Below are 56,338 nucleotides of genomic sequence, written 5' to 3' on the forward strand. Positions count from 1 at the left end.
CTCACCCCCGGGATATTTCCGGAACAAAGATGCGCGGTTAACAAAAGCCTGCCGCGCCATCTTTGTTCCCCAAATATCCCAGGGGGTCCGGGGGAGGATCCCCCGACTTCGGGACCAACAGACACCAAAGCACGCCCGGGCGGTCAGGGCGCGAGCAGTTTCAGGGGATCGTAACCGATCCCGCCATGGCCGAAGACCGTTTCAGGTAGCGTTTCGGGCTTGAAGCGCCGGTCCCGGAGTTCCGCTTGGGTCACCCGGCGCTGGCGATTGACCACGCCCTCGGTATCCATCCACGTGCCCTTCGGCATCGCCAGCACAGTTGCGCGGAAACAGATGTCGATCTGATCGACAGCGCGTGCGGGATCGTGGAACTCGTTGACGAGGCAAGTTGACGAGGCAAGGAGCGCCCACGCGGATGGCGATGCCGGTTTCCTAAGGCACCTCGCGGATCAGGGTCCCGGTCCCCGAGGCCCCGGGTTCGGCGCCGCCGCCCGGGGCGCACCACAAGTCGCTTTGATCCCCCGGATAGGCGTTCACGATCAGCAGACGCCCCGCGCGCAGGATCAGCGCGCGCACAGCCAGCCGGATCGGTCTTGTCCCTCGCGTCATCGTGTCCCCGTCCCGCCCCATGTCACCCCTCGTCACTCTCGTGCATCGCTGCGCGGCGGCCTATAGTCGCGCCATGCGACAGCTTATTGTGATCCTGTTCCTTGCCCTGCCCCTGCCCGCGCGCGCCGATTGCGTGGTGCTTCTGCACGGGCTGGCACGCTCTGAGGCCTCGATGCTGATCCTGCAGCAGGTGCTGGCCTATCACGGCTACCGCGTCATCAACGAGACCTATCCCTCGGATGACGCGCCGATCGCCGAGCTGGTGGGCTATGTCGGGCGCTCGGCGCGGCAATGCGGGATGGAGCGGATGCATTTCGTCACCCATTCGCTGGGCGGCATTCTGGTGCGCGCGTGGCTGGCGCAGGGGCATCCGCCCAATCTGGGACGGGTGGTGATGCTGGCCCCGCCCAACCATGGCAGCGAGATCGTCGATGCGATCCGCTCGAACGAGTTTCTCGACGAGGTTGCGACCTTCCTCAACGGCCCCGCGACGGTCCAGCTGGGCACGGGCGCCGATTCTGTCCCCAACCAGCTGCCGCCCGTCGATTTCGAGCTGGGCGTGATCGCGGGAGATGTGCCGATCAACCCGTTCGGGGCGGCAATGATCGGCGCGCGGTCGGACGGCACGGTCTCGGTCGCCAGCACGATGGTAGAAGGGATGCGCGATCACGTCACGGTTAATGCCTCGCATACGCTGATCATGATGAATCCGCTCGCCATGGCCGAGGTGCTTGAATTCCTGCGCAACGGCGTGTTCGATCACGGCATCACGCTGGGGGCGGCCTTTCGCAAGCTGGCACAGCGCGAACCCGCCTGAGCGGGGGTTTACCGGGATCATCGGTCGGGGAAGGAACAGCATGACGATCCGCATCGCGATGTGGTCCGGGCCGCGCAACCTGTCGACGGCAATGATGTATGCCTTCGCCGCGCGGGGCGATTGCACCGTCAGTGACGAGCCGTTCTACGCCGCCTATCTGGCGCGGACCGGGCTTGAGCACCCGATGTGCGCAGCGGTGATGGCAAGCCAACCGCAGGAGGCGGTGCAAGTCTCGCAGGATTTGCAGGCCGATACCGATCAGCCGCTCTGGTATCAGAAGCACATGACCCAGCACATGCTGGACGGCGTGCCGCTCGACTGGATGGCCACCTGCCGCCACGCGTTCCTGATCCGCCACCCGGCGCGGGTCGTGGCGTCCTATCTGCAAAAGCGCGAGCGCCCCGATCTGGCCGAACTGGGGTTCCAGCGGCAGGTCGAACTGTTCGACCGCGTGGCGCAGCAGGCGGGCACAGCGCCGCCGGTGCTGGATTCGACCGCGCTCAGGGCCGATCCCGAGGCCAAGCTGCGCGCGCTCTGCACCGCGCTGGGGATCGGCTGGCGCGCGAATATGTTGCACTGGCCCGCCGGGCCGAAACCCTATGACGGGGTCTGGGCCGCGCATTGGTACAACGCCGTCCACCGCTCGACCGGGTTCGAGGTCGCCGAGGGGCCGCTGCCGCAACTCGATGATTGGGGCGCGCGGTTGGCCGAGGCGGCCCTGCCCGCCTATCGGGCGATGGCCGCCCACGCGCTCTAGCCGCCCTCGCCTAACGCGCGGCTTCGTGGCAGGATGGCGTCATGCGTGATGCCTTTCCGGACCAGCTCGACCGCATCGTCTCTGCCCTGCCCTTGCGCGCGGCGGGGTTCATCGTGACGCTCTATGGCGACGCGGTGGTGCCGAGGGGTGGCGAGGTCTGGATCGGCACGATCATCGAAACCTGCGCCATGGTCGGGATTTCCGAAACGCTGGTGCGCACCGCCGTCTCGCGGCTGGTCGCGGCCGGGCAGCTTGAGGGCTGGCGGCGCGGTCGGCGCAGTTTCTACCGTCTGAGCGACGCCGCGCGGGCCGAGTTCGACGCAGCGTCGCGCCTGATCTACGGCCCGCCCGAGCCGTGGTCGTGGCGTTTCATCCATCTGCCCGAGGGCGAGGCCGAAACCCGGATGGTTCAGCTTGAGCGGCAGGGTTATGCGCGGCTGAAGCCGACACTGGCGGTCGGGCCCGCGCGCGGCGCGCCGCCCAAGGGCCTGCTGAGTTTCGACGCCGTTCCCACAAGCGCCGAACCGCTGCTGGCCGATTTCGCCGCGCAAGCCTGGGATCTGCCCCCCCATGCTGCCGCCTATCGCACGCTGATCGGCCATTTCGCGCCGCTCGAAACCGGCGAGCCCGGCGACGGGGCGCAGGCGCTCACCGCGCGACTGCTTCTGGTCCATGGCTGGCGCCACGCGCTGTTGCGCGACCCGCGCCTGCCGCCCGAGGCCTTGCCCGCCGATTGGCCCGGCCATGCCGCGCGGGCGCTGTTCCACCGGCTCTACGCCGCGCTCACGCCGCTGGCTGATTCGCACATCGGGCATCGCTTCGAGGGCGCGCAGGGATTGCTGCCAACCGCAGCCGGACCCCGGCCCGGCGCAAAGATCGAAGCGGGTCAAAGACTTGGCGGCGAGGTACGCCGCACCGGCTGATATGTCACAAGACGACAGAGAAAACGAATTGATTTGTGACACGTCAGCGCCTATACAGTGACCGAACGGTCAGCCATTAGGGAGGAGCTGATGTCCGAGGCTTTCATCTGCGATGCGGTCCGCACGCCGATCGGGCGCTATGGTGGCGCGCTGTCGGCGGTTCGCGCCGACGATCTGGCTGCCGCCCCCCTCAAAGCGCTGATCGACCGCCATTCCGGCATGGACTGGTCGGCCATCGACGACGTGATCTATGGCTGCGCCAATCAGGCGGGCGAAGACAATCGCAACGTCGCGCGCATGGCGGTGCTGCTGGCGGGCCTGCCGGTTTCGGTGCCCGGCACCACGATCAACCGGCTCTGCGGCTCTGGCATGGACGCGGTGGGTCAGGCGGCCCGCGCGATCCGGGCGGGCGATGCCGACATGATGCTGGCCGGCGGCGTGGAAAGCATGTCGCGCGCGCCTTTCGTCATGCCCAAGGCCGACGCCGCCTTCAGCCGCGCCAATGCCGTCTATGACACCACGATCGGCTGGCGCTTCGTCAACAAGGCGATGGAAAAGGCGTACGGCACCCATTCGATGCCGCAGACCGCCGACAACGTCGCCGCCGACTGGGGCATCAGCCGCGAGGATCAGGATGCCTTCGCGCTGCGCTCGCAGCAGGCCTGGGCCAAGGCACAGGCGGCGGGTCTTTTTGCCGATGAAATCGCGCCGGTGACGATCCCGCAGCGCAAGGGCGATCCCCGGGTCGTCGATACCGACGAACATCCCCGCCCCGACGTGACGCCCGAACAACTGGCAAAGCTGCGCGGCGTGAACGGCGCCGACCTGACGGTGACGGCGGGCAATGCCTCTGGCGTCAATGACGGGGCTGCGGCGACGATCATCGCCTCGGAAGCCGCCGCCCGCGCGCAGGGCCTGACCCCGCGTGCGCGGATCGTCGGCATGGCCGCCGCCGGGGTCGAACCCCGCGTGATGGGCGTGGGCCCGGTGCCCGCCGTGCGCAAGCTGATGGAACGCACCGGCCTGAGCCTTGATCAGATGGACGTGATCGAGCTGAACGAGGCCTTCGCCGCCCAAGGGCTGGCGGTCTTGCGCGATCTGGGGATCGAAGATGCGGATCCCCGCGTTAACCCTCAGGGCGGCGCGATCGCGCTGGGCCATCCGCTGGGCATGTCAGGCGCGCGGCTTGTGGGCACGGCGATGTGGCAGTTGCAACGCAATGGCGGGCGGTACGCCCTGTGTACGATGTGCGTCGGTGTCGGTCAGGGCATCGCGCTGGTTATGGAACGCGTTTGATCCACACCCCCGGTTGAGACCGGGCCGGAGTCAAAGGCCAAAAGCAAAGGAAAGACCCATGTATGCACAAATGGTGAAGTCCGAAGCCACCGATGAAGATCCCGCGAAACTCGCCGCCTTTCAGGCGCGTATCGATGCGGGGGAACGGATCGAGCCCAAGGACTGGATGCCCGAAGGCTATCGCAAGACGCTGATCCGCCAGATCGGCCAGCACGCGCATTCGGAAATCGTGGGCCAGCTGCCCGAAGGCAACTGGATCACCCGCGCGCCCACGCTGGAACGCAAGGCGATCCTGCTGGCCAAGGTGCAGGACGAGGCGGGCCATGGTCTGTATCTGTATTGCGCGGCGGAAACGCTGGGGATCTCGCGCGACGAGCTGACCGAGCAATTGCTGTCGGGGAAGATGAAGTATTCCTCGATCTTCAACTATCCCACGCTCAGCTGGGCCGATATCGGCGCGGTGGGCTGGCTGGTCGATGGCGCGGCGATCATGAATCAGGTGCCGCTGCAGCGGACCTCGTTCGGACCCTATAGCCGGGCGATGATCCGGATCTGCAAGGAAGAGAGCTTTCACCAGCGGCAGGGCTACGACCTGATCCGCAAGATGGCCGAAGGCACGCCCGAGCAGAAGGCGATGGCGCAGGATGCGCTGAACCGCTTCTGGTATCCGTCGCTGATGATGTTCGGCCCGTCGGACAAGGATTCGGTGCACTCGACCCAGTCGATGGCGTGGAAGATCAAGATCAACACCAATGACGAGCTGCGCCAGAAATTCGTCGACCAGACGGTGCCGCAGGCCGAGTTCCTGGGCCTGACGATCCCCGACGAGCACCTGAAATGGAACGAGGACAAGGGCGGCTACGATTTCTCCGAGCCGGACTGGAACGAGTTCTACGAGGTCCTCAAGGGCAACGGCCCGTGCAATGCCGACCGGATGGAAGCCCGCACCCGCGCCTGGCGCGACGGGGAATGGGTCCGCGACGGGTTGATGGCGCATGCGCGCAAACAGACATCGCGCCGGGTGGCCGCGGAGTAAGCGGGGGTTTCGCACCCCCGCACCCCCGCGGAGTATTTCACGCAGAATGAAAGGGCTTTAGCCATGTCCAGCGAATGGCCGCTTTGGGAAGTCTTCATCCGGGGTCAGCACGGCCTCAACCACCGTCACGTCGGCAGCCTGCACGCGCCTGATGCCGAGCTGGCGATCCGCCATGCGCGCGACGTTTATACGCGGCGCAACGAGGGGGTCTCGATCTGGGTCGTGCCCTCGGCGCAGATCACCGCCTCGGCGCCGTCCGAGAAGGGGCCGCTGTTCGAGCCGGCGAATGACAAGGTCTACCGCCACCCCACCTTTTACGACATTCCCGATGAAGTGGGGCATATGTGATGGCCCCCTCATTGTCTGACGTCATGACGCCCGATGCCGCCGCCCTCGCGGCCGCGCAAAAGGGTGAGGGGCGCGCGCCGCTGAAAGCGGGCTCGCCCGAGCACGACCTGTTCACCGGCCTGACAAGACTGGGCGATAACTGCCTGATTCTGGGACATCGCGTTTCGGAATGGTGCGGTCATGCGCCGGTCTTGGAAGAGGATATCGCGCTGGCCAATATGGCGCTGGACCTGATCGGCCAGACGCAGCTCTGGCTGGGTCTGGCGGGCGAGGTCGAGGGGCGCGGGCGCGATGCCGACGCGCTGGCCTTCCGCCGCGACGGATGGGACTTTCACAACATCCTGCTGGTCGAGCGGCCGAATGGCGATTTCGGCCAGACCCTTATGCGGCAATTCCTGTTCGATGCCTGGCACGCGCCGATGCTGAAGGCGCTGGAAGGCTCGTCGGACGACCGCATCGCCGCCATCGCGCAGAAGGCGGGCAAGGAAGTGGCCTATCACATCGAGCGCTCCGCCGATCTGGTCATCCGGCTGGGCGACGGTACCGAGGAAAGCCACGCGCGGATGCAGGCGGCGCTGGAGGCGTTGTGGGGCTATGCGGGCGAGGCCTTTATCGCCGACGCGGTCGACACACGGCTGGCCGAGGCCGGACTGATGCCGGCGCCCGAAAGCCTGCGCGCGACTTTCGATGAGACCGTCAACGCGGTCTTTGCCGAGGCCGCTCTGACCCGGCCCGAGAGCGATTTCGCGCATAAGGGCGGCAAGCAGGGGCGGCATAGCGAGCATATGGGCCATCTGCTGACCGACATGCAGTGGCTGCAGCGCGCCTATCCGGATGCCAAGTGGTGAGACCCGCGCTGGAACAGGTCTGGGACTGGCTGGGCGAGGTGCCCGACCCGGAAATCCCGGTGATCTCGCTCACCGATCTGGGCATCATCCGCGATGTCGCGTGGGACGATGACACGCTGGTGGTGACCGTGACGCCCACCTATTCGGGTTGCCCGGCCACCAGTGTGATCAATTTCGAGATCGAGAAGAAACTGCGCGACGAAGGGGTCGGCCAGTTGCGGCTTGAGCGGCAACTGACCCCGCCCTGGACCACCGACTGGATCAAGCCGCAAGCCCGCGAGGCGCTGAAGGCTTACGGCATTGCGCCCCCAATCGACGGCACCGCCGCCGATGGCGTGCTGGCGGGGCGGATCAGCCGGTTGAGCGGGCAGAGCAATCTGGCCGTCGAATGTCCGCGCTGCGGATCGACCAAGACCGAAAAGGTCAGCCAGTTCGGATCGACCCCCTGCAAGGCGGCCTATCGCTGCACCGACTGCCTTGAGCCCTTCGATTATTTCAAATGCATCTGAGGTTTTGGACATGGCGCGTTTCCTGCCCCTCGACGTGATCGACGTTAAGAAAGACACCCGCGACGCGGTGGTCGTCACCCTGCGCCCGCGGCCCGAAGATGCCGAGCGCTTCGCCTTCATTCAGGGTCAGTACCTGACCTTTCGCCGCGATTTCGACGGCGAGGAGCTGCGGCGGTCCTATTCGATCTGCGCGGGCCTCGATGAGGGGCTGTTGAAGGTCGGCATCAAGCGCGTCGACGGCGGCGCCTTCAGCACCTGGGCCAACGAGAATCTCGCGCCCGGCGAGACGCTGGAAGCCATGCCGCCGATGGGGAATTTCCACACCGTTCTGGAACCTTCGGCCGGGCGCCATTATCTGGGCTTCGCGGGCGGATCGGGGATCACGCCGGTGCTGTCGATCCTGAAGACCGTGCTGCAGCGCGAGCCGAAAAGCCGCTTCACGCTGGTCTATGCCAACCGCCAGATCAACTCGATCATGTTCCGCGAAGAGCTTGAGGATCTGAAGAACAGCTTCCTCGGGCGGCTGTCGGTGATCCATGTTCTGGAAGCCGAAGGTCAGGAGATCGAGCTGTTCACGGGCCGCGTCGATGCGGACAAGATGACCGCGTTGTTCACCCATTGGGTCGATCCGAAAACGGTCGATACCGCCTTTATCTGCGGGCCCGAGCCGATGATGCTGGCCATTGCCGACAGCCTGCGCGCGCATGGCCTGAGCGACGATCAGATCAAGTTCGAGCTGTTCGCCTCCGGACAGCCCGGCCGCGCCAAGAAAAAGGCCGTAAGCAGCGTCGCCGATACCGGCGAGGCCTGCGAGGCGACCGTCACGCTCGACGGCACCACCCGCACCTTCCGCATGCCGAAATCGGGCGAGAGCCTGCTCGACGCGGCGCTGGGGGCCGATCTGGACGCGCCCTATGCCTGCAAGGCCGGCGTCTGTTCGACCTGCCGCGCCAAGGTGCTGGACGGCGAGGTCGAGATGATGACCAACCACGCGCTGGAAGATTACGAGGTCCGGCAGGGCTATGTGCTGACCTGCCAGTGCTACCCGCTCAGCGACAACGTCGTCGTGAGCTACGACCAGTAACTGCCGCTGCGCCGGACCCTATCGGGGGAGGAGAGACCCATGACCGACGACATGTCCATCGACGATTACCTCGCCCATGGCGGCAAGCTGACCTCGCCGGGCAACGTGCCCGCGCGCTACCGGGGGGAGCTGCTGCGCCTGATGGCCAGCTTCGTCGACAGCGAACTGGCGGCCTCGGCGGGCTTTGCCGACACGATCAACGACGCGCCCGGCATCAAGAGCCGTATCGCCGCCGCTCGGATCACGCTGGAAAAAGCCGATCATGCCGACCGCGTGCTGCAGATCATGGCCGAATTCGGCGTCGATACCGACCGCTACGAAGGCGTCCATCCCTGGGCCGCCCGCCTGCCCCGCGAGGCCGATATCGGAGCCACCCGGCAGGAAGGCGACATGCGGCTGAGCGTGTTCCATTACCCGCTCGAAGGCTGGATCGACGCGGTGGTGATGAACGTGCTTCAGGGGCTGGCCGCCAAGGTGCAGTTCGGCGAGCTGTCGCAAGTCAGCTACCAGCCGCTGGCCGAGGTGTTCCGCGCCGTCGCTCCCGTTGAGGCCCGCCATGCCGAGCTGGGCATCGAAGGGCTTGCGCATATCGCGCAATCCGAGGAAGGCCGCGCCGTCGCCGAAGCCGCGCTGGCCTATTGGCGCCCGCGCGTCGCCACCGGCTTCGGCTCGGAAACCTCGGACCGTTTCGACCGGCTCAAGCGGATGGGGCTGCGCCACCGTCCCAATGCCGATCTCAAGGCCGGGTGGGAGGCGTCCGTGGACGCCACGCTCGCCGATCTCATGCTCTGAAAGGACCCGTCATGACGGATCAGACCCCCATCCGGCTGAAAAGCTATATCTGCGGCGCATGGAACCCGGGCGCGCGCGACGGCCAGCTTCTTCGCGACGCGGGCACCGGCGCACCGGTCGCGACCATCGACGCTTCGGGGATCGATATGGCCGAGGCGCTGGCCTATGGCCGCAAGTCCGGCGCGGCGCTTCGGGCGATGACCTTTCACCAGCGCGCCGAGATGCTCAAGGCGCTGGGCAAGCACCTGTCGGCGCTGAAGGATGAATTCCACGCGCTCTCGCTTGCCACGGGCGCCACGCCCCGCGATGGGATGGTCGATATCGAGGGCGGCTTTCACACGCTGTTCAGCTATTCGGGTCAGGGCCGGCGCGAACTGCCCAATACCCGCACGCTGGTCGAGGGCAATGTCGAGCCCCTGTCCAAGGATGGCAGTTTCTCGGCGCAACATATCCTGACCCCGCTTCAGGGCGTCGCGGTGCATATCAACGCCTTCAACTTCCCCGTCTGGGGGATGCTGGAAAAGCTCTCGCCCACGCTGCTGGCGGGGATGCCCGCGATCGTCAAACCGGCCTCGCAAACGGCCTATCTGACCGAGCTGGTCGTGCGCCGCATCGTCGAATCCGGGATCCTGCCCGAGGGCGCGCTGCAGCTCATCTGCGGCTCGACCGGCGATCTGCTGGATCATGTGACCGAGCAGGATGTGGTGACTTTCACCGGCTCGGCCAAGACCGGGCGGATGCTGCGGACCTCGAAAGCCATCGTCGAGAATTCGGTGCGCTTCACGATGGAGGCCGACAGCCTCAATGCCGCGATCCTCGGCCCCGACGCGGTCGCGGGCACGCCGGAATTCGACCTTTTCGTCAAGGAAGTGGTGCGCGAGATGACGGTCAAGGCGGGGCAGAAATGCACCGCTATCCGCCGCGTCATCGTGCCCCGCGCGCAGGTTCAGGCGGTGACCGAGGCGCTGGAAACCGCGCTGGCCAAGATGGGCGTGGGCCTGCCGGGAGACGAAGGCACGCGGATGGGCGCGCTCGCCTCGATGGCGCAGCGCGACGAGGTCCGCGCGCGCATCCGTGACCTGCAGGCCGAGGCCGAGATCGCGGTGGGCAACCCCGATGCCGTGACGCTGGTTTCGGGCGACCCCGATGACGGCGCCTTCCTGAACCCCGTCGTGCTTTATTGCGACAGGCCGGGCAAAGCGCAGGCGGTCCACGATGTCGAAGCCTTCGGGCCCGTATCGACGCTCATGCCCTATGACGACCTCGGCGAAGCGGTGGTGCTCAGCCAGCGCGGCAAGGGCTCGCTCGCGGCCTCGGTCTTCACCGACTCGCCCGAAGTGGCGGAAGAGGCGGTACTGGGCATGGCGCCCTTCCACGGACGGATCCTGCTGGGCAACCGCGCCTCGGCGAAAACCTCGACCGGCCATGGCGCGCCGTTGCCGAACCTCGTCCATGGCGGACCGGGCCGCGCGGGTGGCGGCGAAGAGATGGGCGGCATTCGCGGCGTGAAACACTTCATGCAGCGCACGGCGGTGCAGGGCACGCCGAAGCTGCTCAGCGCCGTGACCGGCCGCTGGATTGCCGGTGCCCCCACGCGCGATGACAAGCACCCGTTCCGCAAATCGCTGGCCGAGTTGAAGGTCGGCGACCAGATCGTCACCGAAAAACGCGAAATCACGTTGGCCGATATCGAGCATTTCGCGGATTTCACCGGCGACACGTTCTACGCCCATATGGACGAGGACGCAGCAAAGGCGAACCCGTTCTTCGACAGCCGCGTCGCGCATGGCTACCTGATCGTGAGCTTCGCGGCGGGGCTCTTCGTGCAGCCCGATCCCGGCCCGGTGCTGGCCAATTACGGCGTCGACAACCTGCGTTTCCTGACCCCGGTCTATCCCGGCGACGTGCTGGGCGTGCAGCTGACCTGCAAGGAAATCAACCCGCGCGAAACCGCCGATCACGGCGAGGTGCGCTGGGATTGCGTCGTCACCAAGCAGGACGGCAGCCCGGTCGCGCAATACGACGTACTGACCATGGTGGCCAAGACCTGGCCTGCGTGAGCGCCCGCGTGAAGACGCCCGACCGCGCGCCCGGTGGCGCGGTCGCCTGAGTATTTCAAGCAGAGTGAGGGGGCTTAACGCTTTCTTAAGCCCCATCTTTAATCTCTATATATCCTCGGGGGTGTCCAGAGGGGGCAGACGGCCCCCTCTGGCCCGCACCCGCCGCCAGAGCCGCCCGTCAAGGACCAAGAGCCCCAGCGCGATCAACGCCATGCCCGCGACATGGCGGGGGGCGAGCGCCTCGCCGAGAAAGGCGATGCCCAGTGCCACGGCGCTGACGGGCACGAGAAAGGTCACGAGAAACGCGTTGACCGCGCCCGCGCTGGCGATGAGGTGGAAATACAGCCCATAGGCGCAGGCCGTCGACAGCACGGCCAGTCCCAGAAGCGCGGCCATGACCGGCAGGGGCGGCAGCGACAGCATCCAGGGCCGGTCGATCAGCGCGACCAGCGGCAAGAGGATCAGCGTCGCGCAGGCCAGTTGCCCCAGCGCCAGCGACAGCGGCGCGAGTCCCATCGCCTTGAACCGCCGCGCCCAGACGCCGGCCAGCGCATAACTGAGCGCGGCGCAGAGACAGGCGCCCTGCGCCCACAGCGCGCCGCCATCGCTGGCATGTCCCAGCATCACCGCGACGCCCGCAAAGCCGGTCAGCACGCCCAGCGCCTTGGGCCAGCTCAGGCGTTCGTCCTGTGTCGCCAGGTGCGCCACCACCACGCCCCAGAGCGGTGTGGTCGCGTTCAGGATCGAGGCCAGCCCCGACGATATCTGCCCCTGCGCCACGACATAGAGCGAGAAGGGCACAACATTGTTGAGAAACCCCATCACCAGAAGCGCGGCCCAGACCGCCCGCCCGCGTGGCAGAGCCACCCCGAGCGCGGGCAGCGCGAACGCCAGAACCAAGGCGGCCAGCCCGACACGGATCAGCACGATGGTCAGGGGCGGCAGCCACGGTACGGCCACGCCCACGAAAAAGAACGATCCGCCCCACAGGACGGAGAGAAGGATCAGGCTCAGCCAGTCTTTGCCGGACATCGGGGTCTCCCTTGCGTGTCGGAACACCCTGCCCGCTCCGGGTCGCGCGGGACGACCCGGATGTTGCGCAAAGTCAGTTGTCGCGGGTCCAGGTCTGGTCGCGGCAGATGAACAGCACGCAGCCCGCCACGATCAGCCGATCCCCTTCCAGATCCATCCGCGAGCGATAGGTCTGGTCGCGGTCGGGTGCATAGATCTGCCCGTCACGGTATTCGCCATTGCCGTGCGGCTCCATGTCCCAGACGATCTGGCGGCCATTATTGGGCGATTGCAGCGCATTGCCCCCGCCGTCATAGCTTTCGATCAGCGTCCCGCAAAGCGTGTTGCCGCACATCGATATCTGGATGACGCCGTAATTGCCGTTATCGTCGGGCTGGGTGCGCCAGCGGCCCTCGGCCGGATCGGCGAGCGCGGCTGATGCGCTCAGGGCCAGCCCGGCGGCAAAGGCGAGAATCGCGGTTTTCATGCTAAGTCCTCCCGTTTTCGCGCAGCATCCTCCAGCACCGGGTTTCTGGCAAGCATCGCGTCGCGTCGCGTCAGTCCCCGCGCATCGCTTCGGCGATCACGGCCATGTCGTCTGCGGTGATCTCGAACAGGCCGTAGCGGAAGGGCGCGCCCCAATGCGGTCCGCCGAAGGACAGGTGTTCCAGCAAGGGCCGGATCGGCGCGTCCTGCGTCGCCTGCCAATGCACATCGCGGCGAAACGCCGTGTCGCCATTCCCCATCTCGCCGCGATAGATCGGGCCGTCGGCCACCACGCCGAGGGCGGTGAAGGCCTGCCGTTGCTCGCCGCCGCGCATCTGCTGCCGGGGCGAGTAATAGACCACCCTATCGCCGGGACGGAGGCGCCGCAGGGGCGCCTCCTTGCCGTGGTTAACCTGCATGAAGCCGCCCTGCCGCCCGACGGCGACGTGATCGGCCGAGGCCACGGCGATCCAGTTGCGCGGGCTCATTGCGGGTTCGCCGCGGGCACGTAGACGCGCAGGCGGTGGCCGTCGGGATCGGCCAGCATGAAGGCCTGACCGAAAGGCAGCGCCATGACCGGGTGCAGGATCGTCGCCCCCTGCCCCGCCAGACGGTCGTGCAGCGCGGTGAGCGCGGGCAGGTCCGGGGCCACGGCGTTAAGCTCGCTCGCGCCGGGCTGCGCGTCGCCTACCGGCGGCTGGACCTCGCTGCGGCGCCACAGGCCAAGGCGCGCGCCGTCGCCCAGCTTGAGCATGGTGAAATCGGCGGCCTCGTAGAGCACGGGCGCGTTTAGCGCATCGGCGTAGAACGCGGTGCTCGCCGGGATGTCGGTGACATACTGGATGACCATCGGGGTGGACTGCATGGAAGCCTCCTTGAGTTGCGATGGCGTCTGTGTCGCAGAGGGCTGTGTCAGCTTCTGTCAGCAGCGTTGCGGATCTTGCGCTCGGTCTCGGTCCAGTCGCGCATCAGCGCCGCGCGGCGCTTGGGGTAGCGGTCGGGCAGGATCGTGCAGGCGGTGATCCGGTCTTCGCGGAAATGGCGATAGCCCTGCCGCAATTCGCACCATGCGATCAGGGTCTGGACGCTTTCGAAGAACCCCATAGCCAGCGGCCAGATCACCCGCTCGCTCTCCGCGCCCTGCAAGCTGCGATAGGCAATGCGCGCCTTGTGTTCCGTGCGCATCGCTTCGCGCAGATCGGCCATGACCGGACTTGCCGCATTGGGCAGTCGCGCGGGCACCAGAAGCGGCGAGCTGTCGACGAAGGCGCGCAACTCCTCGGGCAGTACCGCCCCGATACGACCCAGCGCGGCGCCTGCAGCCCCCGCCAGACCTTGATCGGCGCGCGCCGCGACCAGCCTCGCGCCCAGCACCAGCGCTTCAAGCTCGTCTCGGGTGAACATCAAGGGCGGCAGCAGATAGCCGGGGCGCAGGATATAGCCGATCCCCGCCTCGCCCTCGATCACCGCGCCCTGCGCGCGCAGCGCCTCGATATCGCGGTAGACGGTGCGCAGCGAGGTCCCGGTCTCGTCCGCGATGGCCTGCGCCGCCAGCGGGCGGCGGTGACGCTGCAGGATCTGCAGCACGGCAAGCAGGCGTTCGGAGCGCGTCGTCATGACGGCCGGTGTCGCGCAAGCCGCCCTTTGGAACAAGGGAAAAGCCGCAGAAACCCAGCACGCGGCGCGGATGAAGACATCGTGAGGCCCGTCGCGGCGAATTCGCGCCGAGTGCACCGAGCGGGGGCCTTTACGGCGCGGGGCAAGGGGGCCTATAAGGGCCGCGCTCGCCCCCGCCCTTGTGCGGGGGCCTTTCATGCATTTCGGGACACGCACCACATGTTGGGACTGACTGGCATCTTTTCGTCGGACATGGCGATCGACCTCGGAACGGCGAACACGCTGGTCTACGTCAAGGGTCGGGGCATCATTCTGAACGAGCCATCGGTGGTGGCCTATCACGTCAAGGACGGGCGAAAGCAGGTCCTGGCGGTGGGCGAGGACGCGAAGCTGATGCTGGGCCGCACGCCCGGCTCGATCGAGGCGATCCGCCCGATGCGCGACGGTGTCATCGCCGATTTCGATGTCGCCGAAGAAATGATCAAGCATTTCATCCGCAAGGTGCACAAGCGCTCGACCTTCTCGAAGCCCAAGGTCATCGTCTGCGTGCCCTATGGCGCGACGCCGGTCGAAAAGCGCGCGATTCGTCAGTCGGTGCTGTCGGCGGGCGCGCGGCGCGCGGGGCTTATCAGCGAACCCATCGCCGCGGCGATCGGTGCGGGCATGCCGATTACCGATCCCACGGGCTCGATGGTCGTCGATATCGGCGGCGGCACGACCGAGGTCGCGGTGCTGTCACTTGGCGACATCGTCTATGCCCGCTCGGTCCGCGTCGGGGGCGACCGGATGGACGAGGCGATCATCTCCTACCTGCGGCGCCATCAGAACCTGCTGATCGGCGAATCCACCGCCGAGCGGATCAAGACCACGATCGGCACCGCGCGCATGCCCGATGACGGGCGCGGCAAGGTGATGCAGATCCGCGGCCGCGACCTGCTGAACGGCGTGCCCAAGGAAATCGAGATCACGCAGGGTCAGGTGGCCGAGGCGCTGTCGGAAACCGTGCAAACGATCTGCGAAGCGGTGATGATCGCGCTGGAAACCACGCCGCCCGATCTGGCCGCCGACATCGTCGACCGGGGCGTCATGCTGACCGGCGGCGGCGCACTGCTGGGCGATCTGGATCTGGCCCTGCGCGAGCAGACCGGGCTGATCATCACCGTGGCCGACCAGTCGCTGAACTGCGTCGCGCTGGGCACCGGCAAGGCGCTGGAATACGAAAAGCAACTGCGTCACGCCATTGATTACGAAAGCTGATCCGTCCGGATCGGCCATGAGGGGTCACCGTGGCTTCCGATCGTAGCAACGAGGCCGATTATGTCCGCCCCGTGCGACGTCTCGTCATCGGGGTGCTCGCGCTGGTCCTTCTGGCGCTGTTCCTGCTCTGGCGCATCGACAGCCCCCGGATCGAACGCTTCCGCACCGCTGTGGTCGATGCCGTCGTGCCCAATATGGAATGGGCGATGGCGCCGGTGACGCGCGTCGCGCGGATGATCGAGGATTTCCGGTCCTACACCCGCATCTACGAGCAGAATCAGGAACTGCGCCGCGAACTGCAACAGATGCGCGCGTGGCGCGAGGCGGCACTGCAGCTTGAGCAGCGCAATGCCCAGCTTCTGGACATGGCGCGCGTGCGACTGGACCCGCAGCTGACGCATGTGACGGGCGTGGTGATGGCCGATGCGGGCAGTCCCTATCGCCAATCGGTGCTGCTGAACGTTGGCGCGCGCGACGGCATTGTCGATGGCTGGGCGGTGATGGACGGGCTGGGCCTTGCGGGGCGCATCGCGGGCGTGGGCGACCGCTCGTCGCGGGTGATCCTGCTGACCGATTCCAACAGCCGGGTGCCGGTCATCGTGCAGCCCTCAGGCCAGCGCGCGCTGATTTCGGGCGACAACACGCCCCTGCCGGTTCTGGATTTCGTCGAGAATGCCGAAACCCTGCGCCCCGGCGACCGGGTGGTCAGCGCCTCGGATGGCGGGGTCTTCCCGCCCGGCCTGCTGGTGGGCGAGATCGTCATGGCGACGGACGGGCGTATGCGGGTGCGGCTGGCTGCCGATTACGGGCGGCTCGATTTCCTGCGCGTGCTGCGTTCGCGTCCGGCCGAACGGATCGAGCAATCGGGAACGCTGCTGCGCCCGGTGACCGAGGATGGCGAGCTGATCGATCCCATGACCGGCCATACCGCGCCGCCGCCGATTCCCGATATTGTCCCCGATCCGGTCGACGGGACCCTGCCGCAGATCCCTGCTCTGCCGGTCCCCGGCGCCGAACCGCCCGAGGCCGGGACCGATCCCGCCGGCAGCAGCGGGGGCTGAACCATGGGCGAGTTCTGGCGTCTCGATACGCTCTCCTATCTGGGCTTGTGGCTGTTCCTTTCAGCCGTGGCGATCCTGGGTCGGATCCTGCCGCTGTCCAACCCCTATGGCGGCTGGCCCGCGCCCGATTTCCTGCTGGCGCTGACCTTTGCGTGGATCCTGCGGCGGCCCAGCCAGATCCCGGCGGTGGCCGTGGTCGCGGTCTTCCTGATCGAAGATCTGTTCCTGATGCGCCCGCCCGGCCTGTGGGCGCTGGCGGTGCTGGTGGGCAGCGAATTCCTGCGCCGCCGCAGTCAGGTCGTGCGCGAGATGAACCTGCTTCTGGAATGGGGCATGGTGGCGGGCGTGATGTTGGCCATGACCGTGGCGAACCGGCTGGCACTCGTGATCGTGATGTCGCCGCGCGACCCGATCGACTTGAGCGCGGCCAAGCTTGCGGTCACAATCGCGGTCTATCCGCTGGTGGTCTGGGTGCTTCAGGGCGTGTTGCGCGTGCGCAAACCCGCGACCGGCGAAGTCGATGAATTGGGGCGCAAGCTATGAAACGATCGCCCAAGGACAACGAAGATTCTGCCCGCCGGATCTCGCGTCGCGCCGCCCTTCTGGGTGGGGCGCAGCTGGTTTTCGCCGGGGTTCTGGTGCTGCGCATGCGGTCGCTGCAGCTGGGCCAGTCCGAGGAATTCCGCCTTCTGGCCGAAGAAAACCGCATCAATATCCGCCTGCTGCCGCCCGCGCGCGGGGTCATCTATGATCGCGCCGGCGCGGTGCTGGCGACGAACGTTCAGAACTACCGCATCGTTCTGGTGCGCGAGGATGCGGGCGAGCCGCGCGAAGCGCTGGAACGGCTGGCGCAGATCATCGCGCTCACGCCTGAGGATATCGAGCGGGCCGAGCGCGAGATCATGCGCCACCGGCCTTTCGTGCCGGTGACCATCGCCGACCAGCTCAACTGGGAAGAAGTCGCCCGCGTCGCCGCCAATGCCCCGGCTATGCCCGGCGTCACGCCCGAGGTGGGCTGGACCCGCTTCTACCCGTTCGGCGCGGAATTCGCGCATTCGGTGGGCTATGTCGGCCCGGTCTCCGAACGCGATCTGGAAGCGCGCGAGAATCCCGACCCGCTCTTGATGATCCCGCGCTTTCAGATCGGCAAGATCGGCGTCGAGCGGGAATACGAGGAAACCCTGCGCGGCTCGGCCGGACACCGCCGGATCGAGGTCAATGCCGTGGGCCGCGAAATGCGCGAGCTTGACCGGCAAGAGGGCGATCCCGGCTCGAATGTGCGCCTGACGCTGGACCGTCAGCTTCAGGCCTTCACGCTGGCGCGGCTGGGCGAGGAAAGCGCCTCGGCGGTGGTGATGGAGGTGCAGACCGGCAACGTGCTGGCGCTGGCCTCGGCCCCGTCCTTTGACCCCAACCTGTTCGTGCGCGGGATCTCGGTGGCCGATTACGCCGCTTTGCGCGACAACGATCACCGCCCGATGTCGAACAAGACCGTGCAGGGCGCCTATCCACCCGGCTCGACCTTCAAGATGGTGACCGCGCTGGCGGCGTTCGAAGCCGGGCTTTCCACACCCGACGAGCGGGTCTTCTGTCCCGGTTATCTCGATGCCGCGGGCCGCCGGTTCCATTGCTGGAACCGCGGCGGGCACGGGCGCGTCAACCTGACCTCGGCTCTGGCCGAAAGCTGCGACGTGTTTTTCTACGACTTGTCGCAGCGCGTCGGCATCGACCGGATCAACGCCATGGCCGAGCGGCTGGGGCTGGGCATTCGCTATGACCTGCCGCTGTCAGGTGTATCGTCGGGGCTGAACCCGTCGCGGGAATGGAAACGCGACCGGCGCGGGGCGGATTGGGTGATCGGCGACACGATCAATGCCTCGATCGGTCAGGGCTATGTTCTGGCCACGCCGCTGCAACTGGCAGTGATGACCTGCCGTCTGGCCACCAACCGCGCGATCTTGCCCCGGCTCATCCACAGCATCGACGATGTCGAACAACCGATCCCCGACCAGCCGCCGCTGGGCCTGACACCCGCCGTTCTGGCGCAGGTGCAGCGCGGGATGTGGGAAGTGTCGAACTCGAACCGGGGCACGGCCTACCGCTCGCGCATCGTCAATACCGAGCAGCGCATGGCGGGCAAGACCGGCAGCTCGCAGGTCTTCTCGATCACCGCCGCCGAACGCGCGGCGGGGATCCGCAGTCAGGACCAGCTGCCGTGGAACCGGCGCGATCACGCGCTGTTCGTCTGCTATGCCCCCGATGTGGACCCGCGCTACGCGGTGTCGGTCGTGGTCGAGCATGGCGGCGGCGGCTCGTCGGTGGCGGCCCCTATCGCCCGCGACATCATCCTTGCCGCGCAGAATGGCGGCCTGCCCGCGCTCGAGTCCTATCCCACGCCGCAGCGCAACCGGATCGAGACGATGATCCGCACGATCAGCGACCAGATCGGCCCGCCCGCCACCCCCGACAACGGGCGGAGCCGCGCATGAGTTACCTCGAATACAACGTCAAGCGCTCGCCCAGCGGTCTGCGCAAGGTGCTCTATGTCAACTGGCCGCTGGTTCTGCTGCTGACGGCGGTGGCCTCGGTGGGGTTCCTGCAGCTCTATTCCGTCTCGGGCGGCGATTTCGACCGCTGGGCCGAACCGCAGATGCAGCGCTATGCGCTGTCGCTGGCGGTCATGCTGGCGATCGGCTTCGTGCCGCTGTGGTTCTGGCGCTCGATGTCGGTGCTGGCTTACGGCGTCTCGTTCCTGCTGCTGGTCGGGGTCGAATTCTTCGGCTCGGTCGGCATGGGCGCGCAGCGCTGGCTCGAACTGGGGCCGATCCGGCTGCAACCCTCGGAGATGATGAAGATCGCCATCGTGATGATGATGGCCACCTATTACGACTGGCTCGACATCAGGCGCGTGTCGCATCCGTTCTGGGTGCTGGTCGCGGTGTTCCTGATCGCCGCCCCCGCCTTTCTGGTGCTGATACAGCCCGACCTCGGCACCGCGCTGATGATCCTTGGCGCGGGCGGAATGGTGATGTTCTTCGCTGGCGTCAGCCTGTGGTATTTCGGCGCGGTGATCGGCGCGGGCGTGGGGCTGGTCACGCTGGTCTTCGCCTCGCGCGGGACGGATTGGCAATTGCTGCGCGACTATCAGTTCCGCCGGATCGACGCCTTCCTTGACCCGACGCTGGACCCGCTGGGCTCGTCTTATCACATCAATCAGGCGATGATCGCGCTGGGATCGGGCGGCTGGTCGGGGCGCGGCTTCATGCAGGGCACGCAGTCGCGGCTGAACTTCCTGCCCGAGAAGCACACCGACTTCATCTTCAACACGCTGGCCGAGGAATTCGGCTTTATCGGCAGCGTGTTCCTGCTCACGCTCTATATCGGCATCATCGTAACCTGCGTGATCGCCGCGATGCAGGCCAAGAACCGCTTCGCCTCGCTGCTGATCCTGGGCATCGCCGGCAACTTCTTTCTGTATTTCGCCATCAATATGGCAATGGTGATGGGCCTCGCGCCCGTTGTCGGCGTACCGCTACCGCTGGTCAGCTATGGTGGCTCGGCGATGCTGATGATCCTGATCGGCTTTGGGCTGGTCCAATCGGCCTGTATCCATCGACCGAGGGAGAAATCATGAAGGTCCTGTTCGCCGCCGGAGAAGACCGCTGGCCGCTCTGGGAAGCGCCGCTGAAAACCGCGCTCTCCGACGCGGGGGTCGAGGCCGAGATCCTGCGCAGCGCCGATCCCGCCGAGATCGAGGCGATGATCTATGCGCCGGGCGGCGAGACGCCCGACGATTTCACTCCCTTCGTGAATTGCCGCGCGGTGCTGAGCCTCTGGGCGGGGGTTGAGAAGATCGTCACCAACCGAACGCTGACGCAACCCCTGTGCCGGATGGTCGATCCGGGCCTGACGCAGGGCATGGTCGAATACGTCGTGGGCCACACGATGCGCGCGCATATCGGCATCGACCGCGTGCTGGCGACGCAGAATCGCTGGGAGGTGGTCATGCCGCCACTCGCCTCGGAGCGCCCGGTGGCGATGCTGGGACTGGGCGCGCTTGGGACGGCTTGCGGGCAGGCGCTGGCAGGGCTGGGTTTCCCGGTTCTGGGCTGGAGCCGCAATCCCAAGGATGTCGCGGGCATCGCCTGCCACCACGGCCCCGAAGGGCTGAAGACGGTGCTTGAACAGGCGCAGATCGTCGTGCTTCTGCTGCCCCTGACGGACGAGACCCGCGATACGCTGAACGCCGAGACACTGGGCTGGCTGCCCGAGGGCGCGGTAATCATCAATCCGGGCCGCGGGCCGCTTATCGATGACGAGGCGCTGCTGGCGGCGCTGGATACGGGCCGGGTCGCGCAGGCCACGCTCGACGTGTTCCGCGTCGAACCGCTGCCGCTCGATCATCCGTTCTGGGCGCATCCCGGCGTCACGGTGACCCCGCATATTGCCGCCGAGACGCGCCCCGCCACCGCCGCGCGCGTCATTGCCGAAAACCTCAGACGCCTGCGCGACGGCGACCCGCTTCTACACCGCGTCGACCGGGAGTCCGGGTATTGAACCGGGCTATTGAACCGGCGCCCCGCGCCCGCGCTTGATCCGGCCGCGTGGGGCGCCTATCTTGACCGGACGCGCCGATCGCCACGTATCGGCCGCTCCAAGAGGACTGGATGTCAGAGCTTGTGTGATAAGGCTCTCTGAGTTTCAGAGAGCCGGGTGATCTCCGAACCGCCGGCGCCACGCGCCTGCGGTGTTCGCTCACACCTATCGCACGAGACTTCCATGAATATCTCACGACCCGAACAACGTGTGCTGCACGTTCTGGCTCTGGGCGGCCACATCCTGCACGAACGCGACGATGGCCCCAAGATCACGGCCATCACCTGCGTCACCCGCGACGGCAGCGTGCTGTCCGATTGCACGCGGCCCGTCTTTGACCGCCTGCGCCGCAAACGCCTGATCGAATCGCATAAGGGAAGCCCCTACCGCATCTCGAAGCGCGGCCGGCTTTTCGTTCGCGCGCAACTCGACAATCAGGGATGAGGCCAGCCAAGGCCCCTTGCGGCGCATCCCGCGCCGCAAGGGGTTTCACCGTTGCTGACATTCGCGCGTTTCCGAGGTGTTTCGCCCTCGCTGTTGCTCGCGCGGTTTCGAGGTGTTTCGCCCTCGCTGTCGCTCGCGCGACGGGGGCGCGCCTCGCTGCGCTCGGCGCGCAAAGGGGGGCTGCTCGCCCCCCTCGTCGCTGCGCGCCTCACCCCCTCGGGATATTTCCGGATTAAAGATACAAGAGCGCGGCCCGCCCCTTCATTCTGCTGGAAATACTCCCTTCGGGAGCGCGATCCGCCTTTCTGCGTGACGGCAAAGGACCGCAAGATCACCCAGCCCGAACACCGTGCGTTAACGCTTCTGGCGCTCGCGTTTGCGGCGCGCCTTGATTTTGCCCGCCTTTTTCGCCGCACCCTTGCGCGGCGCGTAGCCTCGCGAACGGCCGCGCCCGGCCCGGGCCATCGGTGCGCCCTCGATCTCGAGGAGTTCCAGAACCAGCCCGCCGGTCATCCCGTCGGCCTCGGCCAGCTTGACCGCGACCCGCTGGCCCAGCCCGATGACGGTGCCGGTCTTCTCGCCCGTCAGACTCTGGGTATCGGGATCGTGGCGGAAATACTCGTTTCCAAGCGAGCGGATCGGGATCAGCCCGTCGGCCCCGGTTTCATCCATCTTCACGAACAGTCCGAACCGCGCGACACCGCTGATGCGGCCCTTGAACACCGCGCCGATCCGATCGGCCATGAAGGCCGCCAGATAGCGGTCGGTCGTGTCGCGCTCGGCCGCCATCGAGCGGCGCTCGGTATCCGAGATCTGCTTGGCCGTTTCGCCAAGATTCTCGATATCCCAGTCGCTGAGCCCGTCATCGCCCCAGCCATGCGCCCGGATCAGCGCGCGATGCACGACCAGGTCCGAATAGCGCCGGATGGGCGACGTGAAATGCGCGTAATTGCGCAGGGCCAGGCCGAAATGGCCGAAATTCTCGGGCGCGTAATAGGCCTGAGTCATCGAGCGCAGCGTGGCCATGTTGATGAGTTCGTCAAACTCGCTGCCCTCGGCATCGCCCAGAAGCTTGTTGAGATGGCGCGTCTGCAGCACCTGCCCCTTGGCCAGCACCAGCCCGGCCCCCTGCGCCACCTCGCGCAACGCCTCGATCTTCTCGGGCGTCGGCTCTTCGTGCACCCGGAACAGCAGCGGCGAACGGCGGCTGGTCAGCTCTTCGGCGGCGGCGACATTGGCCATCACCATGAATTCCTCGATCACCTTGTGGGCGTCGAGCCGGTCCTTGAACGCAACCGAAGTGACCTGCCCGGCCTCATCGAGCACGATCCGCCGCTCGGGCAGATCCAGATCAAGCGGCTGGCGCGCGGCGCGGGCAAGCTGCGTGGCCTTCCATGCAGCATAGAGGTGCCCCAGATCCTCCATGAGCGGCTCGGTCGCGGCTTCGCTGCGGCCCTCGAAGGCCGCATGCGCCTGCTCATAGCTCAGCGAGGCGCGCGAGCGCATGAGACCGCGCATGAAGCGATGCCCGGTTTTCTCGCCCTGCGCCGAGACCTTCATCTCGACGGCAAGAACGGGGCGCTCGACATCCTCGTGCAACGAGCACAGATCGCCCGACAACCGGTCGGGCAACATGGGCACGACGCGGTCAGGGAAATAGCTGGAATTGCCGCGCTTGCGAGCTTCGCGGTCCAATTCGGACCCCGGGCGCACATAGGCGGCGACATCGGCGATGGCGACCCAGACGATGAACCCGCCGGGGCTGGCAGGATCGGGCGCGGCGCAGACTGCGTCGTCATGGTCGCGCGCATCGGATGGGTCGATGGTCAGAAGCGGCAGCGCGCGCAGATCCTCGCGCTTGCTTGCGGGCATTTCGGGCGCAGCCTCGGCCTCGGCGATGACGGCGTCGGGGAAGTGATCGGGGATGCCGTGCTGGTGAATGGCGATCAGGCTGACCGCGCGCGGCGCACCGGGATCGCCCAACCGCGCGGTGATACGCGCGCGGGGCAGCCCCATGCGCGCGGGTCCCGATTGCTCGGCTTCGACCAGCTCGCCGTCGCGGGCGCCACCGGCCTCGTCGCGCGAGACGCGCCATTCCATGTCGGCGCCCTTGTCGATGGGCAGGATGCGGCCGAATTCCGGCCCCTGGCGATAGATCCCCAGAACCAGTTTCGGCCCCGATTGCAGCTTGCGGATCGGATGCGCGTGATAGCCCTCGGCCACCGGCAGAAGCTTGGCGAGCACCCGGTCGCCCGGCCCCATCGCGGGCTGACCCGGCCGCTCGATCACCACGATCCGCGCGCTCTTGTCTCCTGCACGGCTCTCGGCATCGGCGGGCTCGGCCAGAAGCGCGCCCTGCGCATCGGGCCCGGTAACCCGCACGATCCCCACAGGCGGCAGTCCCGCGCCGCGCGCCCCGCGCTTGCGCCGCTCATAAAGCCCCTCGCGCTCGAGATCCTTGAGCAGCGCCTTCAGATCGACCTTGTCCGCGCCGCCCTTGATGCCGAAGGCCTTGGCGACATCGCGCATCGATGGCCTGTCCGTCTGATCGGCGAGCCATTGGGCGAGTTCGGTTTTAGAAGGCAGTTTGGTCATGTCTTGGCGCTACCATGCCCCCCGTCCGCCGTCACGCAGAAAGGCGGATCGCGCTCCCGAAGGGAGTATTTCCAGCAGAATGAAGGGGCGGGCCGCGCTCTGGCATCTTTAATCCGGAAATATCCCGAGGGGGTGAGGCGCGCAGCGACGAGGGGGGCGAGCAGCCCCCCTTTGCGCGCCGAGCGCAGCGAGGCGCGCCCACGTCGCGCGAGCGATAGCGAGGGCGAAAGCACATGGAACCGCGCGAGCGAGAGCGAGGGCGAAACACCTCGGAACCGCGCGAGCGGTAGCGAGGGCGAAACCGCTCACCTTGCGTGGCGAACTGCCATGCGCAGCGCCTGCCTCCTCACAGCGACCATTTCGGCGTGAAGGGCAATTGGGCCGACAGCGCGCCGTCGACGGCGAGAACCTGTCCATTCAGATACGAGGCCGCGTCCGAGGCGAGGAAGGCCACGACCTCGGCCACTTCCTCGGCCCGGCCGCCGCGTCGCAACGGGTTGAGTTGGCCGATCCGGTCCTCGCGCCCCTTGGCGCGCGCCTCGTCGAAAAGGGGTGCGGTCATCGGCGTGTCGATGAGACCCGGCGCCACGCCGTTGACGCGGATCCTGCGCCCGGTCAGCGCCATGGCGGTGGTCTGCACAAGGCTCACCACCCCCGCTTTCGAGGCCGAATAGGGGATCGGCCCGGCCCCGGCCCTCAGCCCCGCGACCGAGGCGGTGCAAATGATCGCAGCGCCCTGCTGCAGATGGGGCAGCGTCTCGCGGATGGCGATCCAGGGACCGAGCAGGTTGATGCGCAGCACCTCCATGAAATCGTCGCTCGGCGTATCGAGTTTCGGGATCAGCCCGCCGGTGATGCCGGCATTGGCGTGAAGGATATCGATCCCGCCAAAGACGTCGAGCGCGCGCGCGACGATGGCCTGCACACCCTCATCGCGGGCGCAATCGGTGACGAGCGCCTCGGCCCGGCCGCCCGCTTCGCGTACGAGAGTTGCGGTTTCCTGAACCCCGGCGCCGAGATCAGCGAGGACCAGCGCCGCGCCCTGCCGGGCGAGGGTCAGCGCGGTGGCGCAACCAATGCCGCCCGCGGCGCCGGTGATGATCGCGGTCTTGCCGGCGAAATGTCCCATGGTTCCTCCCGGCTCCGAGGGCGGACGGGGGCTCTGCCCCCGACCCCGGAGTATTTGTGACAAAGTGAAGGAGCGATCAGGCGCCGAGCGCAGGGTTGCGGCCGCGGGCGGTGACATGGGGCTCCCAGCCGGGATGGTTGAGACCCTTGCGCTTTTTCAGCTCCATCCGCGCGAGCTGGTCGCGATGCACCTCGTCGGGGCCATCGGCAAGCCGCAGGGTGCGCAGCCCTGCATAGGCCAGCGCGGTGCCGAAATCGTTGCCGGTGCCGCCGCCGCCACAGGCCTGGATCGCCCAGTCGGCAATCTTGCAGGCCATGGTGGGTGCGGCGATCTTGATCATGGCGATCTCGGCGCGGGCTTCCTTGTTGCCGACCGTGTCCATCTTGTGCGCCGCGTGCAGCGTCAGCAGGCGGCACTGGTCGATCATGATCCGCGCCTCGGCGATGCGTTCGCGCGTCACGCCCTGATCGGCCACGGGTTTGCCGAAGGCCACGCGCTGCAGCGAGCGGTCGATCATGGTTTCCAAGAGCCGCTCGGCCATGCCGATCGTGCGCATGCAATGGTGGATGCGGCCCGGCCCGAGCCGCCCCTGTGCGATCTCGAAACCGCGTCCTTCGCCCAGAAGCAGGTTCTCGGCCGGCACGCGGACGTTTTCGAACAGGACTTCCGAGGCCCGGTCGGGCACGCCGTAATAGCCGAAGACCGGCAGCGAGCGGGTCACGGTAATGCCCGGCGTGTCCATCGGCACGAGGATCATGGATTGCTGCTTGTGGCGGTCGGGATTGCCCGGGTCGGTCTTGCCCATGAAGATGCAGATCTTCGTTTTCGGGTTGGACGCGCCGGTCGTGTACCATTTATGCGCGTTGATCACGTAGTGATCGCCGTCGCGCTTGATTTCGGCCTGAATATTCGTCGCATCAGACGAGGCCACAGCGGGTTCGGTCATCGCGAAGCACGAACGGATCTCGCCGTTCAGCAGCGGTTTGAGCCAGCGTTCCTTGTCGGCGTCGGTGCCGTAGCGCTCGATCACCTCCATATTGCCGGTATCGGGCGCGTTGCAGTTGAACACTTCGGGGGCCAGAAAGCTGCGGCCCATGATCTCGCACAGATAGCCGTATTCGACATTGGACAGACCGGCGCCCTTGTCGCTGTCGGGCAGGAACAGGTTCCACAGACCCGCCTCGCGCGCCTTGGGCTTCAGCCGGTCGAACATCGGGTAGACGGCGAAGGGGCCCAGCTCCTCGGCCTCGCGGAAGAACTCGGCCTCGTTGGGGTAGATATGCGTATCCATGAAGACCTTGAGGCGGGCCTCGTAATCGAGCACGCGGGCGCTTTTGTCGGGAACCATGTTTTCCTCCTCCGGTTGGGGCGAGCCTAACGCGGCGTCGGCTATCTGACAAGATCGTCTGACGATCTGTCTTGACGATACCCCCGCCACCCGCCATCCTTTCGCCAAACGGGAGGGAATTGGATGGCCGAGGCAGAGCTGAATGCGTGGATGGAGGCGCATGTCGAGGGGTATCGCGGCCCGCTGACGCTGTCGCGGCTGCAGGGCGGGCAATCGAACCCAACCTGGCGGATCGAGGCCCCGTCGGGCCGCTACGTGCTGCGCCAGAAGCCGCTGGGCCAGACTCTGCCCTCGGCGCATCAGGTGGATCGCGAGTACCGGGTGATGAAGGCGCTGGGCGAGACCGATGTGCCGGTGCCGCGGATGCTGGGCCTGTGCGAGGACGAGAGCGTCATGGGCTCGATGTTCTTTGTGATGGAGCATCTCGAAGGCCGCACCTTGTGGGACCCGCGCCTGCCCGACATGACCCCGTCCGAGCGGGGCGCGATTTTCGAGGCGATGAACGACACGATCGCCAAGATCTCGATGATCGACCCGGTCGCTGTGGGGCTGGGCGATTACGGGCGGCAGGGCGGCTATGTCGCGCGGCAGGTCTCGCGCTGGTCGAAGCAGTACCGCGCGTCCGAGACCCGCCAGATCGAAGCGATGGACAATCTGATCGCGTGGCTGCCACAGAACATGCCGAGCGACCCCGAAGAGGTCCGCATCGCGCATGGCGATTTCCGGCTCGACAACCTCATGTTCCATCCGACCGAGCCGCGCGTGCTGGGCGTGCTGGACTGGGAATTGTCGACGCTGGGCGATCCCTATGCCGATTTCGCCTATAACGTGATGGTCTGGCGGATCGTGCCGGGGATCTTCCGGGGGCTGGGCGGGGTCGATCTGGACGGCACGGGCATTCCCACCGAAGATCAGTATATCGACATGTGGTGCCGGAAAACCGGGCGGGAGCGGCCTGAAAACTTCGACTTTTACGTCATTCTCAGCCTGTTCCGCATCGCATCCATCGTCCAGGGCATCGCCAAGCGCGCGCAGGACGGGACGGCGAACGATCCGAAGGCGGCCGAGATGGGCCGCGTGGCTGCGCCGCTGGCCGAGATCGCGTGGAGCATGGTGCGCTCGTGACCGAAGGCGCGGCGTCGGGGCCCGAGACCCTTGTGCGGGACGTGTTGCAGGGGCTGGCCGAGGGGCGGTTCGTGCCCGGCCAGCGGCTGATCGAACCCGATCTGATGGCGCGCTACGGGCTGGGCCGCTCGACGGTGCGCGAGGGGCTGGGTCGGCTTGCTGCGTCGGGGATCGTCGTACAGATGCCCTATCGCGGCGCGCAGATCCGGCTTTTGAGCCGCCGCGCCGCCACCGATGTCCTGCGCGTGACCGAGCCGCTTCTGGGCCTTGCCGCGCGGCAGGCGGCCGAGGCGGTGGCGGCGGGCACCGATCCCCGCGCCCTGATCGCAGCGGCACGGGATTACGACGACGCCCCCCCCGAAGAGCACCCGCGCGCGCGGGGACGCTATTACCGCGCGCTCACGCAGCTGGCTGGCAATGCCGAGCTGGAACGTCTGCTGCCAATGCTACAGGTCCATCTGATCCGCGCGCAGTTGCGACTGTCTCGCCCCTCGGGGCGGGCGGCGCGCAAGGCGCTGGTCGCAGCGGTCGCAGGGGGTGCCCCCGACGCGGCCGAGATCGAGGCCCGCGCCTATGTCGGGGCGCTGATCGGCGCCCTGCCCGCCCTGCCCGACAGCGTCTTCGCGCCAGAGTGACCGGAAGACGGCATCGGCTGCATCAGACCGTCGCGCAAGAAAACAGGCGGCGCGGGATGCCCCACGCCGCCTTTGCCGAAAATAATCCCAACCTCGAATGAGCGAGCGGATCCGCTCACAAGAACGGAGACAAAGCCGTTACCCTGAATCTGTCCTGCGGATCCGTGTCCGGACGCCTTACAATCACGACGCGTGTCGCCATAACCGTTGTTCAAATGTGACCAGGCGCGCACCCACCCGTCAACCCAGCAGGACCGTTAACGCCAACGTCATCGGCGGAAATGTGCGCAGCCCATGGTTGCAAGGGTTCGATTCCGCTCGGAAATCAGACTTTTGCCCTGAACCCGGGCAATTGCACCCAAAATTTTTACCGTTTGATCAAGCCTCTAGCCCCGACTCGCCTTTCTTCGCCGCGGCACCCAGCAGGATACCCATCGTGCGTGGATCGGCGCGCACGGCTTCGGCCACAGTGAATCTGTTAAGACTGTCGTAATAGGCATTCTGGGCTTCGTACAAACCGCGCACCAGCCCGCAAGACCCACGCAAAAGGCAACTCGAGCAATCGACCATCGGCGTATCGCCTTCCATGTAGCGCGCAATATCGCCGACGCGCTGCTCCGATGCCGGACGAGACAGCCTGACACCGCCTAACCGCCCGCGTGTGCTGGACAGAAAGCCACCGTCGACAAGCTGGTTCACCACCTTCATCACGCTGCTTTGCGGGATGCCATGCGCGGCAGAAATCTCCGAGATCGAGACAAGCCGATCTTCATGCGCTGCAAGATACAGCGCCGTCCGAAGAGCGTAATCGGTGAACTTTGAAAGCTTCATGATACATCGCAATATACTCAGACGCATTCAAAAATGCGTAGATCAAAGGGCAATGCAAGCGTGAACGCGTTGGTTTACGTAGCGTTCAGCTGCGTCCGGTCAGCGTATTGCCGAAAGCCGCCAGCGCCGAGGGCGGGCCGCCCGCTCGCTCACGCCGGTCTGCGACGTCGTAAAGCTTGTACATCCCGCGCACGCCCAGCCAGCGCAGCGGCTCGGGTTCCCATTCGCGCACCCGGCGGTTGACCCATGGCAGACCCGTCAGATCGGTGCGCCGTCCCAGCGCCAGATCGGCCAGCGTGCGCCCGGCAAGGTTTGAGGTGCTCACACCCACGCCGACATAGCCGCCCGCCCAGCCGATCCCGTCGGCGCCAAGCCCCACCGTCGCGCACCAGTCGCGCGGTACGCCCAGAACCCCGCACCAGGCGTGGTCGATGCGGGCCGAACGCGCAGCGGGAAAATGGCGGTGCAGGATCGCGGTCAGACGGCGCACGGTCTCGGCATCGGGCGTGCCGTCATGGTCCAGTTTCGAGCCGAAGCGATAGGGCACGCCGCGCGCGCCCACGGTGATCCGCCCCTCGCGCGTGCGCTGGCAATAGCAATAGGTGTGGTCGAAATCGCCCAGGATCTCGTGCCCGTCCCAGCCGATCTGCTCCCAGATCTCGGGTGACAGCGGCTCGGTCGCGATCTGCGCGGAATTAAGCGGAAGCCACTTGCGCCGATGCCCGGGAAGCGTGGCCGTGAAGCCCTCGGTGCAGCGCAGCACGATGGGCGCGCGCACGATCCCCGAGGCAGTATGCGCAGCGCCGGTGACGATGCGCGTGACCTCGGTCCCCTCGTGGATCGTCACGCCGCGCCGCTCGACCGCCTCGGCCAGCCCGCGCACCAGTTTGGCGGGCTGAATGCGCGCGGTGCCGGTGACGATCATCCCGCCCGCCGCGTTCGGAATGCGCACCCTCGCGCGCACCGCTTCGGCGTCAATCGAGAATACGCGCCCCTGCTCGCCCCAATGCGCCCGGTGCTTCACCTCGTCGCTCAGCCTTTGCCGCTGGGCGTCATTCGTGGCGACCATCAGCTCGTCGCAGCGGCGGATATCGGCGTCGATCCCCTCGGCCCCGGCGACGGCGATGACTTCGTCGACCGTGCCCATCATCGCCTGCACCATGCGCCGCACGGCGGGGGCGCCCGCCATCTCGGCGTAACGGTCATGGTTCCAGGCGAACCCGCCCGACAGCCAACCGCCATTGCGCCCCGAGGCACCATAACCCGCGAAGTGTTTCTCCAGCACCGTCACCCGCAAACCGGGATCGAGCGCCTTGAGGTAATAGGCCGTCCACAGCCCGGTATAGCCCGCGCCGATGATCACCACGTCGGCCTCGGCATCGCCGGGCAGCGCCGGGCGGCGGGTCTGCGGCAGGCCGATATCGCTGTACCAGAAGGAAACGTCGCCGAAAGTCGTCATGTCAGTCCCGAAAATTGAGCGCCAAGGGATTGGAGGATTTCGTCACGGTGCTGATCGCGCGCGGGCGCAGGGGCCGGGTCCGCCACCTTGCCATCGAAACGCGGCGCCGGGCGCGGTTGCAGATCGCCCGCCTCGGACCAGACACCACGCGCAACCAGATGCGGATCGCGCGCCGCTTCAGACGGCGACAACACGGGCGCGACGCAGGCATCCGAGCCGTCAAACAGCGTCGTCCAATGGTCACGCGGCTTGGCACCAAAGAGCGCGGCCAGCCGGCGCGTGGCCTGCGGCCAGCTTGCGGGATCGTTTTGTCTGGCAAATTCAGGATCGTCAGACAGGGACATTTTCAACAAGAACTCGGCATAAAACTTGGGTTCAAGGCATTGGACTGTCACAAATCCACCATCCGCGCATTCATAGCTGCGCGACCAATGCGGCCCGTCCAGAAGCGAAGCACCGCGCTGATCCTGAAACATCCCGCCCGAGCGCATCAGCATCAAAAGCGTCATCATATGCGCCGACCCGTCAACGATGGCGACATCGACAACGGTGCCCTGTCCATTCCGCCCCGCCCGGATCAGACCGGACAGCATCCCCGCCACGAGGTACAGCGCCCCGCCGCCGATATCGCCCAGAAGCGTGGGCGGCGTCACCGGCGTCTGACCGGGGGGAGAGGCGTACCAGAGCGCGCCCGACAGCGCGACATAGTTCAGGTCGTGCCCTGCCTGTTTCGCGCGCGGCCCGTCCTGCCCCCAGCCGGTCATGCGGCCATAGACCAGACGCGGGTTCCAGCCCTGACAGATGTCGGGACCCAGCCCCAGCCGCTCCATCACGCCGGGGCGAAACCCCTCGATCAACCCGTCGGCCGAGCGGATCAGCGCGGTCAGGACCGGACGATCGGTGTCGGATTTCAGGTCCAGCGCGATGGTCTTCTTGCCCCGGTCAAGCAGGTTGCGTTCCGGCAGGCCCGGCAAGGGCGGCCCGTCGGGGCGCTGCACGCAGATCACCTCGGCTCCGAGATCGGCCAGCATCATCGCCGCGAAAGGACCGGGGCCGAGGCCCTCGATTTCGACGATCCGAATCCCTTCAAGCATCGCTGCCCCTCCATTCTCCGCGCGCGACCAGAACCTCTTTCAGCACGCTGGGCCGGTCGGTCATGATCGCGTCCACCCCCATATCCAAAAGCGCATGCATCTGCGCGGGGTCATCCACCGTCCAGACCTGCACCCGGACGCCGCGCTGGTGGGCCGCACGGACGAAACGCGGGGTGACGACCCGGATGCCGCGATAGAGCGGCGGGACCTGAACCATCGGGAAGGCCGGGCGCGGGATCGGCGCGCCCCAGCCCGCCGCCCACAGCTTTACCACGCCGCCATAGCCCGGCGACCAGCACAGCGCATCGCCGAAATGCGCCCGCAGCCGCTGCGTGCGGGCCGTGGCAAAGCTGCCGGTGCCGATGCGATGCGCGACACCCATCTTTCGCAACAGCGCCGCCAGCGGATCGACCACCGCGTCCGATTTCGTCTCGATATTGAACAGAAGCCGGGGGAATTCTTCGAGCATATCCGCCAGTCGTGGAATCCCGGCGCCCGAGCGCGTCCTGAGCCGCGAAAGCTGTGCCCATGTCAGCGTCGAGACCGGACGCGGATCGCCCGTCATCCGCTTCAGCGTCGGATCGTGATGGATCACCACCTCGCCATCGGCTGTCAGATGGACATCGGTCTCGACATGGCGAAACCCCAGCGCGGCGGCATGGGCAAAAGCCGCGCGCGTATTCTCGTCCTGCTCGCGCGCGCCGCCGCGATGGGCGATCGGCACCGGGCCGCTCTGTGCCAGCCAGGTCTCGCTCATGCCGGCGCCTGCCCGCGCGGCGGGCGCGACAGGATGCGCGCGCCGAGAGCCAGAAGCAGCAGGTAAGCAACCGCCCCGTAGGACAGCGTCTCGCGTGCCTGCGCGGCGCGCTCTTCCCACGGCAAGCCCGCGCGCGCGATGGCGTGGATCATGCCCCAGCCGCCCGCGACCCAGAGCAGCGCATAGAGCAAAACGATTTCGACCATGGTGCCCCGCTCGCGCAGGTCGCCCATGATCAGCGCCAGCCCCACGCCGATGACCACCAGATCGTAATCATAAAGATAGGGGCTGACCAAGGCCGAAGCGAAACAGGCCAGCGCCAGCGTCTGCCTGAGCGGCACTCCGCGCCGCACCGTGGCAGCCACCGCTGCGCAGGCGCCCAGCGCGACCGCGCCCTGCGCCCCGATCGCGATGCTGGGCGGCACGCCCAGCGTGTGAAGCAGCGCGTAGACCGAGGTCATGCGGAACATCGGGTAGAACTGGCTGGCCAGTGCCGTCTGCGCATTCGCCATCCCCTGCCGGAACGCTGGCCAGATCTCAGGGCCCAGCGCCAGCGTCGCGAGGCCCGCACTGACCAGCGCCACGACCAGCGCCAGCCCGATCACCCGCCAGCGCCCGGCCGCCAGCGCGTGAACGCCCAGCCCGATACCCAGATGCGGCTTGATGACCAGCAGCCCCAGCGGCAGGCCTGCAGACGCCCGACCCTTGAGCGTGAGCAACACGAAGCCGCCCATCAGCGCGCCGGTGACAAAGGCATTCTGCCCGATGGTCAGCGTGACATAGATCGGCAGCACCAGCGCCAGCAGCACCGAGGGAAAATACCGCCCCGCCAGCCGCGCCAGCACCCACAGGTACCACGCCAGACCAAGCCCCGTGACCAGCGCATAGGCGATGCCGCGCGGCATCATCGGCAGGCCCGCGACGAGCAGGTCGAATTGCGGCGGATAGGTCCAGGGCATGAAGCCGTCATGTCCGGTCAGGCCCCGTTGGATATCGGCCATGACCGACAAGTCATAGGCGTCAGTCGCGCGGCCCTCGGCGACAAGTTGGCCTACGATGTAGAAAGCGTCGAAATCGACCAGAACGCCCTCGGATCCGAGGTCGGGCAGCATCAGTGCCGATTGCCAGATCGCGAAATAGAAAAACGCGATCAACAGGCCCGTGAGCAGCCGGTCTCTCAGCGCCCCCGTCATGACAGTTGGCCCTTGTGCCGCATCGCGTTCCCGCCCTTCGTCCGATGGGCCGAGACTAGCCGTCAGCCCGGCGCCTGACAACGTGCGACATCGCGGTTTCGGCGCGGTCCCGCGCTCAGCCCTTCAGGGCCGCCAGCGCCTCGGCCAGATCGAGCTTGCCGTCATACAGCGCGCGCCCCGAGATCGCGCCGTTGAGCGGCGCGCCGGTTTCCTTCAGCGCCACCAGATCGGCAAGCGAGGACACCCCGCCCGACGCGATCACCGGGATCGACGTCGCCCAGGCCAAGTCCGCCGTCGCCTTGACATTGGGGCCGCCCATCGCGCCGTCGCGGTCGATATCTGTGTAGATGATCGCCGCCACGCCCGCATCTTCGAAGGCCAGCGCCAGCTCGGTCACCTGCACGTCGGTCTCTTCGGCCCAGCCCTTGGTCGCCACGCGCCCGTTGCGCGCGTCGATGCCGACCGCGACCTGACCGGGGAAGGCCCGCGCCGCCTCGCGCACCAGATCGGGATTTTCGACCGCCACCGTGCCCAGGATCACCCGCGCCAGCCCCTTGTCGAGCCACGCTTCAATCGTCGCCATGTCGCGGATACCGCCACCCAGCTGACAGGGCACGCTGACCGCTTTCAGGATCGCCTCGACCGCGCCGCCGTTCACCGGCTTGCCCGCGAAGGCGCCGTTCAGATCGACCAGATGGATCCACTCGGCGCCCTGATCGGCAAAGGCGCGCGCCTGCGCTGCCGGGTCGTCGTTGAACACCGTCGCCTTCTCCATCGCGCCCTTGTACAGGCGGACGCATTGGCCGTCCTTCAGGTCGATGGCGGGGTACAGGATCATGGGGGCCTCCGGGCTGTGCTGGCCTGCGGTGTAGCGCCGCCGCACGCGGGATGCAATTGCCCACGGCCCGGGCGGGGGCCCGTCAATTGCTTGACCGTATAGTAAAAAATCAAATATTTTCAGGCACTAAGCCCGCATTCGCTTGCACATACCCCAAGCAAACCGTACACCGCAGCCCCGATTATGGGCGACGGAGGGACCGGAATGAACACGCGACGCGGATTTGGACCATGGCTGGCGGCGCTCGCCGTTCTGGTCGTTCTCGGCGGCTGGGTCCCTTATGGCCTTTTGGCCGATCAGCGCGGCTGGTTCACCGCCCTCTTCTGGACCGGGTTCGGGCTGGCAGTGGTGGTGCTGATCGCGCTCGGCCTGCGCGGCTGGAGGGATCGCTGATGGAAGCCCGGCTTCTGAGCCCCGTCACGATCTGGGCCGCAATCGGCGCCTTCGCGCTGTTCGGCCTGTTCATCGCCTACCGCGCCACGCGCGAGAACGCCGGCACGGCCGAGGATTACTATCTCGGCAGCCGCAATTTCGGCGGCGTGGTCGCCGGGCTGAGCTATGCGGCGACCACCTATTCCGCCTTCATGCTGGTGGTGCTGACCGGCCTGACCTATCGCGGCGGCATCGGCGCGCTGGGTTTCGAGCTGATCTATTTCGCGGGTCTCGGCCTGCTCGTGGTCTTCGCCCCCCGCTTCTGGCTCGCCGCCAAGCGCTGGGGCTTCATCTCGCCGGCCGAGATGCTGGGCGCACGCTATGGCAGCGCCTGGGTGGCGCGCGGGGCGGCGCTGGTGGGGCTCATCTTCCTCATGCCCTATTGCACCACGCAGATGGCGGGGATCGGGCTGCTTCTGTCGGGCGTCACCGGCGGCGAGATCACGCTGGTGCAGGCGGTGGCGACCGGCGGGCTTCTGGCCGCGCTCTGGACGCTGTTCGCGGGCCTGCGCTCGGTCGCATGGACCGATGCGGTACAGGCGGTGGTGATGCTGATCTCGGCGGTGCTGGCGATCCTCTTCGCCATCGCGGCTATCGGCGGCTGGGGCACCTTTGCCAGCCTCACGCTGGAAACGCAGGCCGAGCGCCTCTCGGTTCCCGGCCCCGGCCTGTGGAGCCTCGGCACCTTCACCGCGCTCTCGCTGCCGTGGTTCTTCTTCGCCATTTCCAACCCGCAGGTCAGCCAGCGTCTGTTCATCCTGCGTGACATGGCGGCGATGAAGCGGATGATCTTCTGGGTGCTGGGCTTCGGTCTGGTCTTCACGCTGATCGCGGTGATCTGGGGCTTTGCCGCGCTGCAACTCGCACCGGGGCTTGAGAACAGCGCCACGGCGACGCCCGCGCTCCTTGTCTCGGGCGCGATCCCGGCGCCGGTGGCGGTGCTTCTGATCCTCGGCATCCTTGCTGCGGCGGTCTCGACCCTCGATTCCATCGCCCTGACGCTGGGCGCGATGGTCGCGCGCGACGTGCTCAAGGGCGCGCCACCCGCGCGGCAGGTGCTGGCCGGGCGTGCCGTGGTGATCCTCGTGATCCTGTTCGCGAGCCTCTTTGCCATCGACAAGGCACAGATCGTCGATCAGCTCGCCGCCCTCGCCGCCGCCGGGCTGATGGTCACCGTCCCCGCTACGATCGGGGCCTTCTTCTGGCGCCGCGCGACGGCAGCGGGCGCGCTGGCTTCGATCCTCGGCGGCGCAGCGCTCGCCGTCTGGATGGCGATGATCCAAGGGGTGAGCGTCTTCAACCCGGTGCTTGCGCTGAGCACCGGCGGGCTCTGCCTCGCGCTCTTCGTGCTGGTCTCTCTGGTGACGAAACCGCGCGAAGGCGCGCTCGATTTCGGCACCGCCCTGCGCGGGGACCTCGACGCCCACGGCGTCTGGTAAGCCCGAACGCAAGCCCAAGAACGGGGAACGCCGGACGGGATCTGCATCCCGCCCGGCGTCATCTTTGTTCCGGAAATATCCTCAGGGGGGTGAGGCCGTCAGGCCGAGGGGGGCAGAATGCCCCCCAAACCCGCGCGGTTCAGCCCGCCGCCGAGGTCTGCAGCGCCGAGTTATTCGCCCGCCCCTGCCCGGCATGCATCCGGTTCAGCGCGTTGACATAGGCCTTGACCGAGGCCAGCACCGTGTCGGTATCCGCCGATTGCCCGGTATAGACCGTGCCATCGCGGCTCAGACGCACCGACACCGTCGCCTGCGCATCCGTGCCCTCGGTCACCGCCGAAACCTGATACAGATCCAGCTTTGCACTGTGTGGATAGAGCATCTTCACAGCATTGAAACAGGCATCGACCGGACCGTCGCCGGTGGCGTCGACATATTTGTCCTCGCCGCCGACGCTCATCGTCAGCTCGGCTTCCTGCGGGCCTTCGGTGCCGCAGACAACGCGCAGTTTCTGCACCTTGAGATGCTCGTCGCCCGCGCTGCTATCGGCCATCAGCGCAACCAGATCGTCGTCGTAGACTTCCTTCTTGCGGTCGGCCAGCGCCTTGAACCGCACGAAGACGTCCTTGAGCTGGTTGTCCCCCAGATCGTAGCCCAGCTCGGCCATTTTCGCGCGCAAAGCGGCGCGGCCCGAATGCTTGCCCATGGCGATGTTCTTCGCTGTCAGGCCGATATCTTCGGGGCGCATGATCTCGAAGGTCTGCACGTTCTTCAGCACACCGTCCTGATGGATGCCGGATTCGTGCAGGAAGGCATTCTTACCCACCACGGCCTTGTTGTACTGAACGGCAAAGCCCGAGACCTGGCTCACGCGGCGCGACAGGTGCATGATCTTCGTCGTGTCGATACCGGTGCGGTAGGGCATGATGTCGTTGCGTACGCGCATCGCCATCACCACCTCTTCCAGCGCCGTGTTGCCCGCGCGCTCGCCCAGACCGTTGATCGTGCATTCGATCTGCCGCGCCCCCGCTTCGACCGCAGCCAGCGCATTGGCGGTCGCCATGCCCAGATCGTTGTGGCAATGTGTGGCGAAGACGATCTTTTCGGCGCCCGGCACACGCTCGAGCAACATGCGGATCAGATCGGCGCTTTCGCGCGGCGCGGTGTAACCGACCGTGTCGGGGATGTTGATCGTTGTGGCGCCGCATTTGATCGCCGTTTCGACCACCCGGCACAGGTAATCATGCTCGGTTCGCGTCGCATCCATCGGCGACCATTGCACGTCGCCGCACAGGTTGCGCGCATGGCTCACGGTGGCGGCGATCTTCTCGACCATGCCGTCCTGATCCAGCGCGGTGATGTCGCGGTGCAGCGGCGAGGTGCCGATAAAGGTGTGGATCCGCCCTTGCGGCGCGTGTTTCACCGCCTCCCAGGCGCGGTCGATATCGGCGAAATTCGCCCGGGCAAGACCACAGATGACCGAGTTCTTCGCGTTCTTCGCGATATCGCTGACAGCGGCGAAATCGCCCTCCGAGGCAATCGGGAACCCCGCCTCAATGATATCGACGCCCATTTCGTCGAGGAGACCGGCGATCTCCATCTTCTCGTCATGGCTCATCGTCGCGCCGGGCGATTGCTCGCCGTCGCGCAAGGTGGTGTCGAAGATCTGAACGCGATCCTGCGGGGCGTTGGTAATGTCGGTCATGGTTTTGTCCGTGAAGTCCTGCGGTGTCTCTTTAGCGGGCTGGGCGGGCGCTGGCTACCTCTGAGCGGCGCGCCCGGACAGGCACGCTCAGAGGTCGCTAAGAAGGAGGAGACCGGACATCGGACGGGCCGCGCAACCGCAAGCCCCAGGCAGACCCGGCAGGCTGGCAGCAATGATGGCGACGTTGCGTTCCATGCCGCAGATCATAAGCAGGAGATCGGAAAAGGAAAGAGGGAAAAAAGACATCGCCCTCTGCGCAAAACCGCGTCCGTGGCCGGCCCCGGGGGCCAGCCCACGGACCCCCGGGATATTTAGCGATTAAAGACGGGCCTTAAGATGGCGTTAACCCTCATCTTTAATCCGCAAATATCCTGCGGGAGGGTCCGGGAGGGTGCAAAACCCTCCCGGGGTCGCCAGCCTGCAAATCGGCAGGGATGAGGGGATATCAGGCGGCGAAATAGCGTTCGGCGGGAAGGTAGAAGGCCAGTTTCCCGGCGGCTGCCCATTGACGTTCCTCGGCCGTTTCGCCGATCAGCACCACGCCATCGGCGGGCCATTTCCCCTGCACCAGCGCGGTCCGCAGCGCGCTGCGGGTCTCGCTCCAGCCGGCGAAGGGGCGCGGGCCGGGGCTGGCTGTGTCGATCAGCCCCGGCGCGAGGGCGAGGACCTCATCGGGCGTGAGCGGCGCGCGGGTCAGCGCGGCGCGCCCGGCTTCGAGACCGGCGAGACGCAGCGCTCGGTCTTCGGGAAGCGCGGGGCCTGAAAGCGGGGTTCGCGCGGGCAACAGCCGGAGCGCGTTGGTCGAGAACAGGAAGGCCACGACATCATGGCCTGAGGCCGCGCGGATCGAGGCGTAGGTCTTGTAATCGAGCCCGATCTCAGCGGCGCGGCGCACCCGCAGGCGCAGCACTTCGATGGGCAGCGTGGGCAGCAGGGTCGACCGGGCCCGGCGCCAGGCATGGCGGCGCCAGCTTGCGCCCGCTTCCATCGTGGGGCCGTTGTTATGTCCGATCAGGCTCATGCCGCGCATCCCGTCTGGCTGGTCTTCGGCGTCAGTCTAGCCGCGAATCCGCGCAAGGGAAGAGGCGCCGGTCACGCGGCCATCGGCGGCCAGGGACGCTCGGCATCGGCGGCGATCCAGGCGTGAACCCAGTCGGGCAGCGGCGGGCTTTCGCGCCCGGGCTCGCCCATCGCCGCGATCAGGGTCGCGGGCGGCACGATGCCCTGTGCGCTGGTCACGGCGGTGCGCAGCAGCACATGATTCAGCGCCTCGCCCTCGCGCCACATGCTCTGCTCGATATAGACGAAGCGATGATCCCAGCCCAGCACCCGGCTTTGCATCTCGATACGCTGGAACATGCGGATGCGGCGCCGGTAGCGCACGCTCGATCCCGCCACCGTCATGCCCCAGTGCCGTGCGCGCAGGATCGCGGTGATACCGATGCGGGTGGCGAAGGGCACGCGCCCCAGATCGTAGAGCGTCAGCGTGCGGCCGTTATTGAGTTCGTTCCACGGGTCGAGATCCCACGGCCAGCAGCGATGCTGGGACTGATGCGTCTCGAGCAGACCCAGCGGCTTGCCGCGGAATTTGAGCGTCTCTTTCACGAGGCGGATCACGGGATACATGGCATTTCCTCTTTTGCCCCGCGCCATGGACCCTGCATCCCGCAGGGTCAAGACAGCGCGCGGCGTCACAAAAACGGCGATTGCGCGCGCCGGCGCACGCTCTTGACGAAACGGTTACACAGGGGCGGTAAGGTTGACGATGGGTCGCAATTGCCCGCATCCGCCGCGCCATGTACACTGGTCCGATCCAAGGAGAGCCCATGACAACCGCCCTGCGCACCATTTATACGCGAGCCGAGCAAGTCTCGGACGCGATCGTGCATCTCACGGGGCTGACGCTTGTGCTGATGGCGGTGCCGGTGCTGATCGTGCTGACCGCGCTCTACCGGGGCGATGCGGCGTCAATCACCGGCGTGTCGGTCTATGGTGGCGCGCTGATCGCGATGATCCTGTTCTCGGCGCTCTACAATATTGGCGAAACCTCGGGCTTCGGCGCGGCCAAGGAATGGCTGCTGCGGCGGCTCGACCATTCGGCGATCTATCTCAAGATCGCGGGCACCTACACGCCCTTCACGCTGTTGTCGGGCCACGGCGTGGCGATGACGGTGGGCGTGTGGTTCGCGGCATTGGCGGGCATCGCGCTGAAGATCGTCTCGCCCGAGAAATTCAAATGGGCCGCGCTGGCGCTGTATCTGGGCATGGGCTGGGTCGGCGTGGTGCTGGGCGGACCGATGTTTGCAGCCCTGCCGACGCCGGTTCTGGTGCTGATGGCAGTGGGCGGCGGGCTTTATACGCTGGGCGTGGTGTTCTATCTGTGGCGCCGCCTGCCCTTTCACTACACGATCTGGCACGTGTTCGTGCTGGCGGCGAGCTTTGTGTTCTATTCGGCGGTGCTGGTCTTCGTGCTGCTGGGACCGCAAAGCGTACTGGCCTGATCCGGCGGGCGCCTGAAACCGGGCGCGCCGAGATCACTCGTCCAGCAGAATGTCCAGAAAAGCCTCGCCGAAACGTTCGGTGCGCGCAGCGCCCATACCGGGCAGGCGCTCGATCTCTGGCAGGCTGCGCGGGCGGCGTTCGGCCAGCGTCTTGAGCGTATTGTTCGAGCACGACATCGGCTTTTCCGTCCCGTCCGCCCCGCGCGCCAGATCGGCCTGCGCTTGCATCAGCCGGTCGAAGATCGCGCCCGCGTCGCGCCCGGCCAGTTTCCGGCGCGTCGGGTGCTGGTCGGCCACCGTGGCGCCCGTGATGATTTCCAGAAACGCCGCGCCGTAGCGTTCAAGCTTGGTGGCCCCCACTCCCGAGATCCGCGCAAAATCATCGAGCGTCTGCGGCCGTGTCTCGGCCATCTCGATCAGTGACCGGTCGTTGAAGATCACATAGGGCGGCATCCCCGCCGCATCGGCCAGCGCGCGACGCTTGGCCTTGAGCGCCGAAAGAAGCGGAGCATCCTCGTCCGAGACCAGCGCGCGCGGTTCGGCGCGGGTCGCGACCCGCTGCACGCTGTCGGCCCGGAAGGTGAGGCTGGCCTCGCCCCTGAGGACCGGGCGCGCATCCTCGGTCATGCGCAGCGCGCCGTGACGCTCGGCATCGGGGCGCACCAGATCGCGGCCCATCATCTGCCGGAAGACCCCCTGCCAGGCCGATTTCGACAGATCCCGCCCGACGCCGAAAGTAGGCAGGCCGTCATGGCCGCGCTGGGTGATCTTCGGGGTGACATGGCCGGTCAGGATGTCGATCAGATGGCCGGTGCCAAAGCTCTCGCCGGTGCGCAGCATGGCCGACAGCGCCTTGCGCACGGCTTCGGTCGCGTCGAAGGTCTTGACCGGGTTGGCACAGAGATCGCAATTGCCGCAGGGCTCGCTCACCTCGCCGAAATAGGCCAGCAGCATCCGGCGGCGACAGGACGTGGCCTCGGCCAGTCCCAGCAGTGTGTTCAGCCGTGCATGATCGGCCTCGCGCCGCTCGGGCGGAGCAGCGGATTCGTCGATCTGCGCGCGGCGCAGGCGGATATCGTCCTGCCCGTAAAGCGTCAGCGTATCGGCGGCCAGCCCGTCGCGCCCGGCACGGCCGATCTCCTGATAATAGGCCTCGATGGATTTCGGCAGATCAGCATGGGCGACCCAGCGCACATCGGGCTTGTCGACCCCCATGCCGAAGGCGACGGTGGCGCAGACGATCAGCCCCTCTTCGACCTGAAACTGGGTTTCGACCTTGCGGCGCTCCCAATCGTCCATCCCGCCGTGATAAGCGCAGGCATTATGTCCGGCCTCTTGCAGCGCGCGCGCCAGCGTTTCGGTCCGCGCGCGGGTGGCGCAATAGACGATGCCCGACTGGCCCTTGCGCGCGGCGGCGAAGGCCATGATCTGCTTGCGCGGATTGTCCTTGGCGGCAAAGGCCAGACGGATATTGGGCCGGTCGAAACCGCGCAGAAAGGTCTCGGGCGTGCCGTCGTCGAACAGCCGGTGCACGATCTCGTCGCGGGTGGCTGCGTCGGCGGTGGCGGTGAAGGCGGCAAGCGGCACGCCCAGCATGCGCCGCAGCTCGCCGATGCGCAGGTAATCGGGGCGGAAATCATGGCCCCACTGGCTGACGCAATGCGCCTCGTCCACGGCGATCAGCCGGCAATTCGAGCGCCGCAGCAGGTTGGTCGCGGCCGACGAGGCCAGCCGTTCGGGCGCGATATAAAGCAGCTTGAGACGCTGATCTTCCAGTGCGTCGAAAATCGCGTCGTTCTCGTCCTGACTGTTGCCCGATGTCAGCGCGGCGGCGGCCACGCCCGCCTCCTGCAACCCGCGCACCTGATCGCGCATCAGCGCGATCAGCGGCGAGATGACCACAGTCAGACCCTCGCGCACCAGGGCGGGAAGTTGATAGCACAGCGACTTGCCGCCGCCCGTCGGCATGATGGCCAGAACGTCGCTGCCCGCGATCACCGCGTCGACGATTTCTTCCTGACCGGGCCGGAACGCCGAGAAGCCGAAGACCCGCGCCAGCATCTCGGCCGGGGCGGCCGAGGCGGGCACCGGGTCCAGCTCAGGGGAAGAGGGCGCGGTCACGGATCAGAAGGGCGCCACAAAATTATTATAGAGCACGATCCGGATCGCGTAGATCGACAGCAGCAAGATCAGCGGCGCCAGATCCAGCCCGCCCATATCCGGCAGGAACGACCGGATGCGGCGATAGATCGGATCGAGGATCCGGTTCAGCCCGTCCCAGATTTGCGCAACCAGCGGCTGGCGCAGGTTCAGCACCTGGAAATTGATCAGCCAGCTCATGATGACGTGGACGATAACGATCCACCAGATCACGTTGAGGATCATGAACAGGATCTGGATCAGGGAAGCCATGGGGTCCTCATTTGTAAGCCGTCTCTTCAGGTAAGGCCTGCCCGCCCGCTGCGCAACCCTGCAGGGGCCGGGATGCGTCAACCTGCATCATGCGACGAAGCGACGGAGGGTCCGGGAAGCGGCGCGCAGGTGCCCTCGGGCCGGTAGCGGGCGATGACATCCAACAAGAGCGGCTTTTTCAGCGGTTTGGTCAGCACGTGGTCGAGCCCGGCGGCAAGGATATCCTCCTCGTCCCCGGCCATCGCATGAGCGGTGAGCGCAATAATCGGCACCTGCGCGCCGCCCGGTATCTGACGGATCTCGCGCGTCGCGGTCCGACCGTCCATGCCCGGCATCGAGATATCCATGAAGACCAGATCGGGCTTCGTCTCGCGGAACGCGGCCACGGCCTGTTCGCCGTCCTCGGCGAAGGTCAGCTCGATCGCCAGAGCCTCGACCATCTTCGAAAAGACCAGCCGGTTCGTCTTGTTGTCTTCGGCGGCGAGGATCCGCATCCGCCGCCCGCCGTCGCCGGAACCGGACGCCTCCGGCACCGGCGCAGAGGGCGCTGGCTGCTGCTCTGGCGGGCCGGGATCGGGCTGCGACAGGCCCGAGAGCTGTTGCAAAAGGTCGTGGCGCAGAAGCGGCTTTTGCAACACCGCGCGCGCTTCCGTCAGCGCGGGATGCCCGCGCAGGGCGGCGGGATTGGCGCTGAGCAGGACGACAGGGGTATCCGGCCCCGCCGCGCGCAGCCTCAGCGTCAGGTCGAGCCCCGATTGCCCGTCAAGATCGGCATCAACCAGCACCAGATCCACCCCCTGCCCGCGCAATACCTCAAGCGTCTTGAGCGCGCCCTCGGCATTGTCGCAGAGCGTCACGTCCAGCCCCAGCCGCGCAAGCTGCCGCTCAAGGATCGCGCGGTTCATGGGCTGCGCATCGACCACGACGACATGGCTCAGATCCGGCGGCAACGCGACGGGCGCTTCCCCCTCGGCGCGTGGCAAGCTTAAGGAAAAGCCAAAGCACGAGCCCCTGCCCGGCTCGCTGTCGAGCCAGATCTCGCCCCCCATCAGCGCGATCAGCCGCTGGGCGATGGCAAGGCCCAGCCCGGTGCCTTCGAACTTACGGCTCGACTGATCGTCCACTTGCGCGAATTCCGAGAAGATCTGCTTGGCGTTTTCGGGCGGGATGCCGATGCCGGTATCCTCGATCGTGACGGTGATCGTCTGGTGGTCCGGCGCGGCCTCGCCCCCCGTGACGCGGATCAGCACATGCCCGGCTTCGGTGAATTTCACCGCGTTGCCGGCGAGATTGGTCATCACCTGCCGCATTCGCCCCGGATCGGCCATGAAGCGGCGGGGCAGCATCAGGTCGTAATCCAGCAGCAGCTCGATACGGCGATTGCGCGCGCCCGCCTGCAACAGGATCAGCACCTCGTGGATGCAGCGTTCCAGATCGAAGGGTTCGGGATGCAGGGTCAGCTTGTCGGCTTCAATCTTCGAGTAATCCAGCACATCGTTGATAATGGTCAAAAGCGCCTCGCCCGAGGACCGGATCGTGTCGGCATAAAGCCGCTGCTCCGCCGACAGGGCGGAATCGCACAGCAACTCGGCCATCCCGACCACGCCATTCATGGGCGTGCGGATTTCGTGGCTCATATTGGCAAGAAAGGCCGATTTCGCGCGGTTCGCGGCCTCGGCCCTGTCGCGCGCGACCTCCATCTCGGCGGCATGGCGCTGTTGCTCGGTGATGTCGCGCACGAGACTGACGATATCGCCGCCCCGCGCGCGGCGGTCATGGATGCGGGCGGTGTCACCGCGGCTGAAACACAGCGTCATCGGCTCGATCCGCGCGTCATCCCAGCGCGCGACCATCGCGTCGATCCACGCGTCGCGCGGTTCGTCGCCCAGCACGACACGCTCTTCATGCGCGAGGATCTCGACCAGACGGCGATAGGTGACGCCGATCTGCGCTTCGGGGATGCCCGAGAAAACGTTCAGATAGGCCTGATTGGCGATCACCAGTTCCTGCCGCGCGTTGAAAACGGCGAAACCGTCGCGGATCGTGTTGATCGAATCCCACAGCCGCCGCTCGGCCTGCGTGGCGCTGCGCTGCGCGTTTTCCGTCTCTTCGCGCGCGCGTAGCTGGACGTTTTCCAGCGCGGCGGCGTGCAGCGCCTGATCCAGCGCGCTGCTGCGGCCATGCTGGCGCAATTGCGTCATCTCGGCGCGCAGGGCGTCGATCAGCGCCATCGCCGCGTCGCGTTCCCGCTGACAGAAATCCAGCCGTCGCTCTGCCGTCAGCCGCAAGCGGCGTTCCTGCGTGAGCTTGTCGAACAACGTCATCGGTTACGGCTACCCTGAACAGACTGGGCCGCCCGGCATGCCAAGATGCCGGACGGCCCGCCAAAGATCGCCGCTATCGGTGAAGACGTTCTTAATCGGCGCGCAGAAAGCGCGCCGGAACCGGGGCGCTTACAGCCGCTCGATGGCCAGCGCGATGCCCTGACCGCCGCCGATGCACATGGTGATCAGGCCATAACGCCCGCCCGTGCGCTCAAGCTCGTACATCGCCTTGACGGTAACGATAGCGCCGGTCGCGCCCACCGGATGACCCAGCGCGATGGCGCCGCCATTGGGGTTCACCTTGGCCGGGTCCAGACCCAGACCCTTGTTCACCGCGAGCGCCTGCGCCGCGAACGCTTCGTTCGATTCGATCACGTCGAAATCCGACACGCTCAGCCCGGTACGCTCGCACAGTTTCTCGACCGCCGGGATCGGACCGATGCCCATCACCTCGGGGCGCACGCCCGCGACGGCATAGCCCACGATCCGCGCGCGAGGCTTCAGGCCCGCCGCCTCGGCCGCGTCGCGCCGGGCGAGAACCAGCGCCGCCGCGCCGTCATTGATGCCCGAGGCATTGCCCGCCGTGACCGAGCCGTCTTTCTTGAAAGCGGGTTTCAGCGCGGCCAGCTTTTCAAGGCTGGTCTGCTTGGGGTGCTCGTCAGTGTCGAAGACGATCTCGCCCTTGCGGCCCTTCATCACGATGGGCACGATCTGATCCTTGAACCGGCCCTCGGCGATGGCGCGCGCGGCGCGTTCCTGGCTTTCCATCGCGAACGCGTCCTGCGCTTCGCGGCTGATGTCATGCTCGTCCGAGACATTCTCGGCGGTCACGCCCATATGGCCGGTGCCGAACGGGCAGGTCAGCGCGCCCAGCATCATGTCGAGAAACTTGGTGTCGCCCATCTTTTGGCCGAACCGCGCCGCCGGTACCGAATAGGGCGCAAGGCTCATCGCTTCCGCGCCGCCCGCCAGACCGAAGTCGGCGTCGCCCATCGCCAGCGCCTGCAGGGTCGAGACGATGGCCTGCGCCCCCGAGCCGCACAGCCGGTTGACGTTCATCGCGGGCGTCGTGTCCGGAATGCCCGCGCCCATCGCCGCGACCCGCGACAGATAGGCGTCGCGCGGCACGGTGTTGATGACATGGCCGAAAACCACGGTGCCGATCTTCGCGGGCTCGATCCCGGCGCGCTCGATCGCCGCCTTGGCAACGGTGGTGGCCAGATCCGCCACCGGAAGCCCCGACAGGCTGCCGCCGAACGTGCCGATCGGGCTGCGCGCGCCGCTGAGAATGACGATATCGTCCATATCCGTCCCTTTCACTGAAGTCCTCGCCCCTTCTATAGACCTGCGGCCCGAGGGGGGAAAAGCGCCCTTCGCCGAAGTCACGCAGCGTTAGAGTGGCCGCAAGCCGTCAGCGGCAATAGGTGCCGCCGCCGCGATGCTGGGCCAGATCAAAATGGAAATGGTCCTGATGGAAGCGGTCCGAATCGGGGCTGAGCGTGGTGCGGAAGATGCCGCAGGCCGCCTCGTACATCCGCCTGAGCGAACGCGAATGCCGCCCGCGCCGGTAATCGTCGAGCACGCTCACCGACTCGCCGCTGCGCAGCTGGTAACCCGCCACGTCGATCGCCCGGCCCCGCCCATGCTCGGAAATCCGCGCGCCTCGCTGGCTGTTGCGCGTGCGGCAGGAATAATGCCCGATCACGCGGATCTGCGCGATGCCCCCGCCCGAGCGTCCGACGGCGGGGATCATCTCGGTGCGCACCCAGCGCTCAAAGGCGCGCGCAGTGTCGCAATCCATCGTCGCGGCCAGCGACAGCGGAATGCCCTGCACATTGGTGATGCTGACGGGCTCGGTCACGCCGCACCCCTGCGTCCGGCTGCGGATCCGGTCGAGAACACGACCCTCGAGCCCCGGCGTGCCGCACAGATTGCCCCGCACCCCGCCCGAGGCCCGCGCCAGCGTCGGCGTGGTCGCGGGGGCCTCGGTCCGGGCCGGGCTGCGGGCGCGTTCGAGCGCCAGCGCAGCGAAACGCTCGCGCGCGACATTCGAAGCGGGTCTGGGAAACAGGCTGCGCGCCACGGCCATCGGACTGATCGGCGTATCGGACGCCGCCAGCGCCGCGGCCGAGGCGCGCGCTTCTGCGCGCTCGGCGGCGATGCGGCGCGCTTCCTCGCGCGCGGCGGCGACGCGGGCGGCCTCGGCCTCTTGCCGCGCGCGAAACGCGGCCATCTCGGCTTCGGCGGCCTCGCTGATGACAACGCCGCCATCGCCCCCTGCCACCGCGGCCATCGCCTCGGCGGCGGCGCGGTCGCTCGCGGCACTCAGCGCCTGTGCGTTCTCGGCGGCCTGCGCGGCGCTCTCGGACGCAGCGCGCGCCCGCGTGGCAGCGGCGGCGCGCGCGGCTTCCATGGCGGCGGCTTCGGCGATGGTCATGCGTACCGCGCCGCCCAGCCCTCCGGGCCGGGCACGCGGGAAAAGCGAGGCATCGGGCGCTTCTGCCCCCAAAGGTCGCGTCCCGCACAGCAGCGGCAGCGCCCCAAGCGCAACCACCAGCAGACACAGACGCAGGCCCCGCATGCGATCAGTCCTTCCGCACGCGACCGAAATCGGGCGCGTCGGTATCCTGCCCGGCTTCGATGATCCCGCGCCGGATGGCCCGTGTGCGCGAGAAATACTCGTACAGATGGTCGCCATCGCCCATCCGGATGGCGCGCTGCAGAACAAAGAGCTCTTCGGTGAAGCGGCCCAGAATATCCAGCGTCGCCTCCTTGTTGGTCAGGAACACGTCGCGCCACATCGTCGGGTCCGACGCGGCGATCCGTGTGAAATCGCGAAAGCCCGAGGCCGAATACTTGATGACTTCGGTCTGCGAGACGCGCCGCAGGTGATCAGCCACCCCAACCATCGTATAGGCGATGAGGTGCGGCGTATGCGACACGACCGCCAGAACCAGATCATGGTGCGCGGGCTCCATCTCGTCAACCAGCGCGCCGATGCCCTCGAACAGGGTGCGCAGCCGCGCCGTCGCCGCCACATCGGCCCCTTCGAGCGGCGTGATCAGCCACCAGCGGTTCTCGAACAGCGTGGCAAAACCGGAATAGGGCCCCGAATGCTCGGTCCCCGCCAGCGGGTGCGACGGGATGAAATGCACGCCCTCGGGCATGTGCGGGCCGACCGCGTCGATCACCGCCTGCTTGACCGAGCCCACATCCGTGACCGTAGCCCCGGGCGCCAGATGCGGGGCGATTTCCGCGGCCACCGCGCCCATCGCCCCCACCGGCACGGCCAACACGACCAGATCGGCGCCCTTCACGGCCTCGGCGGCGCTGTCATGCACACTGTCGACGAAGCCGATCTCGGCCGCTGCCGCGCGCGTCTCGGCCGAGCGCGCGAAGCCCGCGACATGGCCCGCCAGCTTGTGACGCTTCATCGCATGCGCCATCGACCCGGCGATCAGACCCAGCCCGATCAGCGCGACGCGTTCATAGACCTGTGCCATCAGCGCACCCCCTTGAACGCGGCCAGCACGCCGAGGATCCGGCGGCAGGCGTCTTCATCGCCCACGGTGATGCGCAGGCAATCGGGAAGCTTGTAGCCCGCGACCTTGCGCACGAGGATCCCGTCGTCTTTCAGCGCCGCATCCGCCGCGTCAGCCTCAGCCGGGCTGTCGAAGCGGGCGAGCACGAAATTGGCGAAGCTCTCGTCGCAGGCGATGCCCATCTGCACCAGCCCGTTGCGCAGGAAATCGCGCCAGCGGGCGTTCTCGGTGGCGCACCAGCGGGTGTAATCCACATCCCGCACCGCCGCTTCCGCCGCCGCCATCTGCCCGAGGCTCAGGTTGAACGGCTGGCGCACGCGGTTGAGCACGTCGATGATCTCGCGTCGCGCATAGCCCCAGCCGATCCGCAGACCGCCCAGCCCGTGGATCTTCGAGAAGGTGCGCGTCATCACCACGTTGGGGAATTCCTCGACCAGTGACACGCCGCCGTCGTAATCCCCGGCGAATTCCGCGTAGGCGCCGTCCAGCACAAAGATCACGCCCGCAGGCAGCGCCCCGGCGAGCCGCCGCAATTCGGCCTCGGGAACCATCGTGCCGGTCGGGTTGGCGGGATTGGCGATGAACACGATCTTCGTGCGCCCGGTCACGGCGGCCAGGATCTTGTCCACATCAACCCGGCGCTCGGTCTCGGCCACCTCGACGGGCAGCGCGCCCGCCGCATGGGCCAGGATCGGGTACATCGAGAACCCATGCTCGGTGGTGATACATTCATCGCCGGGCCCGGCAAAGCTCTGGGTGATGAATTGCAGCACCTCGTCCGAGCCCACGCCGCAGATGATACGGTCGGGATCGAGCCCGTGCACCGCCCCGATCGCCGCGCGCAAACCCGCATGATCGGTCGAGGGATAGCGATGCAGCGTCGCGGCGGCTTCGGCATACGCCGCCTGCGCGTTGGGCGAGGGCCCATAAGGGTTCTCGTTCGAGGACAGTTTCAGCACCTCGGCCTTGCCGGCAAGGCTGCTCTGCCCGCTGACATAAAGCGCGATCTCCATGATGCCGGGCTGCGGCCTGATCTGTGGCAGGATCTCGTCGTTCATCTTCTGGTGTCCCTCAACACGCGTGTATCCCGGGGCGGCCCCGGCGGCGCCCCGTCGGTCGATACGCCGCGCCCCCTGGCTTCATTCTGCCGAAAATACTCTCTTCGGGGGCAACGGCAGCGAAGAGAGCGTGAATGCGAAAAGGGCCACGCCGGTTCCCCGGCGCGGCCCTTCCAAGTGGCAAGACCTCAGCCGTGGCCGGATCAGTTCTTCGCGTAATATTCGACGACGAGGTTCGGTTCCATCTGAACCGCGTAGGGCACATCGCCCAGACCCGGCGTGCGCACGAAGGTCGCGGTCAGTTTGGAATGGTCGACTTCGAGATAATCGGGAACGTCGCGCTCGGCCGAGGCAACGGCTTCCAGCACCAGCGCCATCTGCTTCGAACGCTCGCGAACGGCGACGACATCGCCTTCCTTGACGCGGTAGGACGCGATGTTCACGCGCTTGCCGTTCACGGTCACGTGGCCGTGGTTCACGAACTGACGGGCGGCGAAGATGGTGGGGACGAACTTGGCGCGGTAGACGACGGCGTCCAGACGGCGCTCGAGCAGGCCGATCAGGTTCTCGCCGGTGTCACCCTTCACGCGGGCGGCGTCGCCGTAGATGCGCTTGAACTGCTTCTCGGTCAGGTCGCCGTAGTAGCCTTTCAGCTTCTGCTTGGCGCGCAGCTGGGTGCCGAAATCCGACATCTTGCCCTTGCGGCGCTGACCGTGCTGACCGGGGCCGTATTCGCGGCGGTTGACCGGCGACTTGGCGCGGCCCCAGATGTTCTCGCCCATGCGGCGATCGATCTTGTACTTGGCAGTCGTGCGTTTGGTCACGGCTGATCTCCTTCTTCGTTTTGCGTCCTCGACTTCGTCCGAAAACCGGTTCCCACTTTTCGGGTCTCGGATCGTCCGGTGACGCTCCGTTCCCCCGTGGTCTCCGGCCCCGGCCAGAGCGGGACAGAAGGGCGTTGTCCTTCCCGGGTCTCCCCGGTGACAGGTCTCCTCTTGCGAGGTCCACCAACACCAATGAAAAGCCGGGTCGTGCCAAGAGCAGCAACCCGGACGGCGCGCTTATACAGCGAGGGCGCGCACTGTCAATGCGCCAATCGGCCCGAAAGGGTGCGACGGAGGGGATCGCCCGGCATCGCGCCGCCGATAGCGGGCCAATTGCGTGGCATTCTCCGTATCGCGCCCTTGCGCCAAGGAACAGGATCGCCCACATCGCGTTTTCCACAGGACGCCGCCTCGATGCGCGGGCCTGAGAGCGCCGCCCGGCACGGCGGGCAAGACAGCCGCAAGACAAGGACCGGACCCATTTCCGCAATGAACCGCGAACACCAACGTTTCGAGCGCCAGCTCAATCGCCTCGGGCGCAGCCTGCCGGGCATGGACGGCCCGATGCGCGGGCTGACAGCGCCCGGTCGCGGCTGGCTGCGCGCGCCTATGGCGGTGTTGTTCATTCTGGGCGGGTTTCTGGGCTTCCTGCCGGTGCTGGGCTTCTGGATGATCCCGGTTGGCATCGCGCTTCTGGCGATCGACATTCCCGGCATCCGGCCCATCGTCGCGCGGTTCCTGATCCGTTTGCAGGTCAGCTGGCGTTACTGGCGCGCGCGGTTGCCCCGCCCGTTCCGGCGCTGATCTATACCAGTTCGCCGCGCAGGATCCCGGCCTCGCCCCGGCTCAGGCATTGCCGCGCCGGCTCTCCGAACCGCGCCAGATCGTCCAACAGCCCCGGCGCCGCCTGTTCCAGCGAACGCGCATGCCAGTTGAGCACGCGCGGATCGGCAAGGCCCGGATGGAAACTTTCGCAGGCCACGCCGTTGGCCGTCAGGATCTCGTGCCGCTCGAGCATCAGGTGGACGTAGCGCACGGCGCTGGCGGTAAAGTCACGCCGGATACCGCGCCCGTCTTCCAGATCGCCCGCCGCGACCAGCACTTCATCCGATTGCAGGCAGCCCGGCGCGCGCAGCAACAAACGATGCGCGGGCGAGACCAGCAGATCGCCGTCCGGTCGCCCGCCCGGCAGCGCGCCCGAGGCGATGCGCACGGGCCGCAGATGCGGATGCAGGTACAGTTCCGCCCCCGACAGCCGCGTCTCGCCGCGCCAGATCACCGGCTGCGCGCCGTTATCGCGGGTCAGAACCCGTTGCCCGGGTTCCAGCGTTTCGACCGACTGCGGGCCGTCGGGCGTGGCGATGGCGGTGCCGGGCAGGAAACAGATCACGCCGCTGCGCCCGGCGCCCTGCCCGCGCGCGGCGCGCTCATCAAGCGTCAGCGCCGCAATCCACAGCGTGGTTTCGGGCGGCGGCAGCATCGGATGAAAGACCACCAGCGACCGATCCCAGACCCGGACCAGCCGCGCGGGGTACAGCCGTTCGCCATCGGTCAGCAGCATCGCGTCGGGGGGCGCCGTACCCGGGACGGCAGCCCCCGCGCTGTCGGGGTCGAAGCCCGCATCCAGCGCGTCCTCGGCCCCGGATCCCGCGCCGCGCCCGGTATCGGCACGCGGCGGAAGATCGGCCAGAGTCAGGCGCCGCAGCCTGCGCCGGGCGCGGCTGCGGGGATTGTCGCGGTCCTGCGGCTTCGAGAGCCACAAAGCGGCGACCCCGGCATCCAGCCGTTGTGCATCGCCGCGCCAGCGCCACGACATGCCGACCGCAAGCATGTCGGGCGCCAAGCCCCATTCCTCGCCAGGCGCGGTCTGCGCCCATTCAACGGCGTAAACGCCGCTGAAGCCGGATACACTGCTCATTGTTTTGCCTGTTTGTTTCCATAACGCTAACAAACGACGAAAAGCGTTTCCAGTTCTTCGTACCGTTTCCGGGGACAGAAGGACGGTTGCCCAGGCAAGTGTTGCACGAGGGACTCAACCTTGCATCAGCGTGCGGCACTCCACGGTCTTTGCCCCGCCTGCGCCTCGGCAGTGACGACGCGCCCGTCGGGCCAAAGCGCCATCGCCCCCGTTCGCCCCAGCGCCCGACGGTCGATCACCCGGCAGCCGCCCGCTGGCGCGGCATCGAGCCGCTGATCGGTGACCACAGTAACGCCGTCACGGCAATGCGCGTCCAGATGCGCGATGCCCCGCCGCCCGGTCAGATGCACCCATTCACGCCCCGCGAAGGAAAACCGCACGCCGCCCGGCACCGGCTGCATTCCGGCCCTGGCCGCCCCCACCTCTTGTGATGCGGCGTCACCATCGGCCTCAAGCCAATTGCGCGCGACAAAGCCCGCCCCGCGCGCCCGGCTCAGCGCGCGGCCATCGGGCGTCATCAGACCGACCAGCGCGCCCCCGCCCTCGATCATCAGGGGCGGACGGTCCGAAGCGGTCCAGAAAGCCAGCGCGCCCAGCACCGCCACAGCCCCCGCCACACGCGCCCGCCCCGGCCACAGGATCAGCCACAGCGCGCCCAGCGTCAGCGCCGGGATCACCCACAGGGGCGGCGCGGGCACCATGGTGACAGCCCCGTCGCGTCCGCCGACCGTTTCCGCCACAAACAGGATCCAGCGCGTGCCCTGCTGCATCAGCCACAGGGCGATCCCTTCCAGCCCGACGGGCCATAAAAGCGCCGCCAGCACCGCCGCCGGCATCACCAACGCCCCCATCAGCGGCACGCTGACGATATTGGCCAGCAGCCCATAATCGACCACGCGGTGGAACTGCGCAGCGGCATAGGGGGCGGTTGCGACGCCCGCGACCAGCGAGCACAGCGCCGCGCCCGACACCGCTACAAGAACGCGCCGCCAGCCCCGGGCGCGCGGGCGCGGCTCTCCCTGCCGCCGGTCGCGCAGCCAGCGGAACACGGCGACCAGCGCCACGGTGGCGGCAAAGGACATGTGGAACCCGACCGACAACAACGCCTCGGGGCGCCAGATCAGCACGATGACGGCGGCCACCGCGACCGAGCGCATCGAGATCGCCCGCCGCTCGACCAGCACGGCGATCAGCATCACCGCCGCCATGATAAAGGCGCGCTGGGTGGCCACATTGCCCCCCGACAGAGCCAGATAAGCCAGCGCCGCCATCAGCGCGCCCAAGGCCGCCAGCTTGCGGATCGGCCAGCGCAGGGCCAGCACCGGGATCAGCGCCATGCCGCCGCGCAAAGCGGCTAAGACCACGCCGGTCAGCAACCCCATATGGAGGCCGGAAATCGCCAGAAGATGCGACAGGTTCGAGCGGCGCAGATCCTCGAGCGTGTCCTGCCCCACGCCCGAACGGTCCCCGGTCAGGATCGCCGCGACGAAACCGCCCGCCTCTCCGGGCAGGCGAGCGCGGATGCCCTGCGCCAGCCGATAGCGCAGGCGGGTCAGCGCCAGGGCGCGGCCCGGATCCTCGACCGCCAGCACCGGATTGCGGGTATAGCCGACCGCGCCCAGACCATCGAACCAAGCGAGCCTGCGAAACGAGAAGCCACCGGGCTCGACCGGGCCGCCGGGCGGGGCAAGGAACCCGGTCAGCACGACGACAGTACCCGCGACAGGGTCAAGATCCGGCTCGCCATGGATCGACACGCGCACCCGCTCGGGCACGCGGTCGGGGGGCATCTCGGGCAGCACAACGCGGTCCAACGTCAGCCGCAACGCGTCCGAGGCCGACCGATCCACCGCGACGATCCGACCCTCGACCGGACCATAGCGCGGCCAGCCCAGAACCGGCGCGACGACCACCTGCGTGCGCAAGGCCGCCACCAGTCCGCCCAACGCCACCAGCGCGAGCGCCCAGCACAGCGGCCGCAAACCGCCCGGCGCCAGCCAGCCCAGGCCCAATCCGGCCAACGAAAACGCGGCCAGCGCGATCAGGAAACCGGGCTCGGGTTCGGAGGGCGCGGCGAAATACAGCCCGATCCCCAGCCCCAGAGCAACCGGCACGAAGGGGAAAAGCGCCCCGCGCGCAGAGAGCAACGCGTCGTTCAGCGCCGCCCAGAAAGCCCAGCGCTGCAAGGGTGCGCCGGGCTTGTGACCCTGCGGCAAGGGCGCGAGTTCGTCCTCCAGACCCGCATGGCTCGACACTTGTTCTCGCCCCTGTCATTGCCTAGAGCTTCGGCAAGTTTAAATCCCTCGTGGTTTCCGAAAGGTTAACACCTGATGACTACCCCCCCGACAGGCTCTGCCATCGTCACCCGTTTCGCCCCCTCGCCCACCGGCTTTCTGCATATCGGCGGCGCGCGCACCGCATTGTTTAACTGGCTCTACGCGCGCGGGCGCGGAGGCCGGTTCCTGCTGCGCATCGAGGATACCGACCGCGCCCGCTCGACCCCCGAAGCTACGGCTGCGATCCTGTCGGGTCTGACTTGGCTGGGGCTCGACTGGGACGGCGAGGCGGTCAGCCAACACGCGCAGGCCCCCCGCCATGCCGAGGTCGCGCTGGAAATGCTGGCGCGCGGGCACGCTTACAAATGCTTCTCGACGCAAGACGAGATCGAAGCCTTTCGCGAGGCCGCGCGCGCCGAGAACCGGTCGACCCTGTTCCAGTCGCCGTGGCGCGACGCCGATCCCGCAACGCATCCCGACGCGCCCTATGTCGTACGACTGAAAGCCCCGCGCGAGGGCGAGACGGTGATCGAGGACGCCGTGCAGGGCCGCGTGGTGTTCCGCAACGATCAGCTCGATGACATGGTTTGTTTACGTTCCGACGGTACGCCCACTTACATGCTCGCCGTGGTGGTCGATGACCACGACATGGGCGTGACGCATGTGATCCGGGGGGATGACCATCTGAATAACGCGGCGCGACAGATGCAGGTCTATCAGGCGATGGGCTGGGACGTACCGGTCTTCGCGCATATCCCGCTGATCCATGGCGAGGACGGCAAGAAGCTGTCCAAACGCCACGGCGCGCTGGGGGTCGAGGATTACCAGAAGATGGGCTATCCCGCCGCCGCGATCCGCAACTATCTGACCCGTCTGGGCTGGAGCCATGGCGACGACGAATTCTTCACCGATGCTCAGGCGGTCGAGTGGTTCGATCTGGGCGGGATCGGCAAGGCACCGGCGCGGCTGGACCTGAAAAAACTCGACCATCTGACGGCGCAGCATTTCACCGCGATGGACGATGCCGCAGTGCTGCACGAACTCGATGCCTTTCTGGCCGCAACCGGGGCAGAACCGCTGACCCAGCGGCAACGCCCGCTGGTGCTGGCTTCGATGTCGCAGCTCAAGGACAAAGCGCGCAACTTCGGTCAAATCATTGAACGCGCTCACTTTGTTCTGACGGAACGGCCGATCGAACCGGATCAGAAATCGGCCAAGGCGCTCGATCCGGTATCCCGTAGTATACTGGAAGAATTGACGCCGCATCTGCAAAATGCTAGCTGGGAACGCGAGAGACTCGAAGCCATTGTAACCGAACTCGCGGCGCAACACGGCCTGGGACTCGGCAAGAT

54 protein-coding genes (1 of these 54 cut by a window edge) are annotated in these 56,338 nt (G+C 67.0%); 25 read left to right on the top strand and 29 right to left on the bottom strand.

The features are described from left to right. Positions 1-143 precede the first annotated feature (143 nt). Positions 144-308, bottom strand: coding sequence for a hypothetical protein (locus JI664_RS24165; protein ID WP_349768726.1), 165 nt, complete (start codon positions 306-308; stop codon positions 144-146). Between the two features lie 124 nt (positions 309-432). Beyond that, complete coding sequence (locus JI664_RS24170; RefSeq protein WP_349768727.1) at positions 433-609, bottom strand: NUDIX domain-containing protein; 177 nt, start codon at positions 607-609, stop codon at positions 433-435. A 73-nt stretch (positions 610-682) separates the two neighbouring features. On the opposite strand from JI664_RS24170, the gene JI664_RS13765 reads away from it, so the two are divergent. From JI664_RS13765 to paaZ, 11 genes are all read left to right on the top strand, one after another. Next, positions 683-1,426 (top strand): alpha/beta hydrolase, encoded by a 744-nt coding sequence (locus JI664_RS13765; RefSeq protein WP_207014340.1) that lies wholly within the window; start codon positions 683-685, stop codon positions 1,424-1,426. A 40-nt stretch (positions 1,427-1,466) separates the two neighbouring features. Continuing rightward, positions 1,467-2,183, top strand: a complete 717-nt coding sequence (locus JI664_RS13770) for an HAD family hydrolase (RefSeq protein ID WP_286174099.1) — start codon at positions 1,467-1,469, stop codon at positions 2,181-2,183. 41 nt (positions 2,184-2,224) lie between these two features. Continuing rightward, entirely contained in the window at positions 2,225-3,106 is an 882-nt protein-coding gene (locus tag JI664_RS13775; protein WP_207014341.1) for a PaaX family transcriptional regulator C-terminal domain-containing protein, read from the top strand. Positions 3,107-3,196: 90 nt separating this feature from the next. Then, positions 3,197-4,402: a 3-oxoadipyl-CoA thiolase gene (gene pcaF, locus JI664_RS13780; protein ID WP_207014342.1), complete on the top strand. Its 1,206-nt coding sequence runs from the start codon at positions 3,197-3,199 to the stop codon at positions 4,400-4,402. Positions 4,403-4,460: 58 nt separating this feature from the next. Further along, complete coding sequence (gene paaA / locus JI664_RS13785) at positions 4,461-5,438, top strand: 1,2-phenylacetyl-CoA epoxidase subunit PaaA (RefSeq protein WP_207014343.1); 978 nt, start codon at positions 4,461-4,463, stop codon at positions 5,436-5,438. Between the two features lie 63 nt (positions 5,439-5,501). Then, entirely contained in the window at positions 5,502-5,786 is a 285-nt protein-coding gene (paaB, locus tag JI664_RS13790; RefSeq protein ID WP_109534056.1) for a 1,2-phenylacetyl-CoA epoxidase subunit PaaB, read from the top strand. A 128-nt stretch (positions 5,787-5,914) separates the two neighbouring features. Beyond that, positions 5,915-6,634 carry a 1,2-phenylacetyl-CoA epoxidase subunit PaaC gene (gene paaC, locus JI664_RS13795; protein ID WP_414707739.1) on the top strand — a complete coding sequence of 240 codons (720 nt, stop codon included), beginning with the start codon at positions 5,915-5,917 and terminating at the stop codon, positions 6,632-6,634. Further along, a complete protein-coding gene (gene paaD / locus JI664_RS13800; protein ID WP_349768728.1) occupies positions 6,628-7,143 on the top strand; it encodes a 1,2-phenylacetyl-CoA epoxidase subunit PaaD in 516 nt (171 codons plus the stop codon). The genes paaC and paaD overlap by 7 nt, the downstream gene beginning before the upstream one ends. Before the next feature lie 10 nt (positions 7,144-7,153). Continuing rightward, positions 7,154-8,227 carry a 2Fe-2S iron-sulfur cluster-binding protein gene (locus JI664_RS13805; protein WP_207014346.1) on the top strand — a complete coding sequence of 358 codons (1,074 nt, stop codon included), beginning with the start codon at positions 7,154-7,156 and terminating at the stop codon, positions 8,225-8,227. 39 nt (positions 8,228-8,266) lie between these two features. Further along, on the top strand, positions 8,267-9,019 hold the full coding sequence (locus JI664_RS13810) for a Phenylacetic acid catabolic protein (RefSeq protein WP_207014347.1): 753 nt from the start codon (positions 8,267-8,269) through the stop codon (positions 9,017-9,019). 11 nt (positions 9,020-9,030) lie between these two features. Then, on the top strand, positions 9,031-11,079 hold the full coding sequence (paaZ, locus tag JI664_RS13815; RefSeq protein ID WP_207014348.1) for a phenylacetic acid degradation bifunctional protein PaaZ: 2,049 nt from the start codon (positions 9,031-9,033) through the stop codon (positions 11,077-11,079). 105 nt (positions 11,080-11,184) lie between these two features. Here paaZ and JI664_RS13820 read toward each other — a convergent pair whose 3' ends face one another. The 5 genes from JI664_RS13820 to JI664_RS13840 all read right to left on the bottom strand — a co-directional run bounded on the left by JI664_RS13820 (position 11,185) and on the right by JI664_RS13840 (position 14,193). Beyond that, positions 11,185-12,111 (bottom strand): DMT family transporter, encoded by a 927-nt coding sequence (locus tag JI664_RS13820; RefSeq protein ID WP_207014349.1) that lies wholly within the window; start codon positions 12,109-12,111, stop codon positions 11,185-11,187. Between the two features lie 73 nt (positions 12,112-12,184). After that, complete coding sequence (locus tag JI664_RS13825; protein ID WP_207014350.1) at positions 12,185-12,577, bottom strand: DUF2147 domain-containing protein; 393 nt, start codon at positions 12,575-12,577, stop codon at positions 12,185-12,187. A 70-nt stretch (positions 12,578-12,647) separates the two neighbouring features. Next, complete coding sequence (locus JI664_RS13830; RefSeq protein ID WP_207014351.1) at positions 12,648-13,064, bottom strand: EVE domain-containing protein; 417 nt, start codon at positions 13,062-13,064, stop codon at positions 12,648-12,650. Beyond that, positions 13,061-13,441, bottom strand: a complete 381-nt coding sequence (locus JI664_RS13835) for a VOC family protein (protein WP_207014352.1) — start codon at positions 13,439-13,441, stop codon at positions 13,061-13,063. The genes JI664_RS13830 and JI664_RS13835 overlap by 4 nt, the downstream gene beginning before the upstream one ends. Before the next feature lie 47 nt (positions 13,442-13,488). After that, entirely contained in the window at positions 13,489-14,193 is a 705-nt protein-coding gene (locus JI664_RS13840; protein ID WP_207014353.1) for a helix-turn-helix transcriptional regulator, read from the bottom strand. Between the two features lie 219 nt (positions 14,194-14,412). On the opposite strand from JI664_RS13840, the gene JI664_RS13845 reads away from it, so the two are divergent. From JI664_RS13845 to JI664_RS13875, 7 genes are all read left to right on the top strand, one after another. Further along, complete coding sequence (locus JI664_RS13845; protein ID WP_109534045.1) at positions 14,413-15,450, top strand: rod shape-determining protein; 1,038 nt, start codon at positions 14,413-14,415, stop codon at positions 15,448-15,450. A 29-nt stretch (positions 15,451-15,479) separates the two neighbouring features. Beyond that, complete coding sequence (gene mreC, locus JI664_RS13850; protein WP_207014354.1) at positions 15,480-16,511, top strand: rod shape-determining protein MreC; 1,032 nt, start codon at positions 15,480-15,482, stop codon at positions 16,509-16,511. A 3-nt stretch (positions 16,512-16,514) separates the two neighbouring features. Further along, positions 16,515-17,054 carry a rod shape-determining protein MreD gene (locus tag JI664_RS13855; RefSeq protein WP_207014355.1) on the top strand — a complete coding sequence of 180 codons (540 nt, stop codon included), beginning with the start codon at positions 16,515-16,517 and terminating at the stop codon, positions 17,052-17,054. After that, positions 17,051-19,000 (top strand): penicillin-binding protein 2, encoded by a 1,950-nt coding sequence (gene mrdA, locus JI664_RS13860; RefSeq protein WP_207014356.1) that lies wholly within the window; start codon positions 17,051-17,053, stop codon positions 18,998-19,000. Before JI664_RS13855 ends, mrdA begins: the two co-directional genes overlap by 4 nt. Next, entirely contained in the window at positions 18,997-20,145 is a 1,149-nt protein-coding gene (gene rodA / locus JI664_RS13865) for a rod shape-determining protein RodA (RefSeq protein ID WP_207014357.1), read from the top strand. Before mrdA ends, rodA begins: the two co-directional genes overlap by 4 nt. Further along, positions 20,139-21,068: a 2-hydroxyacid dehydrogenase gene (locus JI664_RS13870; protein WP_207014532.1), complete on the top strand. Its 930-nt coding sequence runs from the start codon at positions 20,139-20,141 to the stop codon at positions 21,066-21,068. Before rodA ends, JI664_RS13870 begins: the two co-directional genes overlap by 7 nt. Positions 21,069-21,290: 222 nt before the next feature. Next, the gene (locus JI664_RS13875) at positions 21,291-21,551 is read left to right on the top strand and encodes a YjhX family toxin (RefSeq protein ID WP_207014358.1); all 261 of its coding nucleotides are present in this window, start codon (positions 21,291-21,293) and stop codon (positions 21,549-21,551) included. Positions 21,552-21,905: 354 nt separating this feature from the next. Here JI664_RS13875 and rnr read toward each other — a convergent pair whose 3' ends face one another. The 3 genes from rnr to JI664_RS13890 all read right to left on the bottom strand — a co-directional run bounded on the left by rnr (position 21,906) and on the right by JI664_RS13890 (position 26,623). Continuing rightward, positions 21,906-24,146, bottom strand: a complete 2,241-nt coding sequence (rnr, locus tag JI664_RS13880; protein ID WP_207014359.1) for a ribonuclease R — start codon at positions 24,144-24,146, stop codon at positions 21,906-21,908. A 346-nt stretch (positions 24,147-24,492) separates the two neighbouring features. Then, the gene (locus JI664_RS13885; RefSeq protein ID WP_207014360.1) at positions 24,493-25,275 is read right to left on the bottom strand and encodes an SDR family NAD(P)-dependent oxidoreductase; all 783 of its coding nucleotides are present in this window, start codon (positions 25,273-25,275) and stop codon (positions 24,493-24,495) included. A gap of 76 nt (positions 25,276-25,351) precedes the next feature. Beyond that, positions 25,352-26,623, bottom strand: coding sequence for an acyl-CoA dehydrogenase family protein (locus JI664_RS13890; protein WP_207014361.1), 1,272 nt, complete (start codon positions 26,621-26,623; stop codon positions 25,352-25,354). A gap of 123 nt (positions 26,624-26,746) precedes the next feature. Here JI664_RS13890 and JI664_RS13895 point away from each other — a divergent pair, with 123 nt between their 5' ends. Together JI664_RS13895 and JI664_RS13900 are read left to right on the top strand one after the other, a co-directional pair. Next, positions 26,747-27,748, top strand: coding sequence for a phosphotransferase family protein (locus JI664_RS13895; protein WP_207014362.1), 1,002 nt, complete (start codon positions 26,747-26,749; stop codon positions 27,746-27,748). Continuing rightward, complete coding sequence (locus tag JI664_RS13900) at positions 27,727-28,383, top strand: GntR family transcriptional regulator (protein WP_207014363.1); 657 nt, start codon at positions 27,727-27,729, stop codon at positions 28,381-28,383. The genes JI664_RS13895 and JI664_RS13900 overlap by 22 nt, the downstream gene beginning before the upstream one ends. A gap of 378 nt (positions 28,384-28,761) precedes the next feature. Here the strand turns inward: JI664_RS13900 and JI664_RS13905 are convergent, their stop codons facing one another. From JI664_RS13905 to hisA, 6 genes are all read right to left on the bottom strand, one after another. Further along, a complete protein-coding gene (locus tag JI664_RS13905) occupies positions 28,762-29,214 on the bottom strand; it encodes an RrF2 family transcriptional regulator (protein ID WP_207014364.1) in 453 nt (150 codons plus the stop codon). A gap of 85 nt (positions 29,215-29,299) precedes the next feature. Beyond that, positions 29,300-30,673, bottom strand: a complete 1,374-nt coding sequence (locus JI664_RS13910; RefSeq protein WP_207014365.1) for an NAD(P)/FAD-dependent oxidoreductase — start codon at positions 30,671-30,673, stop codon at positions 29,300-29,302. Next, the gene (locus JI664_RS13915) at positions 30,670-31,767 is read right to left on the bottom strand and encodes a CaiB/BaiF CoA transferase family protein (protein ID WP_207014366.1); all 1,098 of its coding nucleotides are present in this window, start codon (positions 31,765-31,767) and stop codon (positions 30,670-30,672) included. Before JI664_RS13915 ends, JI664_RS13910 begins: the two co-directional genes overlap by 4 nt. Beyond that, on the bottom strand, positions 31,760-32,524 hold the full coding sequence (locus JI664_RS13920) for a glycerophosphodiester phosphodiesterase (protein WP_207014367.1): 765 nt from the start codon (positions 32,522-32,524) through the stop codon (positions 31,760-31,762). Before JI664_RS13920 ends, JI664_RS13915 begins: the two co-directional genes overlap by 8 nt. Further along, positions 32,521-33,717, bottom strand: coding sequence for a glycosyltransferase family 87 protein (locus JI664_RS13925; protein ID WP_207014368.1), 1,197 nt, complete (start codon positions 33,715-33,717; stop codon positions 32,521-32,523). Before JI664_RS13925 ends, JI664_RS13920 begins: the two co-directional genes overlap by 4 nt. A gap of 115 nt (positions 33,718-33,832) precedes the next feature. Beyond that, positions 33,833-34,555, bottom strand: a complete 723-nt coding sequence (gene hisA, locus JI664_RS13930; protein WP_207014369.1) for a 1-(5-phosphoribosyl)-5-[(5-phosphoribosylamino)methylideneamino]imidazole-4-carboxamide isomerase — start codon at positions 34,553-34,555, stop codon at positions 33,833-33,835. Between the two features lie 204 nt (positions 34,556-34,759). Between hisA and JI664_RS13935 the strand changes: the two genes are divergently transcribed. Further along, positions 34,760-34,948, top strand: coding sequence for a hypothetical protein (locus JI664_RS13935; RefSeq protein WP_207014370.1), 189 nt, complete (start codon positions 34,760-34,762; stop codon positions 34,946-34,948). Continuing rightward, on the top strand, positions 34,948-36,426 hold the full coding sequence (locus JI664_RS13940; protein ID WP_207014371.1) for a sodium:solute symporter family protein: 1,479 nt from the start codon (positions 34,948-34,950) through the stop codon (positions 36,424-36,426). Before JI664_RS13935 ends, JI664_RS13940 begins: the two co-directional genes overlap by 1 nt. A gap of 139 nt (positions 36,427-36,565) precedes the next feature. Here JI664_RS13940 and JI664_RS13945 read toward each other — a convergent pair whose 3' ends face one another. The 3 genes from JI664_RS13945 to JI664_RS13955 form a co-directional block, all read right to left on the bottom strand. Next, positions 36,566-38,131, bottom strand: a complete 1,566-nt coding sequence (locus tag JI664_RS13945; RefSeq protein ID WP_207014372.1) for a 2-isopropylmalate synthase — start codon at positions 38,129-38,131, stop codon at positions 36,566-36,568. Between the two features lie 445 nt (positions 38,132-38,576). Further along, on the bottom strand, positions 38,577-39,152 hold the full coding sequence (locus tag JI664_RS13950; protein ID WP_207014373.1) for a hypothetical protein: 576 nt from the start codon (positions 39,150-39,152) through the stop codon (positions 38,577-38,579). 71 nt (positions 39,153-39,223) lie between these two features. Continuing rightward, positions 39,224-39,757: an acyl-CoA thioesterase gene (locus tag JI664_RS13955; RefSeq protein ID WP_207014374.1), complete on the bottom strand. Its 534-nt coding sequence runs from the start codon at positions 39,755-39,757 to the stop codon at positions 39,224-39,226. Between the two features lie 200 nt (positions 39,758-39,957). Here JI664_RS13955 and trhA point away from each other — a divergent pair, with 200 nt between their 5' ends. After that, on the top strand, positions 39,958-40,632 hold the full coding sequence (gene trhA, locus JI664_RS13960) for a PAQR family membrane homeostasis protein TrhA (protein WP_207014375.1): 675 nt from the start codon (positions 39,958-39,960) through the stop codon (positions 40,630-40,632). A 33-nt stretch (positions 40,633-40,665) separates the two neighbouring features. Here trhA and recQ read toward each other — a convergent pair whose 3' ends face one another. The 8 genes from recQ to rpsD form a co-directional block, all read right to left on the bottom strand. Continuing rightward, positions 40,666-42,693 (bottom strand): DNA helicase RecQ, encoded by a 2,028-nt coding sequence (recQ, locus tag JI664_RS13965; RefSeq protein ID WP_207014533.1) that lies wholly within the window; start codon positions 42,691-42,693, stop codon positions 40,666-40,668. 63 nt (positions 42,694-42,756) lie between these two features. Next, positions 42,757-43,044, bottom strand: a complete 288-nt coding sequence (locus JI664_RS13970) for a YggT family protein (RefSeq protein WP_207014376.1) — start codon at positions 43,042-43,044, stop codon at positions 42,757-42,759. 77 nt (positions 43,045-43,121) lie between these two features. Beyond that, positions 43,122-45,368: a response regulator gene (locus JI664_RS13975; RefSeq protein WP_207014377.1), complete on the bottom strand. Its 2,247-nt coding sequence runs from the start codon at positions 45,366-45,368 to the stop codon at positions 43,122-43,124. A 129-nt stretch (positions 45,369-45,497) separates the two neighbouring features. Next, a complete protein-coding gene (locus JI664_RS13980; protein WP_207014378.1) occupies positions 45,498-46,673 on the bottom strand; it encodes an acetyl-CoA C-acyltransferase family protein in 1,176 nt (391 codons plus the stop codon). 106 nt (positions 46,674-46,779) lie between these two features. Further along, positions 46,780-47,949, bottom strand: a complete 1,170-nt coding sequence (locus tag JI664_RS13985; protein WP_207014379.1) for an extensin family protein — start codon at positions 47,947-47,949, stop codon at positions 46,780-46,782. A gap of 4 nt (positions 47,950-47,953) precedes the next feature. Further along, positions 47,954-48,871 carry a prephenate/arogenate dehydrogenase family protein gene (locus JI664_RS13990; RefSeq protein ID WP_207014380.1) on the bottom strand — a complete coding sequence of 306 codons (918 nt, stop codon included), beginning with the start codon at positions 48,869-48,871 and terminating at the stop codon, positions 47,954-47,956. Continuing rightward, positions 48,871-49,968 carry a histidinol-phosphate transaminase gene (gene hisC / locus JI664_RS13995; RefSeq protein ID WP_414707738.1) on the bottom strand — a complete coding sequence of 366 codons (1,098 nt, stop codon included), beginning with the start codon at positions 49,966-49,968 and terminating at the stop codon, positions 48,871-48,873. Before hisC ends, JI664_RS13990 begins: the two co-directional genes overlap by 1 nt. A 203-nt stretch (positions 49,969-50,171) precedes the next feature. Further along, complete coding sequence (gene rpsD / locus JI664_RS14000) at positions 50,172-50,792, bottom strand: 30S ribosomal protein S4 (RefSeq protein ID WP_207014381.1); 621 nt, start codon at positions 50,790-50,792, stop codon at positions 50,172-50,174. Between the two features lie 489 nt (positions 50,793-51,281). Here rpsD and JI664_RS14005 point away from each other — a divergent pair, with 489 nt between their 5' ends. Beyond that, entirely contained in the window at positions 51,282-51,596 is a 315-nt protein-coding gene (locus tag JI664_RS14005; protein WP_207014382.1) for a tryptophan synthase subunit beta, read from the top strand. Position 51,597: 1 nt separating this feature from the next. On the opposite strand, the gene JI664_RS14010 is transcribed toward JI664_RS14005, so the two are convergent. Further along, a complete protein-coding gene (locus tag JI664_RS14010; protein ID WP_207014383.1) occupies positions 51,598-52,710 on the bottom strand; it encodes a Hint domain-containing protein in 1,113 nt (370 codons plus the stop codon). A 125-nt stretch (positions 52,711-52,835) separates the two neighbouring features. Further along, the gene (locus tag JI664_RS14015) at positions 52,836-54,965 is read right to left on the bottom strand and encodes a ComEC/Rec2 family competence protein (RefSeq protein WP_349768729.1); all 2,130 of its coding nucleotides are present in this window, start codon (positions 54,963-54,965) and stop codon (positions 52,836-52,838) included. A gap of 75 nt (positions 54,966-55,040) precedes the next feature. On the opposite strand from JI664_RS14015, the gene gltX reads away from it, so the two are divergent. Then, positions 55,041-56,338: the 5' portion of a glutamate--tRNA ligase gene (gene gltX, locus JI664_RS14020; protein WP_207014384.1), read on the top strand. The gene runs 124 nt beyond the window's last position; 1,298 of the gene's 1,422 nt are visible here — the first part of the coding sequence; the start codon lies at positions 55,041-55,043; the stop codon falls past the right edge of the window.

Origin of the sequence: Rhodobacter sp. NTK016B (assembly GCF_017303295.1) — a bacterium.
Taxonomy (GTDB): Bacteria; Pseudomonadota; Alphaproteobacteria; order Rhodobacterales; family Rhodobacteraceae; genus Pararhodobacter.

Bases quoted from the DNA above. Each gene is read 5' to 3' on its own strand.
- JI664_RS13920 (WP_207014367.1), bottom strand. From the start codon at position 32,524: ATGAGCGAGACCTGGCTGGCACAGAGCGGCCCGGTGCCGATCGCCCAT.
- JI664_RS13765 (WP_207014340.1), top strand. From the start codon at position 683: ATGCGACAGCTTATTGTGATCCTGTTCCTTGCCCTGCCCCTGCCCGCG.
- paaZ (WP_207014348.1), top strand. From the start codon at position 9,031: ATGACGGATCAGACCCCCATCCGGCTGAAAAGCTATATCTGCGGCGCA.
- JI664_RS14005 (WP_207014382.1), top strand. From the start codon at position 51,282: ATGAACCGCGAACACCAACGTTTCGAGCGCCAGCTCAATCGCCTCGGG.
- JI664_RS13935 (WP_207014370.1), top strand. From the start codon at position 34,760: ATGAACACGCGACGCGGATTTGGACCATGGCTGGCGGCGCTCGCCGTT.
- JI664_RS13805 (WP_207014346.1), top strand. From the start codon at position 7,154: ATGGCGCGTTTCCTGCCCCTCGACGTGATCGACGTTAAGAAAGACACC.
- JI664_RS13990 (WP_207014380.1), bottom strand. From the start codon at position 48,871: ATGGCACAGGTCTATGAACGCGTCGCGCTGATCGGGCTGGGTCTGATC.
- JI664_RS13890 (WP_207014361.1), bottom strand. From the start codon at position 26,623: ATGGTTCCCGACAAAAGCGCCCGCGTGCTCGATTACGAGGCCCGCCTC.
- rnr (WP_207014359.1), bottom strand. From the start codon at position 24,146: ATGACCAAACTGCCTTCTAAAACCGAACTCGCCCAATGGCTCGCCGAT.
- JI664_RS13830 (WP_207014351.1), bottom strand. From the start codon at position 13,064: ATGAGCCCGCGCAACTGGATCGCCGTGGCCTCGGCCGATCACGTCGCC.
- JI664_RS13985 (WP_207014379.1), bottom strand. From the start codon at position 47,949: ATGCGGGGCCTGCGTCTGTGTCTGCTGGTGGTTGCGCTTGGGGCGCTG.
- JI664_RS13945 (WP_207014372.1), bottom strand. From the start codon at position 38,131: ATGACCGACATTACCAACGCCCCGCAGGATCGCGTTCAGATCTTCGAC.
- paaA (WP_207014343.1), top strand. From the start codon at position 4,461: ATGTATGCACAAATGGTGAAGTCCGAAGCCACCGATGAAGATCCCGCG.
- trhA (WP_207014375.1), top strand. From the start codon at position 39,958: ATGACAACCGCCCTGCGCACCATTTATACGCGAGCCGAGCAAGTCTCG.
- JI664_RS13915 (WP_207014366.1), bottom strand. From the start codon at position 31,767: ATGCTTGAAGGGATTCGGATCGTCGAAATCGAGGGCCTCGGCCCCGGT.
- hisC (WP_414707738.1), bottom strand. From the start codon at position 49,968: ATGAACGACGAGATCCTGCCACAGATCAGGCCGCAGCCCGGCATCATG.
- JI664_RS13810 (WP_207014347.1), top strand. From the start codon at position 8,267: ATGACCGACGACATGTCCATCGACGATTACCTCGCCCATGGCGGCAAG.
- JI664_RS13835 (WP_207014352.1), bottom strand. From the start codon at position 13,441: ATGCAGTCCACCCCGATGGTCATCCAGTATGTCACCGACATCCCGGCG.
- JI664_RS13970 (WP_207014376.1), bottom strand. From the start codon at position 43,044: ATGGCTTCCCTGATCCAGATCCTGTTCATGATCCTCAACGTGATCTGG.
- JI664_RS13895 (WP_207014362.1), top strand. From the start codon at position 26,747: ATGGCCGAGGCAGAGCTGAATGCGTGGATGGAGGCGCATGTCGAGGGG.
- mrdA (WP_207014356.1), top strand. From the start codon at position 17,051: ATGAAACGATCGCCCAAGGACAACGAAGATTCTGCCCGCCGGATCTCG.
- paaB (WP_109534056.1), top strand. From the start codon at position 5,502: ATGTCCAGCGAATGGCCGCTTTGGGAAGTCTTCATCCGGGGTCAGCAC.
- JI664_RS13950 (WP_207014373.1), bottom strand. From the start codon at position 39,152: ATGAGCCTGATCGGACATAACAACGGCCCCACGATGGAAGCGGGCGCA.
- JI664_RS13840 (WP_207014353.1), bottom strand. From the start codon at position 14,193: ATGACGACGCGCTCCGAACGCCTGCTTGCCGTGCTGCAGATCCTGCAG.
- JI664_RS24165 (WP_349768726.1), bottom strand. From the start codon at position 308: ATGCCGAAGGGCACGTGGATGGATACCGAGGGCGTGGTCAATCGCCAG.
- JI664_RS14010 (WP_207014383.1), bottom strand. From the start codon at position 52,710: ATGAGCAGTGTATCCGGCTTCAGCGGCGTTTACGCCGTTGAATGGGCG.
- JI664_RS13925 (WP_207014368.1), bottom strand. From the start codon at position 33,717: ATGACGGGGGCGCTGAGAGACCGGCTGCTCACGGGCCTGTTGATCGCG.
- JI664_RS13910 (WP_207014365.1), bottom strand. From the start codon at position 30,673: ATGACGACTTTCGGCGACGTTTCCTTCTGGTACAGCGATATCGGCCTG.
- JI664_RS13775 (WP_207014341.1), top strand. From the start codon at position 2,225: ATGCGTGATGCCTTTCCGGACCAGCTCGACCGCATCGTCTCTGCCCTG.
- JI664_RS13845 (WP_109534045.1), top strand. From the start codon at position 14,413: ATGTTGGGACTGACTGGCATCTTTTCGTCGGACATGGCGATCGACCTC.
- pcaF (WP_207014342.1), top strand. From the start codon at position 3,197: ATGTCCGAGGCTTTCATCTGCGATGCGGTCCGCACGCCGATCGGGCGC.
- JI664_RS13885 (WP_207014360.1), bottom strand. From the start codon at position 25,275: ATGGGACATTTCGCCGGCAAGACCGCGATCATCACCGGCGCCGCGGGC.
- JI664_RS13855 (WP_207014355.1), top strand. From the start codon at position 16,515: ATGGGCGAGTTCTGGCGTCTCGATACGCTCTCCTATCTGGGCTTGTGG.
- JI664_RS13975 (WP_207014377.1), bottom strand. From the start codon at position 45,368: ATGACGTTGTTCGACAAGCTCACGCAGGAACGCCGCTTGCGGCTGACG.
- JI664_RS13905 (WP_207014364.1), bottom strand. From the start codon at position 29,214: ATGAAGCTTTCAAAGTTCACCGATTACGCTCTTCGGACGGCGCTGTAT.
- JI664_RS24170 (WP_349768727.1), bottom strand. From the start codon at position 609: ATGACGCGAGGGACAAGACCGATCCGGCTGGCTGTGCGCGCGCTGATC.
- JI664_RS13770 (WP_286174099.1), top strand. From the start codon at position 1,467: ATGACGATCCGCATCGCGATGTGGTCCGGGCCGCGCAACCTGTCGACG.
- rodA (WP_207014357.1), top strand. From the start codon at position 18,997: ATGAGTTACCTCGAATACAACGTCAAGCGCTCGCCCAGCGGTCTGCGC.
- recQ (WP_207014533.1), bottom strand. From the start codon at position 42,693: ATGCTGGCGCGGGTCTTCGGCTTCTCGGCGTTCCGGCCCGGTCAGGAA.
- JI664_RS13940 (WP_207014371.1), top strand. From the start codon at position 34,948: ATGGAAGCCCGGCTTCTGAGCCCCGTCACGATCTGGGCCGCAATCGGC.
- JI664_RS13955 (WP_207014374.1), bottom strand. From the start codon at position 39,757: ATGTATCCCGTGATCCGCCTCGTGAAAGAGACGCTCAAATTCCGCGGC.
- JI664_RS13980 (WP_207014378.1), bottom strand. From the start codon at position 46,673: ATGGACGATATCGTCATTCTCAGCGGCGCGCGCAGCCCGATCGGCACG.
- JI664_RS13825 (WP_207014350.1), bottom strand. From the start codon at position 12,577: ATGAAAACCGCGATTCTCGCCTTTGCCGCCGGGCTGGCCCTGAGCGCA.
- JI664_RS13820 (WP_207014349.1), bottom strand. From the start codon at position 12,111: ATGTCCGGCAAAGACTGGCTGAGCCTGATCCTTCTCTCCGTCCTGTGG.
- JI664_RS13875 (WP_207014358.1), top strand. From the start codon at position 21,291: ATGAATATCTCACGACCCGAACAACGTGTGCTGCACGTTCTGGCTCTG.
- hisA (WP_207014369.1), bottom strand. From the start codon at position 34,555: ATGATCCTGTACCCCGCCATCGACCTGAAGGACGGCCAATGCGTCCGC.